This window comes from Neisseria dentiae, assembly GCF_024580525.1.
Lineage (GTDB): Bacteria > Pseudomonadota > Gammaproteobacteria > Burkholderiales > Neisseriaceae > Neisseria > Neisseria dentiae_A.
Genome location: NZ_JANIKQ010000015.1, coordinates 1 through 55,160, shown reverse-complemented (window position 1 = coordinate 55,160; position 55,160 = coordinate 1). Strand labels below are relative to the sequence as shown.

Annotated in this window: 58 protein-coding genes, 5 tRNA genes, 1 pseudogene and 1 riboswitch (1 of these 65 running past the window's edge); of the genes and pseudogenes, 22 read left to right on the top strand and 42 right to left on the bottom strand. The window is 54.4% G+C overall.

Annotation, left to right across the window (positions count from 1 at the left end; all coding sequences use genetic code 11):
- The 3 genes in view from pxpA to pxpB are tightly spaced (each overlapping or abutting the next) and all read right to left on the bottom strand, a layout consistent with a single transcriptional unit that may run on beyond the window.
- Positions 1-506 carry the 5' portion of a 5-oxoprolinase subunit PxpA gene (pxpA, locus tag NQ012_RS09660; RefSeq protein ID WP_257067389.1) on the bottom strand. The gene continues 232 nt to the left of window position 1, outside the view, so only the first 506 of its 738 coding nucleotides appear in the window; it begins with the start codon at positions 504-506; the stop codon falls past the left edge of the window.
- Positions 496-1,425, bottom strand: coding sequence for a 5-oxoprolinase subunit C family protein (locus NQ012_RS09655; protein ID WP_257067388.1), 930 nt, complete (start codon positions 1,423-1,425; stop codon positions 496-498). Before NQ012_RS09655 ends, pxpA begins: the two co-directional genes overlap by 11 nt.
- The gene (pxpB, locus tag NQ012_RS09650; protein WP_257067387.1) at positions 1,422-2,072 is read right to left on the bottom strand and encodes a 5-oxoprolinase subunit PxpB; all 651 of its coding nucleotides are present in this window, start codon (positions 2,070-2,072) and stop codon (positions 1,422-1,424) included. The genes NQ012_RS09655 and pxpB overlap by 4 nt, the downstream gene beginning before the upstream one ends.
- 190 nt (positions 2,073-2,262) lie before the next feature.
- Here pxpB and NQ012_RS09645 point away from each other — a divergent pair, with 190 nt between their 5' ends.
- Complete coding sequence (locus tag NQ012_RS09645) at positions 2,263-2,982, top strand: cold shock domain-containing protein (RefSeq protein WP_257067385.1); 720 nt, start codon at positions 2,263-2,265, stop codon at positions 2,980-2,982.
- A gap of 213 nt (positions 2,983-3,195) precedes the next feature.
- A complete protein-coding gene (gene argS, locus NQ012_RS09640) occupies positions 3,196-4,914 on the top strand; it encodes an arginine--tRNA ligase (RefSeq protein ID WP_257067383.1) in 1,719 nt (572 codons plus the stop codon).
- A 108-nt stretch (positions 4,915-5,022) separates the two neighbouring features.
- On the opposite strand, the gene NQ012_RS09635 is transcribed toward argS, so the two are convergent.
- Positions 5,023-5,367, bottom strand: a complete 345-nt coding sequence (locus NQ012_RS09635; protein WP_257067381.1) for a hypothetical protein — start codon at positions 5,365-5,367, stop codon at positions 5,023-5,025.
- Positions 5,368-5,395: 28 nt separating this feature from the next.
- On the opposite strand from NQ012_RS09635, the gene NQ012_RS09630 reads away from it, so the two are divergent.
- A complete protein-coding gene (locus NQ012_RS09630; RefSeq protein WP_257067379.1) occupies positions 5,396-6,088 on the top strand; it encodes a transferrin-binding protein-like solute binding protein in 693 nt (230 codons plus the stop codon).
- Positions 6,089-6,450: 362 nt separating this feature from the next.
- Positions 6,451-7,197: a class I SAM-dependent methyltransferase gene (locus NQ012_RS09625; RefSeq protein WP_257067377.1), complete on the top strand. Its 747-nt coding sequence runs from the start codon at positions 6,451-6,453 to the stop codon at positions 7,195-7,197.
- On the opposite strand, the gene NQ012_RS09620 is transcribed toward NQ012_RS09625, so the two are convergent.
- Complete coding sequence (locus NQ012_RS09620; RefSeq protein ID WP_257067376.1) at positions 7,187-8,449, bottom strand: NRAMP family divalent metal transporter; 1,263 nt, start codon at positions 8,447-8,449, stop codon at positions 7,187-7,189. The genes NQ012_RS09625 and NQ012_RS09620 overlap by 11 nt on opposite strands.
- 276 nt (positions 8,450-8,725) lie before the next feature.
- On the opposite strand from NQ012_RS09620, the gene NQ012_RS09615 reads away from it, so the two are divergent.
- On the top strand, positions 8,726-9,256 hold the full coding sequence (locus NQ012_RS09615; RefSeq protein ID WP_257067375.1) for a c-type cytochrome: 531 nt from the start codon (positions 8,726-8,728) through the stop codon (positions 9,254-9,256).
- Positions 9,257-9,456: 200 nt separating this feature from the next.
- Here NQ012_RS09615 and rfaQ read toward each other — a convergent pair whose 3' ends face one another.
- Positions 9,457-10,527, bottom strand: a complete 1,071-nt coding sequence (gene rfaQ / locus NQ012_RS09610; RefSeq protein ID WP_257067414.1) for a putative lipopolysaccharide heptosyltransferase III — start codon at positions 10,525-10,527, stop codon at positions 9,457-9,459.
- A gap of 387 nt (positions 10,528-10,914) precedes the next feature.
- Between rfaQ and NQ012_RS09605 the strand changes: the two genes are divergently transcribed.
- On the top strand, positions 10,915-13,029 hold the full coding sequence (locus tag NQ012_RS09605; protein WP_257067373.1) for a right-handed parallel beta-helix repeat-containing protein: 2,115 nt from the start codon (positions 10,915-10,917) through the stop codon (positions 13,027-13,029).
- Positions 13,030-13,403: 374 nt separating this feature from the next.
- Here the strand turns inward: NQ012_RS09605 and rpmA are convergent, their stop codons facing one another.
- Positions 13,404-13,676, bottom strand: a complete 273-nt coding sequence (gene rpmA, locus NQ012_RS09600; RefSeq protein WP_085365403.1) for a 50S ribosomal protein L27 — start codon at positions 13,674-13,676, stop codon at positions 13,404-13,406.
- Positions 13,677-13,698: 22 nt separating this feature from the next.
- On the bottom strand, positions 13,699-14,007 hold the full coding sequence (rplU, locus tag NQ012_RS09595) for a 50S ribosomal protein L21 (RefSeq protein ID WP_095197892.1): 309 nt from the start codon (positions 14,005-14,007) through the stop codon (positions 13,699-13,701).
- Positions 14,008-14,234: 227 nt separating this feature from the next.
- Between rplU and NQ012_RS09590 the strand changes: the two genes are divergently transcribed.
- Together NQ012_RS09590 and NQ012_RS09585 are read left to right on the top strand one after the other, a co-directional pair.
- Entirely contained in the window at positions 14,235-15,209 is a 975-nt protein-coding gene (locus NQ012_RS09590) for a polyprenyl synthetase family protein (protein WP_257067370.1), read from the top strand.
- Between the two features lie 21 nt (positions 15,210-15,230).
- A tRNA-Arg gene (locus tag NQ012_RS09585) sits at positions 15,231-15,305 on the top strand.
- 54 nt (positions 15,306-15,359) lie between these two features.
- Here the strand turns inward: NQ012_RS09585 and NQ012_RS09580 are convergent.
- From NQ012_RS09580 to queF, 3 genes and pseudogenes are all read right to left on the bottom strand, one after another.
- Positions 15,360-15,482 (bottom strand): annotated as a pseudogene (locus NQ012_RS09580) (lipoprotein signal peptidase); the annotation flags it as partial.
- Between the two features lie 49 nt (positions 15,483-15,531).
- The gene (locus NQ012_RS09575; protein WP_257067413.1) at positions 15,532-16,212 is read right to left on the bottom strand and encodes a 7-cyano-7-deazaguanine/7-aminomethyl-7-deazaguanine transporter; all 681 of its coding nucleotides are present in this window, start codon (positions 16,210-16,212) and stop codon (positions 15,532-15,534) included.
- 141 nt (positions 16,213-16,353) lie between these two features.
- On the bottom strand, positions 16,354-16,830 hold the full coding sequence (gene queF, locus NQ012_RS09570) for a preQ(1) synthase (RefSeq protein ID WP_257067368.1): 477 nt from the start codon (positions 16,828-16,830) through the stop codon (positions 16,354-16,356).
- A gap of 6 nt (positions 16,831-16,836) precedes the next feature.
- Positions 16,837-16,881: riboswitch (PreQ1 riboswitch) on the bottom strand.
- A gap of 569 nt (positions 16,882-17,450) precedes the next feature.
- Here queF and NQ012_RS09565 point away from each other — a divergent pair.
- Entirely contained in the window at positions 17,451-17,942 is a 492-nt protein-coding gene (locus NQ012_RS09565) for a MarR family winged helix-turn-helix transcriptional regulator (RefSeq protein WP_257067367.1), read from the top strand.
- Positions 17,943-17,995: 53 nt separating this feature from the next.
- Complete coding sequence (locus NQ012_RS09560) at positions 17,996-19,396, top strand: efflux transporter outer membrane subunit (protein ID WP_257067365.1); 1,401 nt, start codon at positions 17,996-17,998, stop codon at positions 19,394-19,396.
- A gap of 232 nt (positions 19,397-19,628) precedes the next feature.
- Here NQ012_RS09560 and rsmI read toward each other — a convergent pair whose 3' ends face one another.
- A complete protein-coding gene (gene rsmI / locus NQ012_RS09555) occupies positions 19,629-20,498 on the bottom strand; it encodes a 16S rRNA (cytidine(1402)-2'-O)-methyltransferase (protein ID WP_257067411.1) in 870 nt (289 codons plus the stop codon).
- A gap of 379 nt (positions 20,499-20,877) precedes the next feature.
- Here rsmI and NQ012_RS09550 point away from each other — a divergent pair, with 379 nt between their 5' ends.
- The 7 genes from NQ012_RS09550 (at position 20,878) to NQ012_RS09520 (ending at position 27,709) form a co-directional block, all read left to right on the top strand.
- Complete coding sequence (locus tag NQ012_RS09550; RefSeq protein WP_257067363.1) at positions 20,878-21,225, top strand: YraN family protein; 348 nt, start codon at positions 20,878-20,880, stop codon at positions 21,223-21,225.
- Positions 21,226-21,232: 7 nt separating this feature from the next.
- On the top strand, positions 21,233-21,826 hold the full coding sequence (locus tag NQ012_RS09545; protein WP_257067362.1) for a phosphoheptose isomerase: 594 nt from the start codon (positions 21,233-21,235) through the stop codon (positions 21,824-21,826).
- A 71-nt stretch (positions 21,827-21,897) separates the two neighbouring features.
- Positions 21,898-22,503, top strand: coding sequence for a BON domain-containing protein (locus NQ012_RS09540; RefSeq protein WP_257067361.1), 606 nt, complete (start codon positions 21,898-21,900; stop codon positions 22,501-22,503).
- A gap of 96 nt (positions 22,504-22,599) precedes the next feature.
- Positions 22,600-23,244: a hypothetical protein gene (locus NQ012_RS09535; RefSeq protein WP_257067360.1), complete on the top strand. Its 645-nt coding sequence runs from the start codon at positions 22,600-22,602 to the stop codon at positions 23,242-23,244.
- Positions 23,245-23,391: 147 nt separating this feature from the next.
- The gene (gene map, locus NQ012_RS09530) at positions 23,392-24,168 is read left to right on the top strand and encodes a type I methionyl aminopeptidase (protein WP_257067359.1); all 777 of its coding nucleotides are present in this window, start codon (positions 23,392-23,394) and stop codon (positions 24,166-24,168) included.
- Between the two features lie 260 nt (positions 24,169-24,428).
- The gene (locus tag NQ012_RS09525) at positions 24,429-24,725 is read left to right on the top strand and encodes a helix-turn-helix domain-containing protein (protein ID WP_054599660.1); all 297 of its coding nucleotides are present in this window, start codon (positions 24,429-24,431) and stop codon (positions 24,723-24,725) included.
- Positions 24,726-24,871: 146 nt separating this feature from the next.
- The gene (locus tag NQ012_RS09520; protein ID WP_257067357.1) at positions 24,872-27,709 is read left to right on the top strand and encodes a valine--tRNA ligase; all 2,838 of its coding nucleotides are present in this window, start codon (positions 24,872-24,874) and stop codon (positions 27,707-27,709) included.
- A 216-nt stretch (positions 27,710-27,925) separates the two neighbouring features.
- Here the strand turns inward: NQ012_RS09520 and NQ012_RS09515 are convergent, their stop codons facing one another.
- Both NQ012_RS09515 and NQ012_RS09510 read right to left on the bottom strand, forming a co-directional pair.
- Entirely contained in the window at positions 27,926-29,176 is a 1,251-nt protein-coding gene (locus NQ012_RS09515) for an OmpA family protein (protein ID WP_257067356.1), read from the bottom strand.
- Between the two features lie 103 nt (positions 29,177-29,279).
- A complete protein-coding gene (locus NQ012_RS09510; protein ID WP_257067355.1) occupies positions 29,280-29,918 on the bottom strand; it encodes an MBL fold metallo-hydrolase in 639 nt (212 codons plus the stop codon).
- A gap of 73 nt (positions 29,919-29,991) precedes the next feature.
- Here NQ012_RS09510 and NQ012_RS09505 point away from each other — a divergent pair, with 73 nt between their 5' ends.
- Complete coding sequence (locus NQ012_RS09505; RefSeq protein WP_257067354.1) at positions 29,992-30,816, top strand: DNA ligase; 825 nt, start codon at positions 29,992-29,994, stop codon at positions 30,814-30,816.
- A 1,059-nt stretch (positions 30,817-31,875) separates the two neighbouring features.
- Here NQ012_RS09505 and NQ012_RS09500 read toward each other — a convergent pair.
- From NQ012_RS09500 to pdxA, 20 genes are all read right to left on the bottom strand, one after another.
- Positions 31,876-32,169 carry a hypothetical protein gene (locus NQ012_RS09500; RefSeq protein WP_257067353.1) on the bottom strand — a complete coding sequence of 98 codons (294 nt, stop codon included), beginning with the start codon at positions 32,167-32,169 and terminating at the stop codon, positions 31,876-31,878.
- The gene (locus tag NQ012_RS09495) at positions 32,166-33,932 is read right to left on the bottom strand and encodes a DUF927 domain-containing protein (protein WP_257067352.1); all 1,767 of its coding nucleotides are present in this window, start codon (positions 33,930-33,932) and stop codon (positions 32,166-32,168) included. Before NQ012_RS09495 ends, NQ012_RS09500 begins: the two co-directional genes overlap by 4 nt.
- Positions 33,933-33,979: 47 nt before the next feature.
- Positions 33,980-35,044 carry a DUF7146 domain-containing protein gene (locus NQ012_RS09490; RefSeq protein WP_257067351.1) on the bottom strand — a complete coding sequence of 355 codons (1,065 nt, stop codon included), beginning with the start codon at positions 35,042-35,044 and terminating at the stop codon, positions 33,980-33,982.
- Between the two features lie 12 nt (positions 35,045-35,056).
- Positions 35,057-35,377, bottom strand: coding sequence for a hypothetical protein (locus NQ012_RS09485; protein WP_257067350.1), 321 nt, complete (start codon positions 35,375-35,377; stop codon positions 35,057-35,059).
- Between the two features lie 247 nt (positions 35,378-35,624).
- Complete coding sequence (locus tag NQ012_RS09480) at positions 35,625-35,810, bottom strand: hypothetical protein (RefSeq protein WP_257067349.1); 186 nt, start codon at positions 35,808-35,810, stop codon at positions 35,625-35,627.
- Between the two features lie 439 nt (positions 35,811-36,249).
- The gene (locus tag NQ012_RS09475) at positions 36,250-36,837 is read right to left on the bottom strand and encodes a hypothetical protein (protein WP_257067348.1); all 588 of its coding nucleotides are present in this window, start codon (positions 36,835-36,837) and stop codon (positions 36,250-36,252) included.
- A gap of 27 nt (positions 36,838-36,864) precedes the next feature.
- Positions 36,865-37,446, bottom strand: a complete 582-nt coding sequence (locus tag NQ012_RS09470; protein ID WP_257067347.1) for a hypothetical protein — start codon at positions 37,444-37,446, stop codon at positions 36,865-36,867.
- Positions 37,430-37,762 (bottom strand): Mor transcription activator family protein, encoded by a 333-nt coding sequence (locus NQ012_RS09465; protein WP_257067346.1) that lies wholly within the window; start codon positions 37,760-37,762, stop codon positions 37,430-37,432. The genes NQ012_RS09470 and NQ012_RS09465 overlap by 17 nt, the downstream gene beginning before the upstream one ends.
- Positions 37,759-38,247: a host-nuclease inhibitor Gam family protein gene (locus NQ012_RS09460; protein ID WP_257067345.1), complete on the bottom strand. Its 489-nt coding sequence runs from the start codon at positions 38,245-38,247 to the stop codon at positions 37,759-37,761. The genes NQ012_RS09465 and NQ012_RS09460 overlap by 4 nt, the downstream gene beginning before the upstream one ends.
- On the bottom strand, positions 38,244-38,465 hold the full coding sequence (locus NQ012_RS09455) for a helix-turn-helix transcriptional regulator (protein WP_257067344.1): 222 nt from the start codon (positions 38,463-38,465) through the stop codon (positions 38,244-38,246). The genes NQ012_RS09460 and NQ012_RS09455 overlap by 4 nt, the downstream gene beginning before the upstream one ends.
- Positions 38,466-38,802: 337 nt before the next feature.
- The gene (locus NQ012_RS09450; protein WP_257067343.1) at positions 38,803-40,014 is read right to left on the bottom strand and encodes a tyrosine-type recombinase/integrase; all 1,212 of its coding nucleotides are present in this window, start codon (positions 40,012-40,014) and stop codon (positions 38,803-38,805) included.
- 221 nt (positions 40,015-40,235) lie between these two features.
- Positions 40,236-40,321, bottom strand: a tRNA-Leu gene (locus NQ012_RS09445).
- 43 nt (positions 40,322-40,364) lie between these two features.
- Positions 40,365-40,721, bottom strand: a complete 357-nt coding sequence (gene secG, locus NQ012_RS09440; protein ID WP_085365388.1) for a preprotein translocase subunit SecG — start codon at positions 40,719-40,721, stop codon at positions 40,365-40,367.
- Between the two features lie 5 nt (positions 40,722-40,726).
- On the bottom strand, positions 40,727-41,482 hold the full coding sequence (gene tpiA, locus NQ012_RS09435) for a triose-phosphate isomerase (protein ID WP_257067341.1): 756 nt from the start codon (positions 41,480-41,482) through the stop codon (positions 40,727-40,729).
- A 159-nt stretch (positions 41,483-41,641) separates the two neighbouring features.
- A complete protein-coding gene (locus tag NQ012_RS09430) occupies positions 41,642-42,031 on the bottom strand; it encodes a hypothetical protein (protein WP_257067340.1) in 390 nt (129 codons plus the stop codon).
- Positions 42,032-42,325: 294 nt separating this feature from the next.
- On the bottom strand, positions 42,326-42,718 hold the full coding sequence (rsfS, locus tag NQ012_RS09425) for a ribosome silencing factor (protein WP_085365385.1): 393 nt from the start codon (positions 42,716-42,718) through the stop codon (positions 42,326-42,328).
- Positions 42,719-42,793: 75 nt separating this feature from the next.
- The gene (nadD, locus tag NQ012_RS09420; protein ID WP_257067339.1) at positions 42,794-43,402 is read right to left on the bottom strand and encodes a nicotinate-nucleotide adenylyltransferase; all 609 of its coding nucleotides are present in this window, start codon (positions 43,400-43,402) and stop codon (positions 42,794-42,796) included.
- Between the two features lie 4 nt (positions 43,403-43,406).
- The gene (locus tag NQ012_RS09415; RefSeq protein ID WP_257067338.1) at positions 43,407-43,985 is read right to left on the bottom strand and encodes a beta-class carbonic anhydrase; all 579 of its coding nucleotides are present in this window, start codon (positions 43,983-43,985) and stop codon (positions 43,407-43,409) included.
- Positions 43,986-44,103: 118 nt separating this feature from the next.
- Positions 44,104-44,346 (bottom strand): cytochrome-c oxidase, encoded by a 243-nt coding sequence (locus tag NQ012_RS09410; RefSeq protein WP_257067337.1) that lies wholly within the window; start codon positions 44,344-44,346, stop codon positions 44,104-44,106.
- Positions 44,347-44,365: 19 nt separating this feature from the next.
- Complete coding sequence (pdxA, locus tag NQ012_RS09405; protein ID WP_257067336.1) at positions 44,366-45,346, bottom strand: 4-hydroxythreonine-4-phosphate dehydrogenase PdxA; 981 nt, start codon at positions 45,344-45,346, stop codon at positions 44,366-44,368.
- Between the two features lie 133 nt (positions 45,347-45,479).
- On the opposite strand from pdxA, the gene zupT reads away from it, so the two are divergent.
- On the top strand, positions 45,480-46,289 hold the full coding sequence (gene zupT, locus NQ012_RS09400) for a zinc transporter ZupT (RefSeq protein WP_257067335.1): 810 nt from the start codon (positions 45,480-45,482) through the stop codon (positions 46,287-46,289).
- 266 nt (positions 46,290-46,555) lie between these two features.
- On the opposite strand, the gene NQ012_RS09395 is transcribed toward zupT, so the two are convergent.
- From NQ012_RS09395 to NQ012_RS09370, 6 genes are all read right to left on the bottom strand, one after another.
- Entirely contained in the window at positions 46,556-47,473 is a 918-nt protein-coding gene (locus NQ012_RS09395) for a cell division protein (RefSeq protein WP_257067334.1), read from the bottom strand.
- Positions 47,470-49,218 carry a bifunctional biotin--[acetyl-CoA-carboxylase] ligase/type III pantothenate kinase gene (locus tag NQ012_RS09390; protein ID WP_257067333.1) on the bottom strand — a complete coding sequence of 583 codons (1,749 nt, stop codon included), beginning with the start codon at positions 49,216-49,218 and terminating at the stop codon, positions 47,470-47,472. Before NQ012_RS09390 ends, NQ012_RS09395 begins: the two co-directional genes overlap by 4 nt.
- Positions 49,215-49,724, bottom strand: a complete 510-nt coding sequence (locus NQ012_RS09385; protein ID WP_257067409.1) for an adenylyltransferase/cytidyltransferase family protein — start codon at positions 49,722-49,724, stop codon at positions 49,215-49,217. The genes NQ012_RS09390 and NQ012_RS09385 overlap by 4 nt, the downstream gene beginning before the upstream one ends.
- Before the next feature lie 174 nt (positions 49,725-49,898).
- Positions 49,899-49,974, bottom strand: a tRNA-His gene (locus NQ012_RS09380).
- 21 nt (positions 49,975-49,995) lie between these two features.
- Positions 49,996-50,072: transfer RNA gene (locus tag NQ012_RS09375), tRNA-Arg, on the bottom strand.
- A 44-nt stretch (positions 50,073-50,116) separates the two neighbouring features.
- A tRNA-Pro gene (locus NQ012_RS09370) sits at positions 50,117-50,194 on the bottom strand.
- A gap of 222 nt (positions 50,195-50,416) precedes the next feature.
- Between NQ012_RS09370 and folD the strand changes: the two genes are divergently transcribed.
- The gene (gene folD / locus NQ012_RS09365; protein WP_257067332.1) at positions 50,417-51,274 is read left to right on the top strand and encodes a bifunctional methylenetetrahydrofolate dehydrogenase/methenyltetrahydrofolate cyclohydrolase FolD; all 858 of its coding nucleotides are present in this window, start codon (positions 50,417-50,419) and stop codon (positions 51,272-51,274) included.
- A gap of 86 nt (positions 51,275-51,360) precedes the next feature.
- On the opposite strand, the gene NQ012_RS09360 is transcribed toward folD, so the two are convergent.
- Both NQ012_RS09360 and NQ012_RS09355 read right to left on the bottom strand, forming a co-directional pair.
- The gene (locus NQ012_RS09360) at positions 51,361-51,810 is read right to left on the bottom strand and encodes a ClpXP protease specificity-enhancing factor (protein WP_085366848.1); all 450 of its coding nucleotides are present in this window, start codon (positions 51,808-51,810) and stop codon (positions 51,361-51,363) included.
- A gap of 52 nt (positions 51,811-51,862) precedes the next feature.
- Positions 51,863-52,468: a glutathione S-transferase N-terminal domain-containing protein gene (locus NQ012_RS09355; RefSeq protein WP_085366849.1), complete on the bottom strand. Its 606-nt coding sequence runs from the start codon at positions 52,466-52,468 to the stop codon at positions 51,863-51,865.
- 316 nt (positions 52,469-52,784) lie between these two features.
- Between NQ012_RS09355 and NQ012_RS09350 the strand changes: the two genes are divergently transcribed.
- Both NQ012_RS09350 and NQ012_RS09345 read left to right on the top strand, forming a co-directional pair.
- Positions 52,785-53,987, top strand: a complete 1,203-nt coding sequence (locus tag NQ012_RS09350; protein ID WP_257067331.1) for a family 20 glycosylhydrolase — start codon at positions 52,785-52,787, stop codon at positions 53,985-53,987.
- A 90-nt stretch (positions 53,988-54,077) separates the two neighbouring features.
- Positions 54,078-55,160 (top strand): M1 family aminopeptidase (locus NQ012_RS09345; protein WP_306440841.1); only part of this gene is annotated, 1,083 nt, incomplete at its 3' end.

Below are 55,160 nucleotides of genomic sequence, written 5' to 3'. Positions count from 1 at the left end.
CCGTCGGGTAGGTAGCGGCGGTCGGCGAACACTTCCGAAATCACCTCCAAACCCACTGCCCGGCCCGCTTCCAGCAGCAGGCTGTTTGACAGTGCCATCAGTTTCAAACCGGGGTTGAAGCGGCGCACTGTGTCAGCCACAATTTCCGCCAGCGCGGCATCGGCGGCGGCTTGGTTGTATAGCGCGCCGTGCGGTTTCACATAGGCCGTCTGAACGCCCGCCGCATCGCACAAGGCTTGCAGGGCGCCGAGTTGGTATTGCAGGCAGGCGCGCAGTTCGGCTTCGGGCAAGACCATGGCGGTGCGGCCGAAATTTTCGCGGTCGGGGTAGCCGGGGTGCGCCCCAACGCGCACGCCGTATTGCTTCGCCCAAGCAAGGGCGCGCTGCATTTCTGCGGCACTGCCCGCGTGCAGGGCGCAGGCGATATTGGCCGACGACACCCGCTGCATCAGCGCGCCGTCGTTGCCGCAGCCTTCGGCCAAATCGGCGTTCAAATCAACGTGCATTTTCGGCTATCCTTCTGATTTGGTTTAAATAAGCCTGGTTTTGGCGTTGCAGTTGCGCAGCCCCTTGCGGCGTGGTCATCTTGAAAAAGATTTTGCCGCCGAAACGGATTTGCGCCAGCCGCCCCAAATCGGCCGCGGCCACGCAGGCGATTTTCGGGTAGCCGCCGGTGGTTTGCGTGTCGGCCATCAAAATAATCGGCTTGCCGCCCGGCGGCACCTGCACCGTGCCGAACTGCACGGCATGCGACAACATTTCGAGCGGGGTTTCCAATTCGAGTGTTTCGCCGTCGAAACGGTAGCCCATGCGGTTGCTGTCGCTTTGCAGCGTCCACGCGTTCTGCCACAACACGGAATGGGCGCGCCGCGTGAAAGCACCGTATTCCGAAGAAGGCAGCGCATGGATGCGGTGCGACGGCGTGGGCGGCGCGATACCCACATGCTTGGCTTCGAAACCGCGGTGCTTGAGCGGAATTTCGTCGCCTTTGCGCAGGCAGCGTCCTTCGAAACCGCCGAAACCCGCCCGCAAATCGGTGCTGCGCGAGCCGAGCACCGCCGGCACGTTGAAGCCGCCGTACACACACAAATAACCATACATCCCCTGCACGGCGCGTATCAGTTTCAGGGTTTGCCCGCGGCGGGCGGTGTAGCGCCAGTAGGAATAAACGGGTTCGCCGTCGAGCTGGGCCTCGTAAACCGCTCCGGTGATGCAGAAAGGCGTGTCGTGGGCAAACGATACGCTCATGCCGCCCAAAGCGATTTCAACCGCCGCCGCCCCTTCGGGATTGCCCAAAAGCAGGTTGCCCGCCCGCAGCGACAACGTGTCCATCGCGCCCGCGTGGCCGATGCCGTAGCGGCGCAAACCGTAGCGCCCCAAATCCTGTATATGGGCCATTGCCTGAATATCGGCCACATACATCATAGCCAAATCCTTTCTGCCACAAACTGCACCGTATCACCCGCCGCCAGCAGGGTGGGCGGGTTGGCGCTTATCTGAAACAAAGGCGCTTCGGTGCGGCCGATAATCTGCCAGCCGCCCGGCGAAGCAAACGGATACACGCCCGTTTGGCTGCCGCCTATGCCCACCGAACCGGCCGGCACCTTGATACGCGGAACCGCGCGGCGCGGCGTGTGCAGGTTTTCCGGCAACCCGCCCAAATAAGGGAATCCGGGCTGGAAACCCATCATAAACACCGTATAAACAGGCTCGGTGTGGCGGCGCACAATCTCCTCGGCGCTGGTTTGGTGAAAGGCCGCCACTTCGGCCAAGTCTTCGCCGAACTCGCCGCCGTAAACCACGGGAATACGCACGCGCCTGCCTTTGCGCTTAACGGCTTCGGTTTGCGACCACAATGCGTAGAGGCCGTCTGAAAATGCTTGCAAATCGGTGTCTGCCCGCACGAACACGGTTAAATTGTTCATGCCCGTTACCGCTTCTTCCGTTTCGGGCAGCGCCTGCACCGCATTAGCAAACGCCCACAACCGCTGCTGTTTCGGCAACGCGGCAGGCGGCGGCAGCACGCAGGCCAGCGCGGATTCACTGATGGGAATAATTTCAATTGTAGGCATAATCACCACTTGTGTTGTGTTTTGTAATTTTGTGTAGTGATTTTATATATAATCTTTTCAAAGGGTTTGTCAAGGCCGTCTGAAAAAAACGTTTTACATATTTAAGGCCGGTCAAAAAAAATGATGTGTTTTAAACAGCTTTCTTTTAAAATAGCGCAATTGCATAACAACAATATCAAAAAGGGAAAATATGCGTTACCACGGCACCATCATGCGCTGGGACTACGAACTCGGCTTCGGCTTCATCAAAGAAGAACAAACCAAAGCGGAAATCTTCGCCCACATCGGCGAATTCGAAACCGAAAACCCGCCGCCGCGCGACGGCGAAACCGTATCGTTTGAAATCGTCAGCAATCAGCGCGGCACCGAAGAAGCCAAAAACATCGAATACCTCAACCGCCGCCGCAAACCCGCTGCCGTTGAGGCCGAATCAAACGAAGATGCCCCCAAAAACCTGAACCGCTGGCTTGCGGGCATGGCCGCCGCCCTGATCGGCATCCCCCTGCTCGGCGCCGCCGGCTATTACGGCCTGGATTACTGGCAAACCTACCGCGCAAGCCAAACCAACAATGCCGTTGTGGTCGATGAAGTGGCCGAAAAAATGATGGCCGAACGCCGCGCTTGGAAAGAAGCGGTGGAAGCCACGGAAAAAAGCAAAGTCCCCGCCGCATTCAAGTGCGATGGCAGGGAATACTGCTCGCAGATGAAATCTTACGACGAAGCCAAATTCTTCCTGAACCATTGCCCCAATGTGAAAATGGACGGTGATAAAAACGGCATTCCCTGCGAAGAGCAGTTCGCCGCCGAAATCAGCCGTGAATCATCCGGCCAAAACGGCAGCAAAGAAAGCGGCAAAGGCTTGAAGTGGTTCGACGGCGGCGACCAAAATCAAAAGAGCGGGCGTAAGTAAGTTATCCAATCCCGCCTGTTTGCCGCCATCTGATAAAAACCCAAACCAGGCCGTCTGAAAACCATCCGCCCGTTTTCAGACGGCCTTTCCGCTTTCCCGCCCGCCATTAAATAAAAGCTACAACCCCGCGCCGATTTCTTTTAAAATAACGCCCGAACCCGCAGGCCGTTTCAGACGGCCTTTACCTATTTGATTGACCCGAGCATTATCCAAATGAACCTACACCAAACCGTTTCCCAAGAAGCCGAACAAGCCTTTGCCGCCGCCGGTATCGCCGGCGCGCCGGTGATTTTGCAGCCCGCCAAAAACGCCGATTTCGGCGACTTCCAAATCAACGGCGTAATGGGCGCCGCCAAGCAGGCCAAGCAGAACCCGCGAGAGCTGGCGCAAAAAGTGGCCGATGCGCTCGCGGGCAGCGCCGTTATCGACAGCGCCGAAGTTGCCGGCCCCGGCTTTATCAACCTGCGCCTGAATGCGGGCTTTTTGGCCGAACACCTGCGCGCGGCCTTAAACGATGCGCGCTGCGGCGTGGCGGAAACGGCCAACAAACAAACCGTGGTGATTGACTATTCCTCCCCCAACCTTGCCAAAGAAATGCACGTCGGCCATTTGCGCTCCAGCATCATCGGCGACAGCATCGCCCGCATCCTCGGCTTTTTGGGGCACACCGTTATCCGTCAAAACCATGTCGGCGACTGGGGCACACAGTTCGGCATGCTGGTGGCCTATATGGTCGAGCAGCAGCAACACAATGCCGAATTCCAACTTTCCGATTTGGAACAGTTTTACCGTAACGCCAAAGTGCGCTTCGACGAAGCCCCCGCCTTTGCCGACACCGCCCGCGAATATGTGGTGAAACTGCAAAGCGGCGACGAAACCGTGCTGGCCTTATGGAAGCAGTTCGTCGAAATTTCCCTGCACCACGCGCAAAACGTGTATGACACGCTGGGCTTGCTGCTCACCCCCGATGATGTGGCGGGTGAATCTATTTATAACAACGATTTGCACAATGTTATCAACGAATTGAGCGCAAAAGGTTTGGCGGTGGACGACGACGGCGCCAAAGTGGTGTTTCTCGACGAATTCAAAAACCAAGACGGCGACCCCGCCGCCTTTATCGTGCAGAAACAAGGCGGCGGCTTTCTCTATTCCACCACCGATTTGGCCTGTGTGCGTTACCGCGTAGGCAAACTTAAAGCCGACCGCCTGCTGTATGTGGTCGATACCCGTCAAAAACTGCATTTCGAACAATTGTTTAACGTTTCGCGCAAAGCCGGCTGGCTGCCCGAAAACGTGTCGGCCGAGTTTATCGGCTTCGGCACCATGATGGGCAAAGACGGCAAACCGTTCAAAACCCGTTCGGGCGATACTGTGAAATTAGTGGATTTGCTGGACGAAGCGGTCGAGCGCGCCACCGCTTTGGTGCAAAGCAAAAACAGTGAATTGGCAGCGGAAGAAGCGGCGAAAATCGGCCGCCCCGTTGGTATCGGCGCGGTGAAATACGCCGATTTGAGCAAAAACCGCACCAGCGATTATGTGTTCGACTGGGATGTGATGCTCAGCTTCGAAGGCAATACCGCGCCCTATCTGCAATACGCCTACACCCGCGTGCAAAGCGTGTTCCGCAAAGCGGGCGAATGGGACAAAACCGCCGCTTTAACCTTGAGCGAGCCGCTGGAAAAACAGCTGGCGGTGGAGCTACTGAAGTTTGAAGACGTGCTGCAAAACGCCGCCGATACATCCTATCCGCATTATCTGGCCGCTTATCTTTACCAAGTGGCCACGCTGTTTTCCCGTTTCTACGAAGCCTGCCCGATTCTGAAAGCCGACGGCCAAACCCGCAACACCCGCCTGCAACTGGCTGCGCTAACCGGCGAAACGCTGAAACAGGGCTTGGAACTGTTGGGGATTGAAACGCTGGAAGTGATGTAAGCAAAAACGCTAGCAATACAACAGTAGCAATAAAAAATCAGCATTATTCTGAGATTTATACAACATATTTATGCCAATGGCGCATTATGTTAATATGTTAAATATAAATCATTCAGAATGATGCTGTTTTTTATTTTTTCCTTTATTTAAAAGGTTTGTCTTAGTTAAAAGGACGTTAACAATGAAAACGATACTCCCCGGAAAATACATACTTCCCTTGTTGGGCACGCTGATATTATCTGCCTGCGGTAGCGGAGGCAGAGCAAGCCCGTCCGCCATGCCGCAACCCAAACCCGAAATAGAGCAGCCGCAAACCCCTCCTGCGACGGAATCTTCTCCGCAAGAAACCCTTCCCACGGTTCCCTCCGGAACTGAAGCGCCTTCTGCCGACAACAAAAAAGCACAGCAACCATCAGAATCACAACCCGAATCAAAACCGAAAGAGGAATCCAATCCGCAACCGCCTAAACATCAGGAGCGTATGCCCGAAGCCGATGCCGAAGTATTCAAACGTATGCAACTGCGCACACAAAACGGCATCGAAGGCGAAGATTTAATGAAATTGGTATTTAACGATAATAATAAAAAAATCGAATTAACACTGCTCAATCCCGAAAATAAATTCATTAAGCATGAAACGAGAACCCTACGCGACAGCGCGGGCGAATTAATCGGTTATTACGGCTATGCTTTGGTGAATAAACCGCTGAAAAACGACTTCGGCGAATATGACGGTTCGCAGCAACCGTATTTCGGCCTGCAGGATGCCGATGAAAGTAAGCGCCAACGCCCTGAAGGTTCGGGAGAAATCAGTTATCGGGGCAATATGCTCTACCGTTACCACGAAAGCCCTGCCGAAATTCTGGAAGCAGATGTTTCTGCGCGTTATTACGGCAAAGAAAAAACCATGTCCCTAAACATTCACGACCACAGAGGCGGTTTATGGACGCTGCATGAGGATCGCTCGGCAAAAAGCAGCAGCCGTGTAGCGGTGGATGAACGCGGTAGTGTAAACGGACACCTGTTTTTTGCCGGTCAAAACGGCGGCAAACAGGAATTGAACGGCACATTCAGCGGCGGATTCTACGGCCAAAACGGTAGCGTGCTCACCGGACGTGCATCACATGAAGGTAAAAACGCATGGGAAGGCGTAGTGGGCGCGAAAGCCGAGTAACGGGAGTGAATTCATTTGAGCGGATTCATCTCGGGATCGCCAAGGCCGTCTGTAAAAATCGAACCAATCCCCAAGATTTTTCAGACGGCCTGGATGTAGGAAATTCCAGCGTTGTTTACACTTTCCGTTTTTTGCATGCAGACCCATTTTGGGATTTTTGAGGGTTGTCAAGAATGCCGAAAGGCACGGCGAAGCCGCATCGTTCTTGAGAATGCTCAAAAATCACGAAACCATCATTCCAGCAAAAAATAAAAGCCGTTTGGCATAAAAAGTGTAAACAACCCGACCTTTTCCCACACTAATTAAATTCACGACACAAAGATTAATTCACGACACCAAGACCGCAGGCCGTCTGAACAACCATGATTCCAGTTTATCTCACCGAAAATGCCACCGAAAACGCCCGCAGCCTGATTAGCCGCTTCGGCCTGGCCGTGTGCGGCAGCCTGCCGCAGCAGGGCGAATATCTGCTGGCCGATTCAGACGGCCTTTCGTTGTGCCGCGCCGGCGAAAAAGGGCGCGTTCGGGCAGACTTCACCGGCGGCACGGCACAATACCGCCGCACCAAAGGCGGGGGCGAACTGATTGCCAAAGCCGTCAACCACACCGCCGCCGCCACCGTTTGGGACGGCACCGGCGGCTTGGGGCGCGACGCATTCGTGCTGGCCTCGCTGGGGCTACAAGTGCACACTTTCGAGCAAAACCCCGCCGTAGCCGCCCTGCTTTCAGACGGCCTGCAACGCGCGCTCGAATGCCCCGAAACCGCCGCCATCGCCAACCGCATCACCCTGCATTTCGGCGACACCTGCGCGCTGCTGCCACAATTGGCCGCCGCAGAAGGCCGCCCCGATGTGGTGTATCTCGACCCGATGTATCCCGAAAGCCGCAAAACAGCCGCCGTAAAAAAAGAAATGGCTTATTTCCACAGTTTGGTGGGCACGGCGCAAAACGAAGGCGGCTTGCTTGCTGCTGCCCGTGCGGCCGCAAAAAAGCGCGTCGTCGTCAAACGTCCGCGCTTGGGGGAGTTTCTCAACCACGAACCGCCCGCTTACCAATACACGGGCAAAAGCACGCGGTTCGATGTTTACCTGCCGTTGCCTAAGCAATAATCCCGCTTTGGTTGAGCAAAAACAGCACCGCGAAACCGCTCAAATACAATAAGCCCACCCAAGCCAGCCACATCAGCCACGGTTGCAGCTTGTGCTCGCCTTTGCGCACCAGCGCCAAGTTCAGATAGGCAAAAACCGGTGTACTCACAAACGAAGCAATCATCGCAAACTTCAGCATCGCCAGCACCGCACCTTTGAAAAACAGCATCACGCACAAACCGGTAATGGCGGCGAAAATAATCCACACCGCCAAAATGCGGTTGCTGCGCTCGCTTTCGGGGCGGCGCAAAATCAGCCGCAGCGATTCCATATTGGTGCGCGAATAGCCGTCGATCACCGTAATGGTGGTGCCGTACATACAGGCAAACGCGATAAACGCCACCAGCCAGCGCGACCAATCGCCGATGGTTTTGGCATACATATCGATTAACTGGCCGATATAGGCGCCGCCCGCCATCTTCACTTCGGTGCCCGAACCATATTGCACCAGCGCACCCAGCGCCAGAAACACAATCGCCAGAATGGCGGTGCTGATGTAGCCGACGTTGAAGTCGAACAGGCCGTCTTCATAGCTCACTTTTTCCAGCTTGCGCTTGGCCGCCACCCACATCGAATTGATGGCCGAAATCTCAATCGGCGCCGGCATCCAGCCCATCAGCGCCACGATAAACGCCAGCGCGCCGAGGTTCCACGGGCTGGGTTCGATAAAGCCCGGCTGCATCTGCGCGCCCTTGGAGGCAGCCACCGCCACCGCCGCCACCGTGGTGATGGTGAGGCTGATCATGATGATTTTCGACATACTGTCTACCGTGCGGTAAGGCCCCACCAGCAGCATCAATACTGCGGAAGCCAATACAGCAACGGATAGCGCGTTCATCGACCACTCGCCCGGCAGCACAAAGCTCAAAATCGCCGCGCACAACATACTCACCGCCGCGGTGTTAATCACCGTGGCAAACAGGTTGAGCACGAAAAACACCCACAAATACACGCGGCTTTTGTCGGCATAACCTTCCAGCAGGCTTCTGCCCGTTTCCAGCGTATATTGCGGGCCGAAGCGGAAAAACGGGTATTTGAACAGGTTGGCCAGCACGATAATCAGCGCCAGCTGCCAGCCGTATAAAGCACCGGCCTGGGTGGAGGCGATGATGTGCGAGCCGCCCACCGCCGCCGAAGCCATCATGATGCCGGGCCCCATCGCCCGCAACCGCTCGCGCCAGCGCGATTGGCTGTTTACCGTTTGCTCGTTCATAATCAAACCTTTCGTTGTTTTGATGTAAATATCTGTAAGTAGCCGCGATTATACGCAATTGAATGCTTTTTTGTAGGCAATATCGCGTTAAGATAACGGCTTATAGGCCGTCTGAATAAAACCGGCAAAACTTTCAGACGGCCGCTTTGTCATATAGTGAACCTGCTTACCCCGCTTCAGGACAGCAAGCCCGGCGGAAACAAGTTAATCCGCTATAAACAAAAACAGCGGCTCAACCGGCCGTTACACAACCATAAACCACTCAAGGACACAACCATGAAAAAAACCATGCTTACCCTCGGCACCTTAACCGCCCTCTCCCTGCTGGCCGCCTGCGGCGGACAAAGCAACAGCTCCGCCCCCGCAGCCTCGGCGCCCGCATCCGCCGCCGCTTCCGCTCCGGCCGGCCAGGCAGCCGCTTCGGCTTTAAGCCCGAAAGAAGCCGTGAAAGAGCGCGAAAAACTGATGAAATCATTTAAGAAAGATGCCGGCACCATGGGCAAAATGGTGAAAGGCGAAACCCCGTATGATGCCGCCGCCTTCCAGGCCGCCGCCGACAATCTCGCCGCCAATGCCGACAAACCATGGGTACACTACACGCCCGAAAGCGCCAACGAAGAATCGGAAGCCAAACCCGAAGTGTGGAGCAAGCCCGACGAATTCAAAAAAGAAATCGAAAAATTCACCACCGCCGCTGCCGCGCTGAAAACCGCCGCCGCCTCCGGCAAGCTCGACGATGTGAAAAAACCGTTCGGCGACGTGGGCCAAAGCTGCAAATCCTGCCACGACACTTTCCGTGCAGATTAAACCGCCCGTTAATGCGAAAAACCTGTTTGAACATACTCAAACAGGTTTTTCTGTTTTCAGACGGCCTTCATGCCCCTGCTCCCTTGCAGCGAAAACTTATTTTCGCTACGGATTACGTTATTCTCGGGCTTGCTCCGAATATGATAAAACGGTTATTAAGCAAGTGGTTTAACCATAACGAAACAAAGTAAACCGCCGCCCTATTCCCCCAACCGCTTCTGCACCGCCTGCCACACGGCATCAACCGGAATCGCGCCCAACAGGCGGGTTTGATCGTTGGTGTCGATACTGTCGGGATGGGGCAAATCGCCGAAATCCCCCGCCCACACCACCTCGGCACGCTCCGAATAAGGCCGCCAACGGCTCACCCAACTCGGGCCGAACAGCGCCACTTGGGGCTTATCCAGCGCGGCCGCCATGTGCATGGGCACGGAATCGACACCGATAAACAGTTCGGCACCGTCGATTGCCGCCGCCAGCTCGCGCAGGCTCAGGCAGCCCGACAAAATCCATATATGCACGCCCTGCGGCGCTTTCAGACGGCCTGCAATATCCGCCAGCATAGCCAGCTCGCCGGCATCGGGGGCAGCGGTCAGCACCAAATGGCGGCCGCTATCGAGCAAACGTTGCAGCAGTTCGGCGGTTTTACCGTTTTCCCAACACTTAAATACCCAGCGCGAACCTGGGTGCATCAACACATAAGACTCGCCCCGCCAACCTTGTTCCCGCAGCTTGGCCTGCAAACTGCTGCGCGTGTCGGGCGCGATTTCCATGCACACGCGCGGGCGGTAACCGTCGGCCAATTGCAGCGGACGCAATACGGCGAGATTGTGTTCGACGATATGGTGTTCATGCCCCAAGTCTTCGCTCAACTCGCTGTGGCAGAAGCGCCATAGCGCGTTGTCGCGTTTACCGTAGCACAAACCGCCGCTGTTCCTGCCGCACAATTTGGCCACCGCCGCCGCACGCCATTGGTCGGAAAGATTGAACACCCAATCGTAGCGCTGTGCTTTCAAACCGGCCAGCAATGCCCGTTCATGCGCCAATTGGCGGCACAAGCCCTGTTTTTTCCATTGGCGGTCGATGGTGAAAATACGGTTGATCTGGCGGTTGTCGCGCAGAATATCGGCGGTTTCCTGATACACCAGCATATCGACGGTGCAATCGGGATAGGCATGTTTGATGCGGTCGGCCACCGGCGTGGTCAACAACACATCGCCGTGGTGGCGCAGTTTGATAATCAGAATACGTTTTGGTTTTTTTGAAGTCATCATCACCCAAGTTTTCAGACGGCCTTATCAAGCAAATGCGGTCGATTTTAACGGAAATCCCCAATAAAAAATCAAGCTGCCTCCATAAAAACAAAATTTAACAAACAATAACAATAAAAGCTCTAAAAATGAAAAAAGAATCAAACACATTGCCGATCATCATATTTAATCGGGTTAATGTTTAAAATTTTTAGGAAAACAAAAAAACATCCCTCTATTTTTCAAGGTTGCTTTTGTTAAAAAATACAAAGACAGATATTGCGGCAAACGGTATTCAAACAACCTCGCCAATCTTCCCCTTTTTTACCATGTCGAAACCCCATATACTTCCCTGCTTTAATATTCTTTATGCATCAATCACTTGTTTAACCAGGAGAACAATAATTTATGGCGAACTATGTTGTGCGTACCCACGCAAAGCACGGGAAATATGTTGATATCCGCGATTTCAAAACCGCAACCAACACCTATAATGATGCCATTAAAGCCGCGCTGGCGGCCGCCCATAAAGAAAAAGCAGCTCTGTATTTAACCGGCACCATCACCATCACCGGCGCCATCGAAATCAACGCTGCCACGAAAAACGTAACCGGTATTTTCGGCGACGGCATGGGTAAAACCAAAGTTCTGTTCACCCACAAACAAACCGGCGTGCACAACCCCGAAAGCAATGCCACCGAGCCGGAAAAAGCCGGCATTTGGATTAACGGTCAAAACGGCAAATTCGTTTCCGACCTTTCCGTACAATACAAACACACCAGCGCCACCGACTTCTACCGTGCGGGGCAAAGCTACTTCGGCAAAGTCAGCGGCATTGTCGTAAACGATGCCGATCACACCTTAATCAGCAAGGTAGAAGTATCCGGCGCCAACCGTGCCGGCGTATTATTTACCTCCACCAGCGCCATATCCGGCGGCGCTAAAGACAACCTGATCAACGGCAAAATCACCGCAACACAACTGCCCACCGGCGACAACAACAAAATCATCGACAGCAACCTGCACCACAACCGCGTGGCAGGTGTGATGGTCGCGTTTCAAAAAAGCTTTACCGCCGAAAACAACACGCTGGCATGGAACGGCCATGCGAAAGACGGCGGCACAGGCTACGGCATTTCACTGATGGCAGGCAGTTACAACAACGGTGTCGCCATCACCGGCAACACCACCAACCACAACTACCGTAAAGGCATAGACTCGCACGACGGCAACAATGTCGTTATTAAAAACAACACATTAAACGGCGACCGCATGTATGGCATCGCCGTAGAGAACCGTCAGTTCAGCATGGATAAAGTTACCATCCAAAACAACACCATCAAGCAAGACCCGTCGTTCCGCCTCACCAGAGACGACAACGCCGGCGTGCCCGATGCCGGCAGCGACTACATCGGCTACCGCGCCATCAAGCTGGAAAACAAAGCCCAAGACTGGCAAAAGTTTATCAACCCCAAGGCCGGCGTGTTCGATATCAGCAACAACACCATCAGCAACCTCACCGACGGCACCGGCATCACCCGCGCCATCGAAGCGCGCAACAATGAGAAAGACGTAAGCTACGCCTTAAATATTCTCAACAACAAAATCACCGGTACTTCATCCGACAACTTAATCAGCGTATTCGGAAAATCCGACAACTCTCACACGACCGCCATCGAAACCGGCCCCGGAGCGGGGAACGTTCGCATTATCGGTAACAATATGTCGGTTACCAAAACCAATGCTGCTCCGATCTATATCGAAGAAAAGCAAAATGCCAACCGCCTTAACGGCAGCGTTACCATTGACAACAACACTCTGAAAATTAATCAGGCCGAAGGGGCTACCAAAGCAGTTACTGTTGAAAACAATGCCGCCACTATTTCCATAACCAGCAACACGTTCAACGTAGGCGGCGGGCAGCCCTCCCAACCGGTTATCCGGGCTACCGGCACCAGTCAAAGTTATAAAGGCCGCTTAACTATTGTCGATAATTCATTCGACACCGACTCACCTACTGCCTTTGAAAACGGCGATTGGCTAAAAACAGAGCAAATCACCCTACCGCGCGTTATTTCCAACACCCACAGCGAAGCCGCAGGCATCGTCGGCAACAACGGCGCCACCGTCGCATCGGTGGCCGCCCTCAAAAAAGCAGCCCTGTTAACCGAAGCGGTTTCCGCCGGCACCACGCCCGACGAAAGCGTGTTAGACGACATTCCTTCCGCCGGCACCGCTCCCACCGCAGATATCGGCGCCACCACCTTCAGCCAAACCGCCTCAGAAAATATCGTGATCAACACCGGCACGCTGGCTGCCGCAAGCGCCACCGATACGCCGCAAGCAGGAAGCAGCGGCTTGGCAGCCGAAATATTAGACAGCAGCAATCCGGTAGATCTGGGCAACTTGGGCATCGGCACCGTTGAAGCCATCCCTACCGGCACAACCGACCAAAGCTACGATGTATCGGCATTAGCCGGCAGCACAGTGGTTCAGGAAGAGCCGGCGGCCGTTTTACTATAGTTAAACCACTTACTTGGCAGCAGTTCGTCATACTCAGGCCACCCCTGAGTATGACGTGTACCTTTTTATTAACATTGACAGATTGAAGCCTTTGCAAAAAGCCGATTCGAACCTGAAAACATTTTTGTCTCGTCATTAGCTTCGCAAGTCCGCTGCGCGGGGGTAGTGCAGCGGACTTGCGAAGCTAATGGCGGAATTTAAGCATTTCAGACGGCCTTAAGGGTATTTTTGCAAAAGTCTCGGCCTCAAAAAATTTTGCAAAGGCCTCTGATTACAGGCCGTCTGAAAAACCAGCCGCCTCAACGGCCACCCAAACCAAATAAAAAACCGCACATCAATGTGCGGTTTTTAACGGATGCGGAAACGTTAAACGCTTATTCGTCGGCACCGGTGTAGGGGCGGACGCTTACGGTTTTGCGGTTCAGCGCGCCTTTGGTTTTGAATTCCACATAACCGTCCACTTTGGCAAACAGGGTATGGTCTTTGCCCATGCCCACGTTTTCACCGGCGTGGAATTTGGTGCCGCGTTGGCGGATGATGATGGAACCGGCGGGAATCAGTTCGTTGCCGTAGGCTTTCACACCCAGGCGTTTGGCTTCTGAATCGCGGCCGTTTTTAGAGCTACCACCAGCTTTTTTGGTTGCCATATTACTTACTCCTGATGATTAATTAAGCGATTGCCACGATTTCGATTTGGGTGAAATTCTGGCGGTGACCTTGACGTTTTTGGTAGTGTTTGCGACGGCGCATTTTGAAAATGCGTACTTTCTCGCCACGACCGTGAGCCACGACTTTGGCAGTTACTTTAGCGCCTTCGATAAAGGGTGCGCCCACTTTTACAGATTCGCCGTCAGCAATCATCAAAACTTCATTCAGTTCGATTTGGCTGTCGAGTTCGGCTGGTATCTGTTCTACTTTCAATTTTTGGCCAACGGTAACTTTGTATTGTTTACCGCCGGTTTTTACGACCGCGTACATACTCAACTCCATAAGGGTTTTGGTTCAAATATCCGCGCACCATGCGCGAAGCCGTGCATTTTATGTTTATTTGCCTGTTTTGTCAAAGTTTATTTTCTCCACCCAACACAGGCCGTCTGAAAAATACGGCTGCGGCGGTGCGTGCGGGTATGATTGCTGCTATAATCGCGCGCTGCATATTTTCTTTCTCCCGTCTTTTGTTTTGACCAACCGAACCCGCAAACGCCATGCTCGAAAACCTGCCCTACTTCCAACGCCACCTCAACGACGACCTCGCCAAGGTCAACGTGGTCATCAACCAGGCCGTACAGTCTGAAGTGGCGCTGATTTCGCAAATCGGCACCTACATCATCAGCGCCGGCGGCAAACGCCTGCGCCCGATTATCACGATTCTGGCGGGCAAGGCTTTGGGTTACGACGGTGAAAAACTGTATTCGCTGGCCGCCATGGTGGAATTCATCCACACCTCCACACTGCTGCACGACGACGTGGTGGACGAAAGCGAGCTGCGCCGCGGCCGCAAAACCGCCAACAACCTGTTCGGCAATGCCGCGGCCGTGCTGGTTGGCGACTTTCTTTACACCCGCGCCTTCCAGCTGATGGTAGGTTCGGGCAGTATGAAGATTCTGGAAGTGATGGCCGACGCCACCAATATCATTGCCGAAGGCGAAGTGATGCAGCTGATGAACATCGGCAATACCGACATCACCGAAGCCGAATATGTGCAGGTTATCCAATATAAAACTGCCAAGCTGTTCGAAGCCGCCGCACAAGTGGGCGCGATTTTGGCGGGTGCCGCACCCGATCAGGAGCAGGCATTGAAAGATTATGGCATGTATGTCGGAACCGCTTTCCAAATTATCGACGACGTACTGGATTATTCCGGCCATCCCGACGAAATCGGCAAGAACGTCGGCGACGATTTGGCCGAGGGCAAACCCACACTGCCGCTGATTTACCTGATGCAGCAAGGCAGCGAAGCGGTGGCCGCCGACGTACGCGCCGCCCTGCAAAATGCCGACCGCAGTTATTTTGAAAAAATCTACGGTTATGTGAAAAATTCCGACGCACTGGCCTACGCCGCCGCCGAAGCCGCCAAAGCCGTTGAAAAAGCGGTGGCCTGCCTAGATACCCTGCCCGATAACGAAGTTACCCGGGCCATGCGCGCGCTGGCGCAAGAATCGCTGGCGCGGGTTTCTTAACCTGCTGTTTTGTTTGAAAACCCCGCCGTAGTTCAACGGATAGAACGTATGCCTCCTAAGCGTAAAATACAGGTTCGATTCCTGTCGGCGGGGCCACTCCAATATCAACCGAATCAAAATACCAAAGGCCGTCTGAAAACTTTCAGACGGCCTGAGACCTTTGCAAACCCCCAGATGCGGATGCAGTTCAAGGCGTAGCAGCGCAGCGAGCGCAGACATAACATGAAGTTAGGCAAGCGAGCGAGCAGCGCACAACGCAGAAATGCGCCGCAGATGGGGGACTTTGCAAAGGTCTCAGCCTTTTTCAATACCGCTCTTCCCATCAATGCTCTTGAACCGCCAAAGCTGCCTGTCCTTCCTGCTGCTTGAGTGTAGTCAGCTTTTTCGTCAGCACGTTCAACAATATGCCGTAAGTAGGCAGGAAAAACAGCGTGCAGATAACAAGCTTGAACAGATAGTCGATAAAAGCGATTTCCTGCCAGTTTGCCGCCATAAACGCATCGCTGCTGGCATAGAAAGCCACACCGAAGAAAACCAACGTATCCAACGCATTGCCCAAAAACGTCGAAGCTGTGGGCGCAATCCACCAAGACTTCAAGCGGCGCAATTTATTGAACACGAAAATATCCAGCAACTGCCCGAGCGCATACGCGGCAAAGCTGGCCAACGCAATACGGCCGACAAAACCGTTAAACGAAGCCAACGCAGCCCAACCCGTCCAAGCACCCTCGTGAAACAGCACCGACACCGCATACGACAAAGCCAACGCCGGCAGCATCACCCAAAAAATAATCCGACGCGCAAGGCGCTGGCCGAAAATACGCACGGTCAAATCGGTGGCCAAAAAAATAAACGGAAACGTAAACGCCCCCCAAGTGGTGTGGAATCCGAACACTTCAAACGGAAACTGCACCAGATAATTGCTGGCCGCAATAATTAAAATATGAAAAAAGGCAAGCCAAATCAGGGCTTTTTGCAATTGTGCAGAAGTAAATCGATACATAGTCATGCTCCCGCCTGCCTGCGCCGTGTCGGCGGTGCGCCGCTTTTTCAGACGGCCTCCACCAAACAACTGCAACAGACAGCGTTCAATCAGTTTTTAAAAATATTGCAGATATTGATACAGAAATGCCGCCGTACGCACTCATGCGTGCGCATCGTGGGCAAACAGACGCGTTTTGGCGAGCTGCTCGAATTCGGTGCCCGGGCGGCCGTAATTGGCGAACGGGTGGATGGCTATCCCGCCGCGCGGCGTAAATTCACCATAAACCTCAATATATTTCGGCTGCATCAGCGCAATCAAATCTTTCATGATGATATTGACACAGTCTTCATGAAAATCACCGTGATTGCGAAAACTGAACAGATAAAGCTTGAGCGATTTGCTTTCCACCATTTTTTCGGCGGGAATATAGCGGATATAAATGGTGGCGAAATCGGGTTGGCCGGTCATCGGGCACAGGCTGGTAAATTCGGGACAGATGAATTTGACAAAATAATCATTGCCCGGATGTTTGTTGTCGAATGCTTCCAAAACTTCGGGCGCATATTCGGTGCGGTACGAAATGTTTTGACTGCCCAGCAAAGTGATGCCGTGCAATTCGTCGCTGCTTCGGGTCATAGTGAAAGTTCCTTAGTTTTTTAATGTGGGAGGTTTGCGAACCACAATGCAAAGTTTTGCATTTTAATACAAAAGGCAGCAATTTGTATTGCCATGCAGGCGGAAGCACAAAGCGAAACTGTTAAAAATGGTTTATGAAACAGGGAGTTCAAAACCAAATTTATCGGCATGCATTTTATAAATTTTTCCAATATATTGAATTTAAAAAATTTTAAAATGTCGTTCGTTTTTTATAAATGCATAATGCGTAAAGATATGTTTTTCCGCCGAACTATACATAGGGGACCTACTCTAAAAAAAGCAAAACCGATCCGGATACAGCGGACTGCCCGCCGAAAAATCCCAAGCAGCACTTGGTGCTGCAGATAAACGGTTGATTTTTACCCCCCGACAGGTCATGCAGCCTATTTTATGACAACAGCAAGCCGCTTGTAAGAAAGGTAAACCGATTATCTGTTTTTTTGAGAAACTATAAACATTAGGATTAAAATATCCGCAGCCAAATTAAAAAAATTGCCGATTTTAAGTGAAAAACAGCAATTTTACAGAAATTTAAAAGCAGATAACTGCACTTTGTCAAAATTATCAATTTGCCAACATCATTTGAGAAGAGAAATATAATGAGTTTTTCACAAGCCGAACTGGTTAATGCGCTACGGTTGTTATCCGGGCGCCTGCCTGAATTTTCCGAACAACAAACCCAATCCGGCCGCCTGCTGCGCGTCGTGACGGAGCGCTTGAGCAGCCACCTGAACGACAGCCTGAAAGAATTCGGCATCAACGAAAACCTGTGGTTTGCCATGATGGCGGTTTATGTGAGCCCCGACAGCGAAATCCTGCCTTCGCGCCTGAGCGATTTGATGGACTTAACCCGCACCAGCGCCACCCGCCTTTCCGACGAAATGGTGGAGCGCGGCTGGGTGGAGCGCCACATCAACCAACAAGACCGCCGCCAAATCGTGTTAAAATTAACCGCTGAGGGTGAAGCCTTTATCCAAAAAATCTGGCCGCAGATTTCCAGCAAGAGCGGCGAGGCGTGGGAAGACTTCACCAATGAAGATTACGCCCAGCTGCAACATCTGTTAGGCAAACTGCTGACCAAACTCGGCTGATTCCGCCGTTTTGTCATGATGCTGCGCCCGGCGAAAGCAAGGCGGATAGTTTAATGAAATTTACCCTGATCGCACGCAGCGCGGCGCTGCTCGGCTTGTCGCTCACCGCTGCCTGCGCGCCGTTTGGCAAACAAGTGCCGTTGGATACCCCAACGGCTTATTCATTGCCGCAAGGCGAATCCACCCGCGAAATACGCGACGGATGGTGGACGCAGTTGCGCGACCCCAAACTCAACCGTTTAATCGAAGAAGCCGTCCGCACCGCCCCGCAAATGCGGATTGCCCAAGCACGTTTCGAGCAGGCGCAGGCCGAACTCGGCGTGAACCGTGCCGCCGACGGCGTCCAAGTGGGCCTGATTTCGCAAGGCATAGGGGCGTATGTCAGCCCCAAACCCGTTTCCAACGCAGCAAACACCGACCATACCCTGCTGGTGGCGGCAACCGCTTTGCAAGGCAGCTGGTCGTTCGACTTCTGGGGCAAAAACAAAGCCCGTATCCAATCCGCCTTAGGCCGCAGCCGGGCGGCGGCATACGAGGCGGTGCAAACCCGTTTGGAAGTGGCCAATGCCGTAGCCGCCCAATATTTTGCTTGGCAGGCTTTGGAAGCCCAGCGGCAAACCCTGCAAAAACGCTTGCAGGTGGCCGACGGCATCGAAAAACTATTAAAGCAACGCATACAGGCAAATATCCTGCCCGCTTCCGCGCTTTATCAGGCCGAGCAGGCCCGGCAACAATTGCAGGTGCAGCAATTGCAGCTGGCACGCAATATTTCGCGTGTGCGCAACAGCTTGGCGGTAACGGCGGGGCGCTCTCCCGCTGATTTACAAAATTGGCAGCCCGCTCCGCAGGCAACCGCACCGGTGTTGGCGGTCAACCGTATCCGTGCCGATCTGCTGGGCAAACGGCCCGACATCGCCGCCCAACGCGCCCTCTTGGAATCACGCGCGCAAGATGTCCGTGAAGCGAAAGCGGCTTTCTATCCCAACATCGAATTGAAACTACTGGCCGGATTGGCGCACGTTGACGCTTTTGATGTTATCAACGGCAAAAGCTCCGGCGTGTTGGGCATTATGCCCGCACTCAGCCTGCCGATTTTCACCTCGGGCGCGTTGCAGTCGAAATTGGGGGCACGCCACGCCCGCTTTAACGAGCAGGTGGCGGTGTATGACCAAACCGTGCTGAACGCCATGCGTTCGGCGGCCGATGCCGTCAGCGATTATCAAAGCCTGCTCAGCCAAACCACATTGCAGCAGCGCATGGTGGAAACCGCCGAAAAATCGGCGGCGGCCGCTTCCCGGCGGATGCGCGCCGGGCTGGAAAACGGTTTGGTTCCTCTGCAAAAACAAGACGAAGCCTTACAGCTGCAAATGCAGCTGGCGCAAAGCCGTGCGGACTTGCTGACTGCCTGGAGCAGCGTCCACGCCCGTCTCGGCGGCGGATTTCAGGCGCAGTAAACAAGCCGGAACTTGATAAAACACCCCCGGCAGTTATCTGTTTGAAACCGCCGTTTCTTCATTCATTTGATTGTTGCGGCTCTTTATTAAGATTAAGCAAGCAACAGCATTTAAACTTAACTCAGGCCGTCTGAAAAAATAGTTTTCAGACGGCCTGAAAATATGCAGGCAACTCAAATAGCATGAAACTTTTATATCACACAAAATTTCCTTGCCGCCATTCCTGCCGGTTTTATTTCCACGTCAGCGCCAAATCGTAGAGCGCTTTTTTGCTCTCGCCGGTGATTTTCGCCGCCAGCTCCGCCGCCTGTTTGGTGGGCAGTTCGGCTGCCAACACCTTCATCACGTTTTGCGCCGCTTCGGGCAGGGTGCTGTTTTTTTCTTTCGGCGCGGGGTGGAGCAGCAATACCATTTCGCCGCGGCTCTGGTTGGCATCGTTGGCCAAGGCCGTCTGAATATCGGTTACGCTGCCGCTTAAAAACGTTTCAAACGTTTTGGTGATTTCCCGCGCCAACGTCAGTTTGCGCTCGGGGAACAACGCCGCCATGTCGGCCAATGCAGCGGCGATGCGGTGCGGGGTTTCAAACGCCACCACAGGGTGTTCGGCCTGCGCCCAACCTGCCAGCAGTTTTTGGCGCTCGCCCGCTTTGGCAGGCAGAAACCCGTGAAAATAAAAGCCCGGCTCGGTAACGCCTGCCGCGCTCAACGCCCCCATCACGGCGCTGGCGCCGACCACCGGCACTACCTTGAACCCGGCTTCGCGCACGCGGGCGGACAGTTTGGCGCCGGGGTCGCACACGGCGGGCGTGCCGGCATCCGACACCTGCGCCACTATCAGGCCGTCTGAAAGCGCTTCGATTACTTTGCCCGCCATCTGCTGTTCGTTGTGTTCGCGCACGCTTAACAGCTTGGCCTGTATGCCGTAAGCACCCAAAAGTTGTGCGGTAACACGGGTGTCTTCGGCACACACTAAGTCGGCACGGGCCAGCACCGCCAGCGCGCGCAGGGTAATATCGGCCAAATTGCCGATGGGCGTGGCAACCACGTATAATGTTTGCGCCTCAAGGCTGTCGCAGGCTTTTTGGTAATGTTTCTGCATCATCATAACGAATCGCTTTTCGGAAGGCCGTCTGAAAAGCCGGATTATATAGTGAAACAACACAATAAGGAGACAAGGCGCCGAAGCCGCAGACAGTACAAAGTAGTACGGAACCGATTCTGTTGCCGCTTCAGCGGCTTACAAAATCGTTCTCTTTGAGCTAAGGCGAGGCAGCGCCGTATCGTTTTGTGTTGTTTCACTAGGGGCTGTCGACATTTAACCAACGAAGCGTTTTTTGAGGCAAAAACCGCGTATGCAAGGCAAAAAGCGCAGCAAGGTTGAACACCTTGCGAGCATTTTTAACGCCGCAGACGTGGATTTTTGACCAAAAACACCGCCGTTGCGTTAAATGTCGACAGACCCTATAACGGGGATAAACAATATGCGCTTAACTCACACTCAAGGCGCGGCAGGCGAAGCGGCCGCGCTCGCATTTCTGCAAAAGCAGGGCTGCAAACTGCTGGCGCGAAACTGGCACTGCCCGTTTGGGGAAATCGATTTGATTGTCAAAAACGGCAACACGATTTTGTTTGTTGAAGTAAAATACCGCAAAAATAGCGGCTTCGGCGGCGCGGCCTACAGCATTACGCCCGCCAAACTGTTAAAACTGCAAAAAAGTGCCGAGCACTATCTGCAACAACACCGCCTGAGCCATGCAGCGTGCCGTTTGGACGCGGTTTTGATTCAGGGTAACGATGCCCCGCAATGGGTGCAGAACATCACAGGCTGATTTTCAGATGACCACTTTACAAGAACGCGTAGCCGCCCATTTCGCCGAAAGCATCGAAGCCAAAAGGCAGGCGGCGGATATTCTCAACGGGCCTGCCGCCGAAGCGGCCGGGCTGATGCTGCAATGTTTGATGAACGACGGCAAAATCCTCGCCTGCGGCAACGGCGGTTCGGCGGCCGATGCCCAACATTTCGCCGCCGAAATGACCGGCCGTTTTGAAAAAGAACGCATGGAGCTGGCTGCCGTGGCGCTCACCACCGACACCTCCGCCCTCACCGCCATCGGCAACGATTACGGTTTCGACCACGTGTTCAGCAAACAGGTGCGCGCGCTGGGTCGTGCGGGCGACGTGCTTATCGGCATTTCCACCTCTGGCAATTCCGCCAACGTTATCGAAGCCATCAAAGCCGCCCACGAGCGCGACATGCACGTTATCGCCCTCACCGGCCGCGACGGCGGCAAAATCGCCGCCATGCTCAAAGACAGCGATATTCTGTTGAACGTGCCCCACCAGCGCACCGCCCGCATACAGGAAATCCACATCCTGCTGATTCACGCCCTGTGCGACTGCATCGACACCATGCTGTTGGAAGGCATGTAACCGTTTTCAGCTTTCAGACGGCCTCTGCACACCGGGCCGTCTGAAAACCATCCAGAAAGGACGCATTCGAGATGAACATCAAACAACACACCCGAACCCTGCTTGCCACCGCCTTAACCGCCGCACTGCTGAGCGGCTGCGTAGGCGCCGTTTTGGGCGGAGCCGCAGTGGGCGGCGCATCCGCCCTCGACCGCCGCAGCACCGGCACCCAAGCCGACGACAACGTGATGGAAGTACGCATCAAAAACACCGCCCTGTCTTACCTGCGCCAAAACAACCAAACCGAAGGCTTCGAGCCGAAACTCTCGGTTGTGGGCTATAACCGCCATATCCTGCTGCTCGGCCATGTTGCCAACGAAAGCGACCGCGCATTTGTAGAACAAGTGGCGCGCTCGGAGCAATCCGTTCAAGAAGTGTATAACTACATCAGCGTATCGCCGCAAAAACGCACCTTCGGCAACGTGAGCAGCGACACTTGGAGCACATCGAAAGTACGCACCACCCTGCTGGGCATCCAAGGCGTGATTCCCAGCCGCGTGAAAATCGTTACCTACGACGGCGTAACCTATGTGATGGGCATCCTCACCCCCGCCGAACAAGCCGCCGTTACCGAACGCGTGAGCACCACCTCAGGCGTGAAAAAAGTGGTAACGCTTTATCAAACCTACAATAAATGATAAGCTCAACCGCTTTAAACTCATTTTGCCGCACAGGCAAAAAGGCCGTCTGAAACCGGTTTTCAGACGGCCTCTATCAGCTAAACGGAAAACACAATGAACGACCGCAAACCGGGTTTTATGCTCAAGCCCAAACACCTGCTCGGCGCCCTCTTCGCCATTGCCTTCATCGCCGTGGCAGGCGTGGTAATCGGCATCATGCAGACATTCGACACCAAAGAAGAAGCCGCACAGCAGGAAGCCTCGGCACCGCAAACCGCCGCCGCATCGGCAGTTGAAGTGCTTTCGCCGCGCGGCGCACCCGCCTCGGCGGTAGCCGCAGCGACTGCCCAAGCCGAAGCCGATGCCGCCGCGCAACAAGCATCCGAAGCCGCCGCGTCGGCAGCAAGCGCCGAAACACAAACCGCCGCCGCATCCGCCCCCGAGCAAACCGCTGCCCAACCCAGAAAACCCGTGCGTCAGGCCCGCGCCAAGCCGCAGCGTAAAAACGCACCGGAAGAAGCCGCCAAACCGGCCACCGCACAGCAGGCCGAAACCGAAACACCTGCCGATCCGCCCAAAGAACAACCCGCAGCAGCCGAAACACCCGCTCCGCAAGCCGAAGCGGCCGAAAAACCCGCCGCCCCCAAACCTGCGGCAGAGCAACCCGAACCCAAACCCGCAGCAGAAAAACCGGCACCTGCGGCAGAAACCGCACCCGCCAAATCCGCCAACGGCAAAGTAACCGACAACCTGTTTTAACCTGCCGCCCACTTGAAACGGCAGCTTTACACCCCTATTCAACCTTTGCGGCAGCAAACGCGCCGCTCTCTTTCAGACGGCCTTTCGTGCGTTACCGAAAGGCCGTCTGAATATCAAATCTGAACATCGGAAAACAAAGGAAGCCTCATGGCCGTTATCATCAAAACTGCCGAAGAAATCGAAAAAATGCGTGAGCTGGGCCGGCTGGCGGCCGAAGCGCTCGACTATATCGGCCAATTCGTCAAACCCGGCGTTACCACCAACGAGCTGGACAAGCTGATTTACGACTACCACACCGAAGTGCAGGGCGGCTACCCGGCGCCGCTCAACTACGGCAACCCGCCCTACCCCAAATCATGCTGCACCTCGGTCAACCATGTGATCTGCCACGGCATCCCCGACGATAAACCTTTGAAAAACGGCGATATTCTCAATATCGACGTTACCATCAAAAAAGACGGCTTCCACGGAGATTCCAGCCGTATGTTTGCGGTGGGCAAAATCAGCCCGCACGCCCAACGCCTGATCGACGTTACCCACCAATCCATGATGGCGGGCATCGAGGCCGTCAAACCCGGCGCCACTTTGGGCGACATCGGCCACGCCTGCCAGCAGGTTGCCGAAAACGCAGGTTATTCGGTGGTTCAGGAATTCTGCGGCCACGGCATCGGCCGCGGCTTTCACGAAGAACCGCAAATCCTGCATTACGGCCGCAAAGGGCAAGGTTTGGTATTGCAGCCGGGCATGATTTTTACGGTAGAGCCAATGATTAACCAAGGCAAACGCCACCTGCGCATTTTGGCCGACGGCTGGACGGTGGTCACCAAAGACCGCTCGCTTTCCGCCCAATGGGAACACGAGGTTTTGGTTACCGAAACGGGGTATGAAATCCTCACAATCAGCCCTCAAACAGGTAAACCTTGATTTCGTTACGTTTTTTTATGTAAATTATTTTTAGTTAGAATCTTTACTTTAAAAAGTAACCCTTTGTTTTTAAAGAATAGTCGAAACAATACATCGCGTTTATCGCGTTTTTTGACCGCTTGATAGAAAATCCGATTAAACTTATCCTGATTTCGCTGTCTAAGCGTTTATACTTATCTGAATATAATATTCTCACTCAGGATATTATTACTGAATAAGTAATTGCCAGATTGAGCTTTACAACAAATGAAGGGAATTTCATGAAGTCGTTCGAGAAAATCGAAAATATCCGCGATATCCGCAAAAAACTCGGTTTAAACCAAATGGACTTTTGGAGCCGCATCGGCGTTACCCAGTCCGGCGGTTCGCGCTACGAATCAGGCCGCAACATGCCCAAGCCTGTCCGCGAGTTGCTGCGTTTGGTACACATCGAGAAAATCGACTTGGCTAAAGTGAACCGCGACGATCTCGCGATTGCTTCGCTGCTGAAAAGCCGCCAGCCTGATTTATACGCATCTTTGAAAAAAGAAGCCAAGGCCGAAGCGAAAAACAAATGAGCCGAGAAAACAAAACCGCCCGTTAGTGCCAACCGGCCTAACGGGCAGTTTCATGGCCGTCTGAAACGCCTTTTATAGGTTTCAGACGGCCTTTGCGTTATAATTCCACAATTTTACAAACTTAACGCCGCATTCAAAGAAACATCATGCCAAACAAATACAACCCCGCCGAAATCGAAGCCAAACATTACCGCAACTGGGAAGCGAAGGGCTATTTCCAGCCCGACTTCTCCCGTACCGAATCCTTTTCCATCCAACTGCCGCCACCCAACGTCACCGGCACGCTGCACATGGGCCACGCCTTCAACCAAACCATTATGGACGGCCTCACCCGCTACTACCGCATGAAGGGTCGCAATACCTGCTGGGTGCCCGGCACCGACCACGCCGGCATCGCCACCCAGATTGTGGTGGAGCGCCAACTGGCCGAGCAAGGCATTTCGCGCCATGATCTCGGCCGCGAAGCATTCCTCGAAAAAGTGTGGCAATGGAAAGAACAGTCCGGCGGCACCATTACCGAACAAATGCGCCGCATGGGCTGTTCGGCCGACTGGAGCCGTGAATACTTCACCATGGACGACGTGCGCGCGTCGATTGTGACCGAAGTGTTCGTGCGCCTGTTCGAGCAGGGGCTGATTTACCGAGGCAAACGCCTGGTAAACTGGGATCCGGTGCTGGGCACGGCGGTATCCGATTTGGAAGTGGAAAGCGTGGAAGAACAAGGCTCGATGTGGCACATCCGTTATCCGATTGCCGATAGGCCGTCTGAAAGCGTGATTGTGGCCACCACCCGCCCCGAAACACTATTGGGCGACGTGGCCGTGGCCGTGCATCCTGAAGACGAGCGCTATGCCCACTTAATCGGCAAAGAGCTGGTGCTGCCGCTCACCGGCCGCACCATTCCGGTGATTGCCGACGAATACGTGGAAAAAGATTTCGGCACCGGCTGCGTGAAAATCACGCCCGCGCACGACTTCAACGACTACGAAGTCGGCAAACGCCACGACACCCGTTTAATCAATGTGCTTGATTTGGAAGCCAAAGTATTGGCCGATGCCGAAGTGTTCAACTACAAAGGCGAAGCGCAGCAAAGTTTCGCCCTGCCCGCAGCCTATGCCGGCCTCGACCGCTTCGCCGCGCGCAAACAAATCGTGGCCGATTTGGAAGCGCAAAACCTGCTGGCCGAAGTGAAGCCGCACACGCTGATGACCCCGAAGGGCGACCGCACCGGCTCCGTAATTGAGCCGATGCTCACCAGCCAATGGTTCGTGGCGATGTCCGCCCAACCCAACGGCGGCGAACCCGAATCCGAATTCAAAGGCATGAGCCTGGCGCAAAAAGCCAAACACGCGGTGGACAGCGGTGCGGTGAAGTTTATCCCCGAAAATTGGGTCAACACCTACAACCAATGGATGAACAATATCCAAGACTGGTGTATTTCGCGCCAATTGTGGTGGGGGCACCAAATTCCGGCTTGGTATGATGCGGACGGCAACTGCTACGTCGCCCGCTCGCAGGAAGAAGCGGAAAAACGGGCCGGCAAAACCGGCTTGGTGCGCGACGAAGATGTGCTCGACACTTGGTTCTCCTCAGCTCTCGTGCCCTTCTCCACCTTGGGTTGGCCGTCTGAAACGCCCGAATTGAAAGCCTTCCTGCCCAGCAGCGTGCTGGTTACCGGCTACGAAATCATCTTCTTCTGGGTGGCGCGCATGATCATGATGACCACCCACTTTACCGGCCAAGTGCCGTTTAAAGACGTGTATATCCACGGCATGGTGCGCGACCACGAAGGCAAGAAAATGTCGAAGTCAGAGGGTAACGTGATCGATCCGGTGGACTTAATCGACGGCATCGACTTGGAAAGCCTGCTGGTGAAACGCACCACCGGCCTGCGCCGCCCCGAAAAAGCGCCGCAGGTGAAAAAAGCCACCGAAAAGCTGTTCCCCGAAGGCATTCCCGTGTTCGGCACCGACGCGCTGCGTTTCACCATGGCCAGCTACGCCAGTCTCGGCCGCAGCATCAATTTCGACTTCAAACGCGCCGAAGGCTACCGCAATTTCTGCAACAAATTGTGGAACGCCACCAATTTCGTGCTGATGAACACCGAAAACCAGGATTGCGGCTTAGACGAAAGCGCCCCGCGCGCCTATACCTTTGTCGACCAATGGATTATCGGCCGTTTGCAGCAGGTGGAAGCCGAAGTGGCCACCGCGTTCGACACCTACCGCTTCGACCTCGCCGCGCAAACGCTGTATGAATTCGTGTGGAACGAATATTGCGACTGGTATATCGAGCTGGCGAAAGTGCAAATCCAAACCGGCTGCCCCGCCACCCAGCGCACCACCCGCGCCACCCTGTTGCGCGTGTTGGAAGTGATTTTGCGCCTGCTGCACCCGATTATTCCGTTTATCACCGAAGAATTGTGGCAAACCGTCGCGCCGATGTGCGGCAGAAAAACCGCCGACAGCATCATGCTGGCCGCCTTCCCCGAGGCCGATCCGGAAAAAATCGCGCCCGCCGCTTTTGAAAAAATGAGCGTACTGCAAGGCTTGGTGGAATCGGTGCGCAACCTGCGCGGCGAAATGGGCTTGGGCCCCGGTGTGAAAGCGCCGCTGTTTGTCGAAGGCGGCGAAGAGCTGGCCGACATGCTGAAATACCTGCCCGCGCTCACCCGCCTCACCGAAGCCAAGCTGGTAGACAAACTGCCCGAAGGCGAAGACGCGCCGGTTGCCGTGTGCCAGGCCGCCCGCAACACCCGCCTGATGCTGAAAGTGGAAATCGACAAAGCCGCCGAAACCGCCCGCCTGAACAAGGAAGCGGAAAAACTGCAAAAAGCTTTGGACAAGCTGAACGCCAAACTTTCCAAACCCGGCTACACCGAAAAAGCCCCCGCGCATCTGGTGGAAAAAGACCAAGCCGAGCTGGCCGATTTGACAGACAAAATGGCCAAGGTAGAAGCGCAATTGGCGAAATTGAAAGGCTGATCCGTTCGCAGAAACCGTTCAGGCCGTCTGAAAGCCCCAACCGCCTTCACGCCTGAACGGATTGGGCAACATCAAACAACGGTAAATAAACTTCTTTGTGGTATTTTTCGGTTTTGCAAAAAACCGTGCTTATTGCCGTTTAATGTGTAAAGGCCGTCTGAAAATATTTTCAGACGGCCTTTTATCAAAGCAAAACGGTTTAGATCAGCGCACCGCTCAACCTTCCACTTTCACTTCCACCCGGCGGCCTTCGGCATCGTTGCCTACCGCGCCGGTGGTGTTTTCAGGTTTGCGCAGTTCGATATTGGCAGCATCCACGCCTTGCGCTTCAAAGAAGGCTTTTACGGCGTTGGCGCGGTCTTTCGACAATTTTTCGTTTGCCGCCGCATTACCGGTGCTGTCGGCAAAACCGCTGATCACCAGTTTTTTACCTTCTTTACCGGCGGCAATCACTTCGGCCACCACGGTTTCGGCACCCTCGGCCACATCGGTTTTGGCAGTGGCAAAGTAGAATTTGGCCACGCCGTTATCATAGCTCACATGGGCGTTATTCGGGTCGATTGCCGGGGCGGAAGCTTCAGACGCCGCAGCAGGGGCGGGAGTAGAAGCAGCTGTATCCGATACCGCAGAAGGTTCGGACGGCATCACGGCAGACACGGCCGCACCTTCAGGCTCGGAAGCCGCCTCAGCGGCAACAGGCGCCGATGCATCGCTGGCTGAAGCGGGGCCGGTTTGGCCGCTTTGGGTGCCGCAGCTCTTATAGGCAAACAGAGCCAAAAGCGCGGCAATCACCAAGGCAATCCATTTGCCCAAACCCGAACCCTTGCTTGCAGCGGCTGCCGTTGCCGCAGCCGCACCGCCCGCAGCGGCAGATGCGGCATGGCCGATACCGCCGGCCAAACCCGACAGGCTGCCGAACAAACCGCTCAGGCTGCTGATGCCCAAAGCTGAGAGCATACCGCCGCTCAATGCACCGGAAAGCCAGCTTTGCTGCTGGCCGAGCAAGCCCAACAACTGACCTTGGCTGAGGTTGTCGCCCTGCACTTTGCCGCGCAACACCGACAACACCAACGGCAGCGACAGCGACAGCAGCGAACCGGCGGTGGCCTTCGACACGCCGCTTTCCTGCGCGATTTGGTCGGACACATCGGCTGCATTGCCGCCCAGCAGTTCGGGCAGTTTGGCTTTGCCCCAGTCAATCAGGCCGTCCAAACCGCTGCCGCCTTCTTCGGCCTGCGCCACGGCATTGTTCAACGGGCCGCCCGCGCTGCCTTTAACCAGCTCGAACAGGCCGGCAGCATTATCGGGATTACCGCCGACATGTTTCAACAAGCCCGCCACAACGGCCGGAACCGCCAAGCCTGCGGCTTTGGTGCTGTTTTCGGCGCTTTCGCCGTTTTGGGTTAAAAAGCGGCTCAACACGCCGCCCAACTGGCCTTGCAGCAAACTACCTAAATCAAAAGACATTACTCACTCCTTACATTGAGATGGTGTGGGAAAACAAATCCGTATCCGCCAATCCGCAAGCAAGGCAGCCTTTCGGGCATTTTTACACTTCTTAACTTTGGCCTCAGCCCTGCAAAAACGGATTGTGCCGCTTTTCGTGACCGATGGTGGTGGTTCTGCCGTGCCCCGCAACCACCGTCGTGTGTTCGGGCAATACCAGCAGCTTGCTTGCAATATTGCGGATTAAATCAGCATGATTTCCGCGCGGGAAATCGGTTCTGCCGATCGTTTCATAAAACAAGACATCGCCTGCGATTAATAATTCCGCATCTTTACAATAAAACACAACATGGCCCGGCGTGTGGCCGGGGATATGCAGCACCTCGAACGTATGGTTTCCCACCGCCAGCGTATCGCCTTCCTGCAACCAGCGCGACGGCTCAAACGCAGGCGACACGGGGAAGCCGTATTGCGCCGTCACCTGCGGCAACTGCCCCAACAGAAAACTATCCTCTTCGTGCGGCCCCAACACCGGCACATCATACTGCGAGAGCAACTCAACTACCCCGCCCGCATGGTCCAAATGGCCATGCGTCAGCCAAACGGCCGTCAATTTCAAACCGCGCTTGGCAACTTCCGCCAGCACAAACGGCACATCGCCGCCCACATCTGTGAGTACGGCCTCACCGGTTTCATCGTCCCACAGCAACGTGCAATTCTGCCTAAACGGCGTTACCGCAATCATTTCACAATGCAAAGTCATAAACTTCCTTTATTTTTCAGACGGCCTGTAATAATATTTTGAGTTACAAATAAACACAAACAGGGAAAACAAAATGAAAAGCATCATACTCTCTTGCGCCCTATTTTTCACGCCGGCCGCGCTGGCCGCCGCTCCCGATTTGCTGCTCGCTAAAGAATACCGTGCACAAAACATCTCCGGCTGGGCAATGAGCGAAAAACTCGACGGCGTGCGCGCCTATTGGAACGGCAAACAGCTCGTCAGCCGCCAAGGCTACCCGTTTACCCCGCCCGCAGGCTACCTCGACCATTTCCCGCCCTATCCCCTCGACGGCGAGCTGTTCAGCAGGTGCGGGCAATTCGAGCAGATTTCCGCCGCCGTGCGCACCGCATCAGGCAACTGGCAAAACATCAAACTCTATGTGTTCGACGTGCCGCAGGCATCCGGCAACCTCTACCAACGCCTGGCCGTGCTCGAAAAATGGCTGCACCGCCACCCTCAGGCACCGATTAAAATCATCAAGCAAACGCCCGCCAGAAACAACGCCCACGCACAGGCGTTCTTAAAACAAATAGAAGCCGGAGGCGGCGAAGGCGTCATGCTGCGCCACCCCGAAATGCCCTACCGGGGCGGCCGCAGCGATTATCTGCTGAAACTGAAAAGCCTGCACGATGCCGAATGCACTGTTACCCGCCACTACGAAGGCAAGGGTAAATATTCGGGAAAACTCGGTGCACTCGGCTGCAAAAACCAACACGGCGAATTTAAAATCGGCAGCGGCCTGAAAGACAGCGACCGCGCCAACCCGCCTGCCATCGGCAGCACCATCACCTACCGCCACCGCGGATTCACCCAAAAAGGCACGCCCAGATTCGCCACTTTCATGCGTGTAAGAAACGACCGGCCGCACAAACCCTAAACACTTTGAGACCTTTTCAAAAGTCAAAAAGCATCACCCAAAGTTTCTTTTTCGTTATTCCCGCGTAAGCGGCTTGCGAAGCTAATAACGGGATTTAAGTATTTCAGACGGCCTTAGGGTATTTTTGCAAAGTTCCAAACTTAAGAAAAAACACACGCGCCATACCCGGGCTTAACCCGGGTATGGCACGTTGCCGAAACTCAAGATGATCGGCAAAGCCCGAATATGACGGAATGGTTACTAAAGTTAAATGATTGGACTATATAAATAATAACCGCATGGGCATTTCAGACGGCCTAAGCGGGCGTTGCCCTCTGCAACAGCAAACCAGCGCCCAAGCCCTCCAAAAAAACATAAAAAAACAGCCCAAAATTTGGGCTATTTTCTTTTGATGGTGCGACATCGAGACTTGAATCAGCAATTTAACTTATTGGTTTAATTATAAATTTTATTTTAATGTTTGATAAATACCCCAAAATATACCCCCATCTTGCAAAAATCAAAGCGTTTTTAGGCTGATTTTGTGGTTTTTTTGGCACCCAAAACCTGTAAACCCTATCCCGCAAAAACCCGCTTAATCCCCGTTTATCCCGTTTATTTCTTTTAGGTGGGATAGATATATCGGGCTTTTGGTGGCTTTCTTCCCTATAAACCCGCATCATATCAACAAAATCAAGGCCCCCCCAAGTAAAAGCCCAAATCAGACGAAATAAAAAACTGTATATATACACAAAATGCAGCGGTAACCGCGGTTACCGCGGTTACCTTTATTTAACAAATTGAAACTTAATAACAAAAAGGTAACCGAAAACATAAATTTACACGGTTACTTGCGGTTACCTTAGCATTCTTTACATTTTAAGTTGTTGATTATAAAAATGTAACCGCGGTAACCGCTAGGTAACCGTTGTTAAATATTGTAGCGGTTACCGCTGGAAATATTGCCATTAAAGGATTTTGATAGTTAATTTATGTAAGTAACCGCGGTAACCGCTAATTTTTCATTTTTTCCTTATAGTGTTTTTTTGTTTTAAAAAAACTGGCAAAATTGCCAGCTTTTTAAGAACATATTTCAATTATGAATGAAATAACCATGTAAATGATGAAAATAATCATGCAAATTGGCAAGATGAATATCAATGATGCCAACCCATAAAACACACCTTTAAACAGCCCCATCATAAGGCCTGTGAACAGCCCGCCGAACCCACTTGCCATCATGCCCGTAGCTGCTTCATAAACAGCAACCCCAATGATGATAGACTGAAAAATAAATGTTATGCCGCTTTCTAAAAAATCGGTTATATCAAAATAATCATCATCGCTGCCTGAGTTGTTCATTTCTTCCATCATTCCCCCATTTCATGCGGTGGTAATGTTCCGCATATCAAAAAGAACCTGCCTTTTCCTTTTAGTTGGTGTTGCCATCGGCCTCCAGCTTTATTGTATTGCAACCATTGGGCATTATGAAGAACATCACACACTTTGGCTTTATCAAAATCTTTGCATATTTCATCTGAAAATACGGCAGGCAGGATATAAAAACAGTCATTCTCTGGCTGTTCGCCTTTCTTTCGGTAACCTGCCAAGTCGTGCGGAACAGAAAAAGACGGCGGATTGGGCAGAATAACAAAACGCTGACTGTCAAAATTACGCTGTGCAAAATTGATAGCGTTTTCCATGATTTTACGGTCTTCAAATTTTCCTGTCCCGTTACGTTCAAACCATGAATCAAAACATTGTTTGATAGCGGGAAATGCCAAGCCTGCGGCAATACCTGTTATCCCATGTCGGGCTGCAAGCTCAAGGGCGGCGGCTACTGCGGCAAATCGGCTGGCTACTGTGCGGGCTTGGCCGTCCATATCGGGCAGGGTTGCCATAAAATCGGCTATCAATTGCCGTGCTTCGGATAAAGCGGCGGGCTTTATAAGCATCAATTCAACAAAAGCCCTGCCTGCGTGGCCGTAATTGCGGCTTGCCGCCTGATTGATGCTTTCGGCTAAATGGCTTCCCTTTTGGTGGCCGTGCAGGGTGTCGAAAATACCAAGCCCTTTTCCTGCATCAGACGGGATAGACGGCAGGCGGGCGGCCTGCCCTGCGTTCCAGTCGGCTTTAGCCGCCTGCAAGAATCCGTCTAAGGGTTTTTCGCCAGTAGATAAAAGCATGATGCGCCATCGCGTCGCTTCACGGTTACCGCCGTCTTTCGCGCCCTGTATTTTTGAAATGCCGTTAATCACGGAATAGGCGGTTTGCGATACATGGCGCGGGTTGGCTTGGCCGATTTCGTCTAAAACCAAAAAACCATCATTGCGGGAATTTGCCAAATTGTTGAAACCGTGGCTTGTTCCCGTCCAGCTTGCCATCAGTTCGGCGGGGCTGCCCCAAACCGACAAGGCGGCGCGGGCGGCGGTTGATTTGCCGTCGCGTGAATCGCCGAAAAGATGGAATCCGCCCGATTCCATGCCTAAAAGGTAAAGCAGCGGGGCGGAAAGTGCCGCGCCTATGGCAAGGCTTAGGCGGCTGTTTCCTGCGGCATAGACGGCCACTTCTTTTTGCCAGTCGGCCAGCGTTCCCGCTTCGTTATAGGCCGCCGCTTGGCTTTTGTCGCCGTTGTAAATCGCGCGAACCCGCGATTTGTAGGCTTCGGAAACGATAATCTGCCCGTTCGGCAAAACATAGGCGCGGGGGCGTTTAATCCAGCCTGATTGTGCCGTGATGCTGTAAGGGGTGTGGCTGCCGTCTGTTTGCAGATAATCGGCCAAAAGTTCGCGTTTTCGGCGGTTTGCCATTATAGCCAGCCCCAAACTTTGCAGCCGCCCCCAATTCGTGCCGATTTCGGCCATCGGCAGGGCGGTAGTAAGCCGTTTTCGGCTGATATTGTCGCGCCATTCGATAATGCGGTAATGGTTGCCTGCGCCGTCTATGCCGTTGCCGATTAGGTTTATCGGGTCTGATAAGCGTATCGGCGGTTTTTCGTGGGCTTTACCGTCTTTATCGGTTTCTACGCCGATATAAAAAACGCCGTTACGGTTACACTCGTAACGCGGCTTGATTTCTGCCGCTTCAAACTCTTGCAGGTTTTGCGCTTGAATTTCGGGGGTGGGTTCGTTTATCATGGTGTTTTCCTTATCGTCTTGGGAATTGTGGGGATTACGGGCGGCCTTTATCGGCTGCCCGTTTTCTTTCGCCTGTTCAGCTCGTCCAGCGCGTCAAAGCCCGCTGTTTCGGGCTGCCATATCTGCGCCTTTATGCCCGCTGTGATTGCCCGTTTTGCCAGCGTATCGGCGGCGTGGCGGCCTGTATTGCTGGTGTCGTTGTCGGCGCAAATAAACAGTTCCAGCGTTTCAGACGGCCACTCAAAGGCGGCCATGCCGTAAGCGGATAGAGCGGCGGCGGCGGGCAGGCCGAAAAGGGCGCGGGCGGCAAGGGCGGTTTCGATACCTTCGGCCACAATCAGGCGGCCTTGTCGGTCGGGCGGGAATAGGTTTACTGCCGCTCCTTTCAGGGCGGCGGGGTAGCGGGATTGCATCTTTTTGGCGGGCAATGGCTCGCCCGTTTGCGGGTGCTTGGCGGCCAGTTTTTGCCATGCGCCGCCTGAAACGGGGTGCAGGTAGGTTTTATGCAAGCCTTGTATTTGGCCGTCAGCGGTGGTGATGGCGGCCAACATGGCGGGGAAATGGCCGATTAACAGCGGCTTTCCGCTGGTGTCGGTTGCCCATAACGGTAGGGCGGGGCAATAGCGGATATTTTCAGCCGCGTGAAAAGCGGCGGCGGGAATGCCGCGCCCTTGCAGGTATAGGGCGGCGGGGTCTTGGCTGTTCAATGGGTCTGCTTCATTCCATACAGCCAGCAAGGCGGCCTGTTTGTCTTGCGGCGGCTCGGCGGGTGTGGGTGGCGGCAAGGGGGCGCGGGCTTGGTGCTGCCCCGCTTGGCCGTCTGAAAATCCAAGCAGGGCGGCCACTTCGCGGGCGGCGGTGGCAAAGTCATAGCCAAATACCAACATCAGCAGGTCAAAGCCGCTGCCGCCCTGCGGGGTGCATTGGTTGCAGATATAGCCGCCGCCCTGTTGGTGGTCGGTGTAGCGGTAGCGGTCTTTTCCGCCGCAATAGGGGCACGGGCAATGTTTGCGGGTGTTCAGGTATTCGCGGGGAATGCCAAGCGCGGCATGGATTTCAGGCCAGCGGCCAGCGGCGGCGGCCTTAAGGTCGGATAAGTCGAAAGGCTTCACGGCTCTGCCCCCTTACGGCTCTTGGCCGCTGGGTTCGTAAACCACGCCTGCAAGCGGGTTTTCCGTCCAGTCGTCGGGGATTGCGGCGGTAGCGGCCTGCTCGGTGCGACGGGCGCGGTGCTGCGCCGCTTGGCCGTCTGAATCGGCAGAAACAATCACGGCGGGCGGCGGGGTGGGCTGATACCGTTGCGCGGCCAGTAGAGCGGTATGCAGGGCAATCAGCGCGGCGGCTAAGGCCAGCATGGCCGTTATCAGAATCTGCCGCGCGGTTTGGCGGCGGGTGTGGTAGCCGATTACCTGTTTTTCGGCAGGCGTTAAAATTGCGGTTTTCATGGCGTTTTACCTTTTTGGCGGCTATCCCCTTACCAAGCGTTTTTGCATCGGTCAGGCGCGTTCCTGACCGCCCTATCGGCGCACTTTATGCAGGTAAAGGGTGCGGCAATCTTACCTATGCCTGTTTTTAGGCATAGGTAAGCGGGTTTGATTGGGATTATTCGGGTTGTGGTCGGCTTTTAATCGCCTGCTCCAGCAGTTCGCTGGAAAATGAAATAGTGTTGAATAGCTGTTCTTCGCGCTTGTCTTAGCCGCGTGAAAAGGTCGAAATGGCGGCAAGCATATCAATTACGCGTTCTATTTGAAGATGGGCGGCTTCATTCAGCAAATAGCCGTCATAATTTGAAAAACATTGCGGGGTTTCGGAATTGCGGAAAGCCGCCAAAGTTTCAGATGCAGGGGAATTTTTAGAAGCAGAAGTTTGATTTTTCATGATGTTGTTACCTTTCTTTCGGGTCTTTCCGCCGCCGCTCACGTTCTCACGCGTGGGGCGGCAGACAAAGGGCAAAGTGTGAGAAACTGGCCGAAAGTACCAGTGGGCATAACGCCCGCTCTGCCCCTGCCTGCCGTTGAAAAAAGGTAAAACAAGGGGAATGCAAATAAAAAACCGCGCGGCAATCAGGTTTTCTAGAAACTCGGTTGCGCTGTGGCGGCTATTTGCCTTTCGATTTCAGCTTCTCACGGCTGGTTACTGGATTTACAGTAACGCGGCCATTATCGCCCGCTGTTTTTCCGTTTGTCAAGCGTTTTTAACTATACATAGCCAAAATGGCACGCTCACTATCGGATAAGGCCGCATTTTGGGCGGGGGCGGTAAGGCTGTTAAACTCAGCTATGGCCGCGTCAAGCTCGACAAGGCGGCTTTCCAGCCCCTAAATTTCTGTTTGCAGGTTGGTAATGGTTTCGCGGCGTTCGCTTACGCTTGGCAGTTCTTCATTGCCCCATTTGTCGCCGTAATGGCTGTTTACGGTTTGCATAATGCGGTCATGTACTGCATCGGGGAAGAGATAACACAAAACTGAAAGGATTCTGTCTTCTTTATCGAAAAAATTCCCGCTCAAAAAGCTGCCGTGCGCTGCCCGCCAATCTGAAAAAATCCAGTTATGGCGCAAAGTGCCGTATTCTTCCTTGCCGATTGTAGAAACTTCCAAAGCTTTCAAGCCCATTTTGTCGAAGCTCTGCTTTTCAATCGGGGCATCTTGGCCGAAACCACGTTTTACGCTGGTTAGGGTGTCGATTAGGCGTTTCTCGGCATCTTCCGCCTGTGCGGCAATGTGTTCTTTCAGCAATAGGCCGAAATCTTTTTTACTCACGGGCAGATTTTCCAAGCGGCCGATTTCGGCTTTCAGCTTGGCGATTTCGGTGGCGGTGTCTTCCCGCTCTTGATGGATTTTTGCCGCTTGGCTTTTAAATGCGGCTAAGGCGGTTTGGGCGGCCTGCACGGCTTTGGCTTTAGTCATGGTTTTTCCTTTCGGGTGGTTAGTTAATCAATAATCGGTAAGATGAAGACAAGCTCTTACGGCCTGTGCATAATCTGCCTGCGGGTGCTGCCGTTGGTATTGGCGGGCTAAAAAATCCAGCTTCTGCGATTCGTTGGCAAACGCTGGGGCGGCTTCGCTGAAATTAATATCGCTCACAAAGGTTAAAAAACCCGCTTGGCCGTCTGAAAAGTTCAGCGGCTGCATATCTTTGATTGCAGGATTGTTCAAAAAGGCTATATGGTTCAGGCTCAATAAACCGCGTATCTTGTCAAAACCTGCGGAAACGGCATGATAGGTGCGGCTTCTGACAAGGTTTAGCAGCTTGTCGGAAACATAGGCATTGGCATAAAGGTTGCCGTTTTCAAACTCCAAACCGCTCACAATGCCCAAAGGCTCGGCGGTGGTGCGCTCCGTACCGTTTTTTACGGCGGGGTGGCCGATATACAGCGGGGCGGCCTTGCGGTGGCGTGCATTGTATTCCCCTGCTACGTTTTGCAGGGTTTCGGGGGTAAAAATATGTTCGTTGCCGTTTGAATCGCGGTGCTTGCCCGTGCGCGATATTTGAAAGCGTTTAAGGGTTAGATTCATGGCCGCCCCCTTTATGCGCTTTGATGATTTTGTAAACGTGTTGAACCGAAACGCCGTATTTTTGGGCTAACTCTCCGCGGGAATATTCTCCAGTTTCAAAATCGGCAATAATGGTAAGGTTGCGTTCTTCCGCATTCAAAGCACTTTGCTTTTTAAAGTAAACCAATTGCCCGCCGAACATTTCAGAAATACCGTCTGAAACCGCCATTGCTGCCGCTGCAACAATCGCGGGGGCTACTCCGCGTTTTTTTAAAACATCGGAAACCTGCTCTTCAATGTGGGTTAAAACTTCGTAACCGCTGATTGTGGTTGTCATGATTCCCCTCCTGTTTCAATGCTTAAAACTTCCCCGCCGCTGATAATGTTCAGGCCTTGAATCGGGGTTTTGATGGCCGCTGCTTCTTTCAGAATGGCCGCCTTGTCCAGTTCTTCTTTCACGCGGATAAATCGTGCCAGTTTGCGGCGTTTCAGGGCGGTAAAAATGGCCGCCATATCACCTGTAATTTCCACTCTTGCGGGCTGTTTACGCCATTTAATGCAGCCGTTGCCAATCTTGGCTGTTTTGGTTTTGCCATTGCCTGTAAGTTCGGCGCGGTTCTGCTCGGCGTAAACGGAAACGGCAGCGCGGATAGCGGATATTTCCGCCATATCGGCGGCGGTTTCTGCTTCGTGTTTGGCCTTCATGGCGGCAATCTTGGTTTTCAGCTTGGCCGCTTTGCTTTCAAGGCGGCTTTCCAGCTTGGCTAGCGTGTTAAAGGCCGTCTGAATTTCGGCGCGGGTGGTGTAGGCGTATGCGGTCATGATTGCGCCCCCGTGCGTGTTGCGGCCAGCATTTCGATATAGGCAGTGATTTCACTTTCCAGCCAACCCGTGATGTTGGCCGAAACCTTGAAAGGCTTGGGAAAGTCGGGGCAGTAGCTGCGGTGTTTCGGGTTGGTTTTATTCCAAACGGCGGCAACGGAAATTCCTAGCCGTTCGGCTACCCGTTTAACCCTGATAATGTTTTCTGATTTATTCATGTTTATTTCCTTTTATTGCTGTTTACGGGAAAGGCAGGCAAAGATTACGGGCTTTGAGCACCAAAACCTTTTAACCCGATTTAAAAAATCTGTTTAATAATCCACAAAAAAACCAAACCGCGTAAATACCTGAAAATGAAACGTTATTTCACTTTTTGAAGTTGTTACACCGCGTGAAACAGCGTTACAAAAATGAAAATCGGATTTTTTAAAAAATCAATCGTTTGAGAAAAAAACACCGTAAAAAAACACCTTTGCAAAGTTTTGAAAAAAAGCGAAAAGCATAAAAAAACCCGCCTAATGGCGGGCATGGTTTGCGGTTTAATTTTCAGACGGCCTAAACGTGGCCGCCTGCGTCAATCAGGGCGCGGGCGGCGTTGTAACGCTCGCGTAAATAGTCTGAATACCATTGCATAAATTCCGCTCTGTGCGGCCAGTATTCCGCCCTGTTGTAAGCGGCTCTGATTTTGTCTTTAGGCACATGGGCAAGCTGCCGTTCGATGGCATCGGGGTTAAATCCCTGCTCGTTCAAAATGCTGCTTGCAAGGCTGCGGAATCCGTGCGGCGTGGCCGTGCCTTTATAGCCTAGCCGCTCGATAATGCGGTTTAGGGTGGCTTCGCTGATAAATCCTGTTGTTTTTGTGCGGCTGGGGAACAGATAAGGGCTGCCGCCTGTGGTGGTTTGAAGTTCGGCCAAAAGCTCAAGCGGCCAATCGGCCAGCGGGATAACGTGGGCGCGGGGTAGCTTCATTCGCTCGGCGGGGATAGTCCACGTTTTGGCGGCATAGTCGATTTCTTCCCATCTGCTGCCGCGTAACTCGGTGCTTCGCACAAATACCAACATAATCAGCAAAACGGCTATACGGTTCTGCGGGTCAATATCGGCCAGTAACAGCCGTCGGAAAAACTCAGTTAGCTCTTCACGCGGCAGGGCGGGCAAATGGCGGGTTTCTGCCTTTGCCAAAAATCCCCGCAACGGGGCGGCGGGGTTGCGGTCTGTTATTTCAAGCATGGCTGCATAGCCGTAAACAGCGGCTATCCATTGCCTGATTTTTTCAGCGGTGGCTGGCGCATTGCGGGCGGCTATGCGCTCGATTACGGCTTTCACATCTGCTACGGCTATACCGTCTATCTGTTGGCCGCCGATATATGGGAAAACGTCTTTTTCAAGGTGGTTCAAAATGCGCACGGCGTTATCAGGCTTCCAGCGGTGCAGATTCTCGCTATGCCATCGGCGCGTTATTGCTTCAAAGGTATTCAGTAGGGCGGCCTGCCGTTCCTGTTTGGCCTGTTGCTTGGCTGCGCTAGGGTCTTGGCCTGCTGCTATCATGCGGCGGGCATTTTCGGCGGCTTCTCGGGCTTCGCTTAAAGAAACGGTGGGATACTTGCCGATTGATAACAGCTTCTCTTTTCCGTTTATGCGGTATTTCAGCCGCCATAACTTCCCGCCTGCGGGTGTAACCTGCAAAAACATGCCCTTACCATCTGCTAGTTTGTATGGCTTGGCGGCGGGCTTGGCATTCTTTATTTGGCGGTCATTTAGCGGCATTTGGGGGTATTTTTTTAGGGGTATTTTACAGATACCCCTAAATATACCCCTGTTTTTTGGTTTATTCAATTAGACGGGATTTTACTGTATTGGATAATTAAGGCTGTCTAAAAATGCCATTAATCGGGCTGTAAGCCTTACTGTGCTTGAATCTTGGTTTATGGCATTAGACGGTATTAGACGTAAAAAAACAGCCCGAAAATTGGGCTGTTTTCTTTTAATGGTGCCGACATCGAGACTTGAACTCGAACGACCTAGGGTCACTACCCCCTCAAGATAGCGTGTCTACCAATTCCACCATGTCGGCAAAAACTGTATTTTTTAAAAAAACTGTCAATATCCAAACGCTGCTATTGGGCTGAGGAAGCGGGCGTTTGCGGTGCGGTTTGCACGGGAGCGCTTTGCTGCGTTTGCGCCGGCTGGCTCTGTTGCACCGTGCTGAAATCCAAGCCGTGTTTGCTTGAATGGGTATTAATGTAAACCATAGCCATGCAGGTAGCAAAGAATACGGTGGCGGCGATGGCGGTGCTGCGGCTTAAAAAGTTGGCGTTGCCGCCCGAACCGAACACGCCTTGGGCGCTGCCGCTGCCCGAACCGAAAGTGGCGCCCGCATCCGCGCCTTTGCCGTGCTGCATCAAAACCAGCACGATAACGGCCAAGGCGGCGAAGATGTTGATAATCCAGATAACGGTTTTAAAGGCTTCCATAATTCCTATGATTCTTGTGCGGCATCAATGATGGCAGTAAACGAGTCGTAAGACAGGGATGCTCCGCCTACCAGTGCGCCGTCTACATACGGCACGGCGAAAATGTCGGCTGCGTTGCCGGCGTTGACGCTTCCGCCGTAAAGAATGCGGATATTAACATCGTTGCCGCATAATGACAAGATTTGTTTGTGAATAAACGCGTGCATGTCGGCAATTTGGCCCGTGGTGGCGACTTTTCCGGTGCCGATGGCCCATACGGGTTCGTAGGCAACGGCGATGTTTTTGGTGTTCAAGCCTTCTAAAATCGAGAGTTGGTGGGCGATTATTTCTTGTTCGCGCCCTGCTTCGCGCTCTTCCAGACTCTCGCCCACGCAAAGCAGCGGAGTCAGCCCCACGTTTAGCACGTTCACCATTTTTTGACGCTGGATTTCGTTTTTTTCGCCGAAATACAGGCTGCGCTCCGAGTGGCCGATCAAAACGATATCCACGCCGATGTCGGCCATCATGTCGGCGGACACTTCGCCGGTGTAGGCGCCGTTATTGGGGAACCGGCTCACGTCTTGCGCGCAGGTGAGGATGCGGTTGTTGAGCACAATCTGCATGGCGTTGTGCAGTTGCAGCAGGTAAACGGTGGGGGCGGCCAAGCCGATAACCACCCTATCGGCCGTGGGCATAATGCGGAAGCGGTGCATCAGTGCGTTATTGTTTTGCAGGCGGCCGTTCATTTTCCAGTTGCCGATAACCCATTTCTTATCCCACATGGTTTGGTGTCCTTCGTTTACTTCGTAACGTTTCGGATTTTAACGCACATCGCGGCAAAAATGTAGCGCGCTGTAATGAATATTGTATTGGCGGGCAATATGCACACAGGCCGTCTGAAACGCTTTCAGACGGCCTGGCAGCGTTATCGCTCTGCCGGTTTATTTGCTTTTGGGCGCTTGTTTTTTCGCATCCAAATCGGCTTTGTATTCGATGATGCCGTAATCGTTGCGCTCGATGGAAACTTCCAGCTCTTGGTTGCGGCGTGTGAATTTCAGGCCGGCATCGTCGCGTTTGATGTCGGACTCCACCACTTTGAAGCCGTGCCGCTGGGCGTGGGCGCGCACTTGGTTGGCCAGCCCTTCCACGCTGGCTTCGTTGCTGCTCACATGAAACTCGGCCTCGAAGTCGCCGCTCTCTCCGCGGTCGGCCTTAATCACTTCTGCGCCGCGCGGCTGGAAAATTTCACCGGGCAGCGGTGCGGCGAAAGCGCTGGCGGAAAACAGCGCCATAATGCCGGTAAGCAGCAGGGTTTTCGGTGTGTTTTTCATTTCGGATACCTCTAGTGTTGCAAAAATGCCTGCTGCAATTTAACCAGCGGCAGGCACCGCGGGCAAGCCGTTATACTTTTTTTTACCGCAATCTGTATTTGGCCGTTTTATGCTTACGCATACTTGCATTCCGAAACCGTGCGGACGGTTTTTCAGACGGCCGCCCCTTGGCTGCGGATACGGTTTCAAACTTTTGCACAACTCCGCTCCGTTTTGCGTTTGCCGGAAAAAATATTTGCCGTCATTTCCATACAGAACGGCGGCAAATATTTTTTCCGGCAATGTCGGGGGCGTTTAATTGTCGGCCGCGTGCCAGGGTTTTTGTGCGCCGGCGTGGAACGAGGGTTTTTCGCCGCCCCACAGAGTGTCGATGTCGTAAAAGTCGCGCACGGCGGGCAACATAACGTGCACCACCAAATCGCCGGCGTCAACTAGCGCCCATTCGCCGCCGTCTTGGCCTTCGCTGCCGAGAATTTCAAAGCCGGCTTCTTTTAAATCAACGGCCACGTTGTTGGCCAGCGCCTTTACTTGGCGGTTGCTGTCGCCGCTGGCAATAATCATGCGGGCGAACAGGGAGGTTTTTTCTTGGGTTTCGAGCACGGTGATGTCTTTGCCTTTGATGTCTTCAAGGGCGTTCACGGCGATTTCAACCATTTTTTGCAAGTCTTGCAATTCTTGTTCGTTCATTTTCGTTTCCTGTTTATTTAAAAGTGTTTCAGACGGCCTAGGGCTGTAAGGTAAATAAGGCCGTCTGAAAAATCGTTAGCGGTAAAGGCCGTGCTGCCTGATATAGGCTTCTACACGCCCGTCTATCAGCCCCGCTGCGCTTTCGCCGTTATGCAGGCGGCGGCGGATTTCGGTGGAGCTGATATCGCAAAGCGGCGCCTGCAACGGTTTCAGGCTGCCGTTTTGCAGGGCCTGCCCCAGCCAGCCTTGCAACTCTTGCGGCGCTTGGGCGATATTGCCGCCGGAGCGGCCGGCAACGGCAATGTGGGTTTGTTTGACCAGAGTCTGCCATTTTTTCCAAGTATGCAGTTTGAGCAGGCTGTCGCTGCCGAGCAGCCACCACAATTGGGCGGAGGGGAACTGCTGGCGGAAAATTTGTACGGTATCAAAGGTGTAGGTTGCACCTTCGCGCACGATGTCGCAGTCGCTGACGGCGAAACGGCTGTCGGCGGCAACGGCCAATTCGGTCATCGCCAGCCGGTGTTTTGCAGGGGTGCGGGTACTTTCTTCTTTGTGGTAGGGGTCGCCTGCGGGCAGAAAAACCACCATGTCCAAACCCAACTCGTCGGCGAAAGCACGGGCGATATGCAGGTGGCCGTTGTGGGGCGGGTCGAAAGTGCCGCCGAAAAGTCCGATTTTTTTCATGAGCTTAAGGTGCTACGGGGCATTCGGCCTTACCGTCCACAATCACGGTGAGTTTGCCGGTGGTGGGGTGGATAACGAGGCCGTGAACGGCAACGTTGTCGGGCATCAGCGGGTGGCGGCGGATGATGCCGACGGTGTGGCGCACGCTTTCTTCTACGTTGTCGAAGCCGGTGAGCCAGCCGTCGAGGTCGATGCCGGCATTTCGCAAGGTGGTGATGCGATCGTCGGGGATGCCGTTTTGGTGGGCATGGTTGAGAAAGGTGCCGGGGCTGAGGCCGCGCATACCGCAATCGTAGTGGGCGATTACCATGATTTCTTTAACTTTCAGCTCAAACACGGCCACCAGCAGGCTGCGCATCACCGAACCCCAAGGGTGAGTAACGAGGGCGCCGGCGTTTTTAATCAGTTTGGCGTCGCCGTTTTTCAGCCCCAGAGCACGCGGCAGCAGTTCGACCATGCGTGCGTCCATGCACGATAAAATCGCCAACTCGCGTTCGGGAAATTTATTGGTGAAAAATTGGGCATATTCGCCCGAATCTACAAATTCTCGGTTGAAAGCCAAAATATGGTCGAGTTCGCTCATGTCGTGTTCGGTTTCATGCTGTGGTTTGCGGCCATTATAGCGGTTTCGGGGCGTGTGTGTGCAAAGAGGCCGTCTGAAAATGTTTCAGACGGCCTGGCCGGGTTGGGAAACCTTGCGTTTATTTTTCCGGCCTGCGTTCGGTTTCCGGCACTTCGCCGGCATCTTTCAACGCATCGTTCACGGTCTGCTCTATCGGGTTGATGCCCGACTGTTCGCGCACGATGGCTTTCTGCCGTTCGCTCAAAGGCGGGTTGACGGCCAACGCTTCTTCTTCGCGTTTGCGTTCGGTTTCTTCAAAGCTCTCGTAAGGCTGGGGTTTGATGTTGGCTGTGTTTGCAGCCGGTTTTCCGTTTGCTGTCATGGGGTTGCCCTTTCTGAGTTCAACGGCTGTTATGGTGCGCCATTTCCAACGCGGTGTCCACCGCCACCATCAGGCTGCCGGAATCGGCTTTGCCTGTGCCCGCCAAATCGAGTGCGGTGCCGTGATCGACCGATGTACGCACGAACGGCAGGCCAAGCGTAATATTCACGCCTTTGCCGAAGCTGGCGTATTTCAACACGGGCAGGCCCTGATCGTGATACATGGTTAACACGGCATCGGCGTCTTTCAGCATAAACGGCTGAAACAGAGTGTCGGCAGGATAAGGGCCGCGCACATCTATGCCTTGTGTGCGCAGATTGTTCAGCGCGGGGGTGATGATGTCGATTTCTTCATACCCGAGATGGCCGCCCTCACCCGCGTGGGGGTTCAGCCCCGCCACCAAAATGCGCGGCGCGGCGATGCCGAATTTTTTTTGCAGATCGCGGTGTACGATTTGCGCCACCGACTCAAGCTGCGGTTGGGTGATGGCGGCGGCCACGTCTTTCAACGGCAGATGGGTGGTGGCCAGCGCCACACGCAAACCGCCCCCCGCCAACATCATCGCCACCTGCCCCGTGCCACTTTTTTCGGCCAAGTATTCGGTGTGGCCTGAAAAAGGCACGCCGGCATCGTTGATAATACCTTTGTGCAGCGGCGCGGTTACCATAGCGGCGAATGTACCGTTTTGAATGCCGTTGTAGGCGGTGTCGAGCAGTTCGAGCACATAAGCGGCGTTTTCAACGTTCAGACGGCCTGCCTCGCACGGGGCTTTCAAAGGGATATGTAACACTTCCAACACACCTTCCTGCTGCCCGGCTGCCAGGTTGAAATCTTGCAAAACAACGGCTTTGCCCAACCGGTCGGCACGCGCCTGCAACAGGGTTTTGTCGCCCAGCACCACTAAGCGGCAGGGCAGCTCGGCGGCGGGCAGGTCGAGGCAGATATCGGGGCCGATACCTGAGGGTTCGCCGGATGTAACGGCAATAACGGGCAAGGGCATTTCGTTTCCTTAATCAGAATCAATGGGTGGCGGCCTGCTATTTTAGCCCATTCTTGCAGAAATTTCCGTTTGAGAACTATTCTCTTTTGTTGAAAAATGGTAGGCTTGCTTTTTTATAGTCAGAGTCGATGCGATGATTGCGGTTACCCTGCAAAATCTAACGGTGGCGTTCGGCATCACCTTGGCCGCCGGGCTGGCAACGGTGCTGGGCAGCGTGTTGGTGTTTTTATCGAAAACACCCAACCCGCGTATGCTCTCGTTCGGGTTGGCGTTTGCGGGCGGGGCGATGGTTTATGTGTCGCTCACCGAAATATTTTCCAAATCACAACAGGCTTTTACCGCGGCCTACGGGCAAAGCATGGGCTTTGCCGCCGCCACTTTCGCTTTTTTGGCCGGACTCGGAGCGGTTGCCTTAATCGACCGTTTGGTGCCCAACCCGCACGACACTTTAGACGCACACGATCCCGAATTTCACGAAAAATCACGCCACCACATCGCCCGGGTGGGTTTGATGACGGCCTTCGCCATCACCGCCCACAACTTTCCCGAAGGGCTGGCCACTTTTTTCGCCACGCTGGAAAACCCCGCTGTGGGCACACCGCTGGCATTGGCGATTGCCGTCCACAATATTCCCGAAGGCATCTCGATAGCCGCACCGGTTTATTTCGCCACCCGCAACAAAGCCTTAACGGTTGCCGCCAGCCTGGTTTCGGGCTTGGCCGAACCGCTGGGGGCTTTGCTGGGTTATTTTGTGTTGAAGCCTTTTCTTTCGGATGCCGTGTTCGGCGCCATCTTCGGCCTGATTGCCGGCGTGATGGTGTTTTTGGCGTTGGACGAGCTGCTGCCGGCCGCCAAACGTTATTCAGACGGCCACGAAACGGTATACGGCCTGACTTCGGGCATGGCGGTGATTGCCTTGAGTTTGGTATTGTTCAACTGGTAGGTACGCACCGCCGCTTAATAGCGGATTGGAAACAGGCCGTCTGAAAACTTTCTTTTCAGACGGCCTGCGATTTTTGTAAAATCCATATCAGCCTTGAAAACATCTGCGTCATGCCCGGGCTTAATCAAAGCATAACGGCGGTTGGGTATTTCAGACGGCCTGAACGGGTTTTGCAAAGATTCCCGTCCGTTTTTCCCAACAAGCTCCGTAAAAAATACCCGGGCAACACCCGGGTATTTTTACTGCTAGGCAAAACGCCCGTTTTCTTATCTGCACGCCCTGCGGTTCAGTTTGCCGTAGCGTGAAACCACTTTTTGGATTTCCTGCGCCGATTTATCGTCCACATCCATAAACGTTACCTGCATTTTAGCCACACTCAGGCCGCCACCGGAAGAAGCGCTGCGCTCTTCCTGTTCGTGGATGCGGGTGCCGCCGAAACCTGCGGTCGCCAAGCGCGAAATCAGCACTTGGGCGGCGGAACGGCTGCCGGTAACACCCACGCTGATGCTGCCTTCGTAAATGCTGCCGCTGAATCCTTTGGCTGCCAGGCTATCGAGCATGGCAGCGGCATCGCCGTCTGCCGAAACCAACACGCGGTAGGTTTTCTGCACTTGGCCGTCCTCACCCGAAGCATTGCGTTTTTCAACCGTGCGCGAAGCGGCGTGCGGCCACTGGCGCAACAGCCCTTTGATGCGGTGGTAATCGTCTTCGTTAAGCGTTACTGATGCGGAAGAGATGCATTGGCTGCTTTCTTTTTTGGCTTCGGCGGCTTTTTGCTGTTCCTGTTCGCGTTTGGCTTTTTCTTTTTCCAGCTGCTCGCGCTTGGCCTTTTCTTCGCGCTCTTTCCGGGCTTTTTCTTCCAGCTCTTTAGCCTCTTTTTCTTTGGCTTCCTGCTCCGCCTTCTCCCGTGCCAACCGCGCTTCTTCGCTTTCGGGTTCGGAAGCGGCCGAAGCGGCGGCTTCCGAAGCAGCGGCGACCGGAGTCGGCACGGCAACCCATTCCGGAGTGGAAACCGCGGCCGGGCGTAAAATTTCTACCGGAGCTGACGGCGGTTGTTGTTGCGGAACACCCACACTCTGTGCAGGCACGGAGGCATTTCTTTGTTTTTCTACGACGCGGCTGGCAACCATTCCTCCAAAAACGATGATGTTTAACGCCACCAGCACGGCAAATAGCCATTTCATTGTTGTTGTATCCAGTTAAGTAAGCCGTAAATGACGAGATTATCTACAATTTTAACTGTATTGTCCAAAACAAATGACGCTGGCAATGCCTGCACCACTTTGGGCGCGCCGCCGCCCGTGATAATCAGGTCGACGGGTTTGTCTGCGCCCACTTTTTCGCGCAACCGCACGTGCATCAGCAATACCGACCCGCAGACGGCATCCATCATGCCGCTGGCCAGCGCGTTGGCGGTGGTGGTGGGAAAGGGATACACGCGCCCTATCGGGCGGTTGAGGTTGGCGGTTTTCAAAGCCATGGCTTCTTTCATCAGGTGGAAGCCCGGCATGATGGTGCCGCCGAGATAGTGGTTGTCGTCGGTGAGTGCGTCCACCGTTACGGCGGTGCCGCAGCTGACCACGACACAGGCGTTTTGTGTGAAACGGCGGCTGCCCAGCGCGTTAAACCAGCGGTCGGCACCGTGCTCGGTGTGATTGCGGTAATGGTTGCGTATGCCCAACGCCTGCGGCATGGAAGACAGCCACTCGACCGGTTGCGGCAATTGCGCGGCGGCTTGGGCTTTTTTAGTTTCGCCGCACACGGCGCTGCCGACAATGCGCACATCATTCCCGCCGCGCTCCTGCCATTCTGTGCCGAGCAGAGCCAAATCGCGGTAGGGTGCGCGGCCGGTGTGAACGATACTGCCGTTTTCCACCCATGTCCATTTCAACTGGCTGTTACCACCGTCGAGCAGCAAATATCTTTCTGCCGTGGCCGTCTGAACGGGGGGGAGATTGTCGCCGGGGCGCAGGCTGATTTCGCCGTTCACCACGATACGCTCGCCGCTTTCGGTTTGCAGCCGCAAAGCACCTTGCTCGGTAATGCCTGCCGCTACGCCTTCATAAACGGTTTCGCCGTTTTGCAACAGGCGCACGGGGCGGTTGTGGTCGCGGTTGGCGGCCTGATATACCGCCAGAAACGGGGCGAACCCGTGCTGCCTGTAACGGCCGAGCACGGTTTCGAGTTCCCGCAGCAAGGCCGACAGCAACGCGGCGGCACTCACGGGCTGTGCGCCGGCGGAAACCGCCGCCTGCACCGAAACCGCATCCTCCACTTCTTTGGGCAGCACGAAATTGATGCCTATGCCTATCACGGCAACGGTTTTGCCGCCGCTGCGCACGGTTTCGATCAAGATGCCGCCGAGCTTGTGCCGCCCCACCACCAAATCGTTCGGCCATTTGATTTGCACGGGCACGCCGAGCTTGGTTAAAGCGGCATGGCAGGCCAAAGCCACAACGGGTGCGAGTGCGCCCAATTCGTGCTGCGGTTGCTCAAACACGCTGCCGAAGCTGAACATCAGGCATTCGCCCAAACGGTTTTGCCACACTTTGCCCTGCCGGCCGCGTCCTCTGCTCTGGCTGTGCGCCAACACCAGCAGGCCGTCGGCTTGCTGCGGTGAGGTTTTGGCCGCTTCCAGCACGATATCGTTGCTTGATGTGCATTCGTAATACAAGGCCGTCTGAAAACCGTGTTGCACACCGATTTGCCGCAACTGTTCTTCGTTGAACACCGCCAGCGGACGCACCAGCCGCCATTGGCCGTCGTGCTGGCGCAGCAGGCCGCGGATGTGGGGCGGCATCTGCTGCCACAACCCGTTAATTTGCTGCGGCTTCACGCCGGCGGCCAAACCCAACGCCGAAACATGTTGCGGCAGGCCGTCTGAAAGTGCGGCCAGCAGTTTCCAATGCTGCGGTTTGAGCGGCATCATTTCTGCCCTGCCCCCTCTGCGGCACGAATTTTTGCCAGCGTTTGAGTGGTGGACGTTTGGTGCAGAAACGGAATCGAATACACTTTACCGCCGCGCGCAAGCGTTTCCGGCGCGCCGACGATTTTTTCCACCGGCCAGTCGCCGCCTTTGACCAGAATATCGGGCTTGACAGCCTCTATCAACACGGCGGGGGTGTCGTCGTCGAACCAGGTAACCACGTCCACACAGGCCAATGCGGCGGCCACGGCGGCGCGGTTTTCGAGCATGTTGATCGGACGGTCGCTGCCTTTCCCCTGCCGCCTCACCGAAGCGTCGGTATTCAGCGCCAACACCAGCGCCGCCCCCGTTTCCCGCGCCTGCGCCAGATAAGTTACATGGCCGCGGTGCAGAATATCGAAACAGCCGTTGGTAAACACCAGCGGGCGCGGCAGCCCGGCGATGCGCGCAGCCAACTCTTCGGGCGGGCAGATTTTGTGTTCAAAAGCAGGCAAAGGCCAGTTGCTCATCATGCGGCTTTCTGAAAAGGATTTAAGATGCCCAAATGATACCGAAGCGGCGCGTTTTGGGAAAGCGGGCACGCAACGGCATTTTCAAGCGGCCGGAAGCCTTACAGGCCGTCTGAAAAGCAAGAATACAAAAGAGAAAACCCGTGCATGCGTTTATACACGGGTTTCGGAATTTGGGGTGGCTGATGGGGCTCGAACCCACGACAACCGGAATCACAATCCGGGGCTCTACCAACTGAGCTACAGCCACCGCAAGAAAACTTGTCTGTTCTGGCACGCCCGACAGGAATCGAACCTGTAACCGCCCGCTTAGAAGGCGGGTGCTCTATCCGGTTGAGCTACGGGCGCGTTGCGGTGTTCGCGCCTTAATCGGGCTTGTTTGTTTCGGGACCTGGTCGGGGCGGTGGGATTCGAACTCACGACCCCCTGTTCCCAAAACAGGTGCGCTAACCAGACTGCGCTACGCCCCGACGAGAAAGCCGAACTATACCGAGGGGCGCGGCAAACGTCAAGCCCTGCCGCCGGCAAAAAGCTTTACGCTTATGCTATCTGTTTCATTTGCTTTATGATTTAGGACACTTGGCCGCGCCGCCGGCCGGCAAAAACTTCAGAAAACAAGTGAAAACCTGCGCCGAAAATGCGATAATCCGCGCTCTTCACCTATTCCCCTGCCAGCAAAGGATATCTCCGCCATGACTGCCCAACTGATTAACGGCAAAGAAATTTCCCAGCAACGTTTAGAAAAAGTCGCCCAAGAAACCGCCGCGCGCCGCGCCGCCGGTTTGCGCACGCCCTGCCTGGCCGTGGTGCTGGTTGGAGACGACCCGGCCAGCGCGGTTTATGTGCGCAACAAAAAACTGGCGTGTGAAAAAGTGGGCTTCAAATCGCTCTCTTACGAGCTGCCGGCAGAAACTTCGCAGGAAGACTTATTGCAATTGGTTGACAGTTTGAACGCCAACCCCGATGTGGACGGTATTTTGGTGCAGCTGCCGCTGCCCAAGCAAATCGACAGCCAAGCCGTGCTCGAGCGCATTCTGCCCCATAAAGACGTGGACGGCTTCCATCCCTACAACGTCGGCCGCCTGGTGGTAAAAATGCCGCTGATGCGCCCCTGCACCCCCAAAGGCGTGATGACCCTGCTCGAAGCCTACGGCATCAACCCCGAAGGTAAAAAAGCCGTGGTGGTGGGCGCATCGAATATCGTGGGCCGCCCGCAAATGCTGGAGCTTCTGCTGGCGCGCGCCACCGTAACCATCTGCCACAGCAAAACCCAAAACCTTGCCGACGAAGTGGCCGCCGCCGATATCGTGGTGGCCGGCGTGGGCATTCCGAACTTTGTGAAAGGCGAATGGATCAAGCCCGGCGCGGTGGTTATCGATGTGGGCATCAACCGTTTGGACAACGGCAAATTGTGCGGCGATGTGGAATTCGATGTGGCCAAAGAGCGCGCATCGATGATTACGCCCGTGCCCGGCGGCGTCGGCCCGATGACGATTGCCACGCTGCTGGAAAATACGCTCCATGCGGCCGAACTGCACGACAAGGCGTAAAACCTTTACGAATCAATGAAACAGGCCGTCTGAAAACCTTTTCAGACGGCCTTGGTTTTTATGGCCGAGACGTTTGGCAAACCGCCCTATTTCACCAGCTTCAACCCTTTTTTGGGTTTGCCGCCGCCGTTTTCGGACGGATCGGCAGGTTCGGTTTCCTGCTGTTCTTTTTCCACCAGATGCAGCGCGTCGCCGCCTTTTTTCTCGCTTTCCGTTTGATAAGGCTCTACTTCAAACCCCATGCCTTCGCCGCTTTCGCGGGCGAAAATGCTGATAACGTGCCCGACGGGAATCCAGATTTCATGCGCCACGCCGCCGAAGCGGGCGGAAAAGTGTATCCATTCGTTGTCTATCGTCAGCGCATGGCTGGCGATGGTGCCGATGTTCAGCACGATTTCGTTGTCGCGCACATATTGCATGGGCACGCGGGTGTGCTCGTTTACCCAGGCAACGATGTGCGGGGTTTGGTTGTTGTCCAAACACCATTCGTAAAGCGCGCGCAGCAGGTAGGGTTTGGTGCTGGTGGTAGTGGTCATGGCGGCATTCCTTTCGATAAAGGCGGCTTCAGACGGCCAACCCCTGCGGGGTTTAACGGCGCATGGCTTTTTCGGCGGGGGTGAGCGCCTCGATGAAGGCATCGCGCTGGAAAATGCGTTCGGCGTATTTCAGAATCGGCGCGGCCGATTTGCCCAGCTTGATGTCGTAGTGATCCAAACGCCACAGCAGCGGCGACAGGGCGACATCAATCATCGAAAAATCTTCGCCCATGATGTATTTGGTTTTGGCGAAAGACGGCGCCAGCATGGTAAGCCCTTGGGCAATGGCTTCGCGGGCTTTGGCCTGCTCTTTGCTGCCTGCCTCGGGCGATTCGAGCACTTTCACGTGGCTGAACAATTCTTTTTCCATGCGGAACAGCACCAACCGGCCGCGGCCGCGCATCACCGGATCGCCGGGCATCAGCTGCGGGTGGGGAAAGCGTTCGTCGATGTATTCGTTAATGATGTTGGATTCGTGCAGAATCAGGTCGCGCTCAACCAAAACGGGCACTTGGTTATAGGGGTTCATGATCGCCAAATCTTCGGGCTTGTTGAAGATATCGACATCTTTGATTTCAAAATCCATGCCTTTTTCAAACAATACGAAACGGCAGCGTTGGCTGAACGGGCAGGTGATGCCCGAATAGAGTGTCATCATAATGGTTTTGCTCCGGCTGAAAACCGCCTGAACGGTTTCAGACGGCCTGTGTGTTACAGAATCGAAAATAAGCGGGATTATAGCCGATTTGCGCCAACCGAGCCAAGAAAATCGTTATAACAATATGTTTTTAAATTGTTTTTATCGAAATCAGCCCGATATACGGCAAGCAGCGGATAAGGGCATAACCGGCTTTCAGACGGCCTGCACCGCCGTTTATGCCGTACACCTAATTAAATTATTAACAAATTTAGCATAATTTAAAAACAATCCGCGTTATAAGTTTCACCCCATACCAAACGTTTAGCGATAACTGATGTTTCCGCAACTGCCCTTTTCACGCTCCCGCCGGCTGGCTGCCGGCCTGATGCTGTTTGCCCTAATCTTCCCCACCGCCGCCTGCCACGGCGCGGAACCCGAGCCGCAAAAAGCGCAATCTGCGCCCGCCGCGGCACAACCCCGGCAGGCAGCCAAGCAAAACGGCCTGATGCTCGACACCGCCCGCCGCTTTTATTCCGAGCGCGAAATCAAAAAATTCATCGACATGCTGGCCGCTTCGGGCGGGCAGTTTCTGCACCTGCATTTTTCCGACCATGAAAACTACGCACTCGAAAGCGCCCTGCTCGGCCAAACGGTTGAAACCGCCAAACGCAGCCGCAGCGGTGTTTATACCAACCCCAAAACCGGCAAGCCGTTTCTGAGCCGCCGGCAGATGCGCACGATTATCCGCTACGCCGCCGCTAAAAATATCGAGATCGTGCCCGAAGTGGGCAGCCCCAACCATATGAACGGCATCTTCACGCTGTTAACCCACAAACACGGCAAAGATTATGTGCGCGCGCTGAAATCGAAAATGGCCGACGACGAAATCGACATCACCCGCCCCGAGAGCGTGGCTTTTGTGAAGGCGCTGATCGACGAAACGGCCGAAACGTTCAACCGCAGCAAGCATTTCCACATCGGCGGCGACGAATTCGGTTACAGCGCCGAGAGCAATCATGAATTTATCGATTATGCCAACACGCTGGCCGCGCATCTGGCGGCCAAAGGGCTGAAAACCCGCATGTGGAACGACGGCCTGATCAACAGCACGGTCGGCAAACTGAACCGCGACATCGAAATCACCTATTGGAGTTACGACGGCAACCCCGCCGACAAACAGGCCGCCCAAACGCGCCGCGCCATGCGCGCCTCGCTGCCCGAGCTGACCGCCAAAGGTTTTTCGGTGTTGAACTACAATTCGTATTACCTTTATTTGGTGCCCAACGGCAAACGCGATTTCGCCCACGATGCCGGTTTTTCGGCGCAAGACATCGAAAAACGCTGGCACTTGGGCGTGTGGGACGGCGAAAACCGCAGCAACGCCACCGCCGACACGGGCAGAATCATCGGCGCCGCGCTGGCGGTGTGGGGCGAAAACACGGGCAAAATGAAAAACGAAACCATACGCCGCAACACCGCCGCCCCGCTCAAAGCCATGATGCGCAAAGCGAATGCAGCATCGGCGACCACGCCCTGAACCCGGCTTTGCAACAGTTGAGGCCGTCTGAAAAACCACGCGGCCGTTATATAATGCCGCTTTTGCCGCCCTTTCGCGAAAGAACCCACAATGAGCAAAACCATACATTATCTGAAAGACTACCAAGCCCCGGCCTACCTTGTTTCTGCCACCGACCTATATTTCGATATCCAAGATGCGCACACCCATGTAAAAGCGCATTTATCGGTGTTGCCGCAGCAGGCGGGCGAACCGCTGGTGCTCAACGGCTCCGCACAATTATTGTCGGTTGCCGTTAACGGCCAAGCGGTAGCAGACTACACGCTGGCCGACGAAAAACTGGTGTTGGCAAACGTGCCCGCAGAGCCGTTTACGGTAACGGTTGAAACCTTAATCAGGCCGTCTGAAAACAAATCGCTGATGGGTTTGTATGAAAGCGGCGGCAACCTGTTTACCCAATGCGAGCCGGAGGGCTTCCGCAAAATCACCTTCTACCCCGACCGCCCCGACGTGATGTCGGTGTTCGCCACCACCATCACCGCCGATGCCGAACGCTATCCCGTGCTGCTTTCCAACGGCAACAAAGTCGGCAGCGGCACGCTTTCAGACGGCCGCCATTGGGTAAAATGGGCCGACCCGTTTGCCAAACCCAGCTATCTGTTTGCCTTGGTGGCGGGCGATTTGAGCCTCACTCGCGACAGCTTCACCACCATGAGCGGGCGCGAAGTGGCCATTGAGTTTTACACCCGCGCCGAAGATGCGGGCAAGGTCGATTTTGCCGTTCAATCGCTCAAACACGCGATGAAATGGGACGAAACCCGCTTCAACCTAGAATACGACCTCGATATCTATATGGTTGTGGCCGTGGGCGACTTCAACATGGGCGCAATGGAAAACAAAGGCCTCAACATTTTCAACACCAAATACGTGCTGGCCGACAGCCGCACCGCCACCGACGCCGACTTCGCCGCCGTCGAAAGCGTAATCGCCCACGAATATTTCCACAACTGGACGGGCAACCGCGTAACCTGCCGCGACTGGTTCCAGCTTTCGCTCAAAGAAGGCCTCACCGTGTTCCGCGATCAAGAGTTTTCCGCCGACCGCATCAGCCACGCCACCTGCCGCATCGAAAACGTTGCCATGCTGCGCGCGCACCAGTTCCCCGAAGACGCCGGCCCCACCGCCCACCCCATC

Bases quoted from the DNA above. Each gene is read 5' to 3' on its own strand.
- NQ012_RS09655 (WP_257067388.1), bottom strand. From the start codon at position 1,425: ATGATGTATGTGGCCGATATTCAGGCAATGGCCCATATACAGGATTTG.
- pxpB (WP_257067387.1), bottom strand. From the start codon at position 2,072: ATGCCTACAATTGAAATTATTCCCATCAGTGAATCCGCGCTGGCCTGC.
- NQ012_RS09645 (WP_257067385.1), top strand. From the start codon at position 2,263: ATGCGTTACCACGGCACCATCATGCGCTGGGACTACGAACTCGGCTTC.
- argS (WP_257067383.1), top strand. From the start codon at position 3,196: ATGAACCTACACCAAACCGTTTCCCAAGAAGCCGAACAAGCCTTTGCC.
- NQ012_RS09630 (WP_257067379.1), top strand. From the start codon at position 5,396: ATGCCCGAAGCCGATGCCGAAGTATTCAAACGTATGCAACTGCGCACA.
- NQ012_RS09625 (WP_257067377.1), top strand. From the start codon at position 6,451: ATGATTCCAGTTTATCTCACCGAAAATGCCACCGAAAACGCCCGCAGC.
- NQ012_RS09620 (WP_257067376.1), bottom strand. From the start codon at position 8,449: ATGAACGAGCAAACGGTAAACAGCCAATCGCGCTGGCGCGAGCGGTTG.
- NQ012_RS09615 (WP_257067375.1), top strand. From the start codon at position 8,726: ATGAAAAAAACCATGCTTACCCTCGGCACCTTAACCGCCCTCTCCCTG.
- rfaQ (WP_257067414.1), bottom strand. From the start codon at position 10,527: ATGACTTCAAAAAAACCAAAACGTATTCTGATTATCAAACTGCGCCAC.
- NQ012_RS09605 (WP_257067373.1), top strand. From the start codon at position 10,915: ATGGCGAACTATGTTGTGCGTACCCACGCAAAGCACGGGAAATATGTT.
- rpmA (WP_085365403.1), bottom strand. From the start codon at position 13,676: ATGGCAACCAAAAAAGCTGGTGGTAGCTCTAAAAACGGCCGCGATTCA.
- rplU (WP_095197892.1), bottom strand. From the start codon at position 14,007: ATGTACGCGGTCGTAAAAACCGGCGGTAAACAATACAAAGTTACCGTT.
- NQ012_RS09590 (WP_257067370.1), top strand. From the start codon at position 14,235: ATGCTCGAAAACCTGCCCTACTTCCAACGCCACCTCAACGACGACCTC.
- NQ012_RS09575 (WP_257067413.1), bottom strand. From the start codon at position 16,212: ATGTATCGATTTACTTCTGCACAATTGCAAAAAGCCCTGATTTGGCTT.
- queF (WP_257067368.1), bottom strand. From the start codon at position 16,830: ATGACCCGAAGCAGCGACGAATTGCACGGCATCACTTTGCTGGGCAGT.
- NQ012_RS09565 (WP_257067367.1), top strand. From the start codon at position 17,451: ATGAGTTTTTCACAAGCCGAACTGGTTAATGCGCTACGGTTGTTATCC.
- NQ012_RS09560 (WP_257067365.1), top strand. From the start codon at position 17,996: ATGAAATTTACCCTGATCGCACGCAGCGCGGCGCTGCTCGGCTTGTCG.
- rsmI (WP_257067411.1), bottom strand. From the start codon at position 20,498: ATGATGCAGAAACATTACCAAAAAGCCTGCGACAGCCTTGAGGCGCAA.
- NQ012_RS09550 (WP_257067363.1), top strand. From the start codon at position 20,878: ATGCGCTTAACTCACACTCAAGGCGCGGCAGGCGAAGCGGCCGCGCTC.
- NQ012_RS09545 (WP_257067362.1), top strand. From the start codon at position 21,233: ATGACCACTTTACAAGAACGCGTAGCCGCCCATTTCGCCGAAAGCATC.
- NQ012_RS09540 (WP_257067361.1), top strand. From the start codon at position 21,898: ATGAACATCAAACAACACACCCGAACCCTGCTTGCCACCGCCTTAACC.
- NQ012_RS09535 (WP_257067360.1), top strand. From the start codon at position 22,600: ATGAACGACCGCAAACCGGGTTTTATGCTCAAGCCCAAACACCTGCTC.
- map (WP_257067359.1), top strand. From the start codon at position 23,392: ATGGCCGTTATCATCAAAACTGCCGAAGAAATCGAAAAAATGCGTGAG.
- NQ012_RS09525 (WP_054599660.1), top strand. From the start codon at position 24,429: ATGAAGTCGTTCGAGAAAATCGAAAATATCCGCGATATCCGCAAAAAA.
- NQ012_RS09520 (WP_257067357.1), top strand. From the start codon at position 24,872: ATGCCAAACAAATACAACCCCGCCGAAATCGAAGCCAAACATTACCGC.
- NQ012_RS09515 (WP_257067356.1), bottom strand. From the start codon at position 29,176: ATGTCTTTTGATTTAGGTAGTTTGCTGCAAGGCCAGTTGGGCGGCGTG.
- NQ012_RS09510 (WP_257067355.1), bottom strand. From the start codon at position 29,918: ATGACTTTGCATTGTGAAATGATTGCGGTAACGCCGTTTAGGCAGAAT.
- NQ012_RS09505 (WP_257067354.1), top strand. From the start codon at position 29,992: ATGAAAAGCATCATACTCTCTTGCGCCCTATTTTTCACGCCGGCCGCG.
- NQ012_RS09500 (WP_257067353.1), bottom strand. From the start codon at position 32,169: ATGATGGAAGAAATGAACAACTCAGGCAGCGATGATGATTATTTTGAT.
- NQ012_RS09495 (WP_257067352.1), bottom strand. From the start codon at position 33,932: ATGATAAACGAACCCACCCCCGAAATTCAAGCGCAAAACCTGCAAGAG.
- NQ012_RS09485 (WP_257067350.1), bottom strand. From the start codon at position 35,377: ATGAAAACCGCAATTTTAACGCCTGCCGAAAAACAGGTAATCGGCTAC.
- NQ012_RS09480 (WP_257067349.1), bottom strand. From the start codon at position 35,810: ATGAAAAATCAAACTTCTGCTTCTAAAAATTCCCCTGCATCTGAAACT.
- NQ012_RS09475 (WP_257067348.1), bottom strand. From the start codon at position 36,837: ATGACTAAAGCCAAAGCCGTGCAGGCCGCCCAAACCGCCTTAGCCGCA.
- NQ012_RS09470 (WP_257067347.1), bottom strand. From the start codon at position 37,446: ATGAATCTAACCCTTAAACGCTTTCAAATATCGCGCACGGGCAAGCAC.
- NQ012_RS09465 (WP_257067346.1), bottom strand. From the start codon at position 37,762: ATGACAACCACAATCAGCGGTTACGAAGTTTTAACCCACATTGAAGAG.
- NQ012_RS09460 (WP_257067345.1), bottom strand. From the start codon at position 38,247: ATGACCGCATACGCCTACACCACCCGCGCCGAAATTCAGACGGCCTTT.
- NQ012_RS09455 (WP_257067344.1), bottom strand. From the start codon at position 38,465: ATGAATAAATCAGAAAACATTATCAGGGTTAAACGGGTAGCCGAACGG.
- NQ012_RS09450 (WP_257067343.1), bottom strand. From the start codon at position 40,014: ATGCCGCTAAATGACCGCCAAATAAAGAATGCCAAGCCCGCCGCCAAG.
- secG (WP_085365388.1), bottom strand. From the start codon at position 40,721: ATGGAAGCCTTTAAAACCGTTATCTGGATTATCAACATCTTCGCCGCC.
- tpiA (WP_257067341.1), bottom strand. From the start codon at position 41,482: ATGTGGGATAAGAAATGGGTTATCGGCAACTGGAAAATGAACGGCCGC.
- NQ012_RS09430 (WP_257067340.1), bottom strand. From the start codon at position 42,031: ATGAAAAACACACCGAAAACCCTGCTGCTTACCGGCATTATGGCGCTG.
- rsfS (WP_085365385.1), bottom strand. From the start codon at position 42,718: ATGAACGAACAAGAATTGCAAGACTTGCAAAAAATGGTTGAAATCGCC.
- nadD (WP_257067339.1), bottom strand. From the start codon at position 43,402: ATGAAAAAAATCGGACTTTTCGGCGGCACTTTCGACCCGCCCCACAAC.
- NQ012_RS09415 (WP_257067338.1), bottom strand. From the start codon at position 43,985: ATGAGCGAACTCGACCATATTTTGGCTTTCAACCGAGAATTTGTAGAT.
- NQ012_RS09410 (WP_257067337.1), bottom strand. From the start codon at position 44,346: ATGACAGCAAACGGAAAACCGGCTGCAAACACAGCCAACATCAAACCC.
- pdxA (WP_257067336.1), bottom strand. From the start codon at position 45,346: ATGCCCTTGCCCGTTATTGCCGTTACATCCGGCGAACCCTCAGGTATC.
- zupT (WP_257067335.1), top strand. From the start codon at position 45,480: ATGATTGCGGTTACCCTGCAAAATCTAACGGTGGCGTTCGGCATCACC.
- NQ012_RS09395 (WP_257067334.1), bottom strand. From the start codon at position 47,473: ATGAAATGGCTATTTGCCGTGCTGGTGGCGTTAAACATCATCGTTTTT.
- NQ012_RS09390 (WP_257067333.1), bottom strand. From the start codon at position 49,218: ATGATGCCGCTCAAACCGCAGCATTGGAAACTGCTGGCCGCACTTTCA.
- NQ012_RS09385 (WP_257067409.1), bottom strand. From the start codon at position 49,724: ATGAGCAACTGGCCTTTGCCTGCTTTTGAACACAAAATCTGCCCGCCC.
- folD (WP_257067332.1), top strand. From the start codon at position 50,417: ATGACTGCCCAACTGATTAACGGCAAAGAAATTTCCCAGCAACGTTTA.
- NQ012_RS09360 (WP_085366848.1), bottom strand. From the start codon at position 51,810: ATGACCACTACCACCAGCACCAAACCCTACCTGCTGCGCGCGCTTTAC.
- NQ012_RS09355 (WP_085366849.1), bottom strand. From the start codon at position 52,468: ATGATGACACTCTATTCGGGCATCACCTGCCCGTTCAGCCAACGCTGC.
- NQ012_RS09350 (WP_257067331.1), top strand. From the start codon at position 52,785: ATGTTTCCGCAACTGCCCTTTTCACGCTCCCGCCGGCTGGCTGCCGGC.